The following is a 55,719-nucleotide window of genomic DNA, read 5'->3' as shown; positions in this document are numbered from 1 at the left end:
CTGCACGAGATCGTCCGCCCAGGCCCGCTCGCCCGTCAGCGCGCGCGCATATCGCGTGAGATGCGGCAGCCACACCAGCAGGTCCGATTCGTAGCTCATCCGGATGCCTCGCGCATCGCCGCGCCGTCAGTCCGTCATTCGGTCCGTCGGTTTCTCAGGGGCGCGCGACGTGCCACATGCCGCCGATCCCGTCGCCGCCGGCATCGCCGGCCTTGCGGTCCATCTTCCAGCGATACAGCGGACGGCCGTGGTAAGCCCATTGCTTCCGACCGTCGTCGCGCGTGACGAGGCTCAGTGCACCCGACGCCTTGTCGTATCCGTCGGCGAGCGCCGGCGGCCAGTTGGCCGCACAGGTGCCGGTGCAGGTGCTCTTGCCCGGCGCGTCGTGATCGAACACGTACAGCGTCATGTGATCTTCGTCGACCAGTTTCCCGTCACCGGCCTGCGGCGGCTCGGCGGCCGCGGGCCGCGCGATCGCGGCCGTCAGCGCGATGGCGAACAGCATCGTCTTCATTCCCGTTCTCCTTGACATGGCATCGCGGCACGGTGGCGCCGGACGGGACGTCGACTTCGTCATGACCATTATCCCGCTGTCCGGCCGCGCCGAGACTCGGTATGTAAACGGACGAAACCGGCCGGTTATTCCATGCCACCCCACAAAGCGACGCCATTCCTCACGGGAAACACATCGGGAACCCAAAGAAAACGCGGCATGACATTGCTGTCATGCCGCGATGTACGACCCGGTGCGCGCGGCGGGCGATGCGCCGCCGCCGCGCGTTCCGGCCGGTTACTTCGGCAATGCGCCAGTCACCGCCTGCAGCAGCGTCGACACCGGCGCGAGCGGGTTGTTCGCGGAGCCGTTGCCCGAGTGCGGCGTGACCGACAGGCTCGGCGTGGAACCCAGCGCCGCGCCCAGCGTCGTGCCGACAGCATTGACGACCGTTGCCGTCGCGTTGCCGGTCGTCGACACCAGCGAACCGGTCGCGCCCGCCGTGCTGCCGGCCGCGCTCGCGCCGGAGCCGAGCAGGCTGCCGCCCGCCGCAGCCGTCGAACCGGCCGCGCCCGACAGCGCGCCGGCCGCCTGCCCGAGGGCTGCCGGACCGTTCGCGAGGGCGCCCGTCACCGAACCGAGTGCACCGGTCAGTGCGCCGGCCGGGTTGCTGCCGCCGGTCAGACCGCTGACGAGGTTCGTGATCGGCGCGATCGGGCTGCCGCCTGCGCCCGACAGCGTGCCGACGACCTGGTTCACGACACCCTGCACCGGGGCCAGCGGGTTCGTGCCGCCGAGGTTGCCGAGTGCGCCCGTCACCGAGTTCACGGCCCCCGTCAGTGCGCCGGCCGGATTGCTGCCGCCGAGCGTGCCGACCACCTGGTTCACGACGCCTTGCACCGGCGCCAGCGGGTTCGTACCGCCGAGGTTGCCGAGTGCACCCGTCACCGAATTGACCGCGTTGCTCAGTGCTGCTGCCGAGTTGCCGCTGCCGAGCGTGCCGACGACCTGGTTCACGACGCCCTGGACCGGGGCCAGCGGGTTTGTGCTACCAAGGTTGCCGAGCGCGCTCGTGACCGAACCGAGTGCGCCGGTCAGCGCGCCGGCCGCGTTGCCACCCGTCGGCAGTGCGTTCTGCAGGCCGCTGACGAGGTTCGTGATCGGCGCGATCGGGCTGCCGCCGCCGGCGCCCGACAACGTGCCGACGACCTGGTTCACGACGCCCTGCACCGGCGCCAGCGGGTTCGTGCCGCCGAGGTTGCCGAGCGCGCCCGTCATCGAGTTCACGGCGTCCGTCAGCGCACCGGCCGGGTTGCCGTTGCCAAGCGTGCCGGCGAGTTGCGTGACGGCGCCTTGCACCGGTGCCAGCGGGCTCGACGCGCCGCCGATGTTGCCGAGCGTCCCGGTGATCGTATTGACCGCGTTGCCCAGCGCACCGGCCGGATTGCCGCTGCCCACCGTGCCCGTGACCTGGTCGACAATGTTCTGGATCGGTGTCAGCGGGTTCGTGCCGCCGACGTTCCCCAGCGCACCCGTGACCGTGCCGAGGGCACCGGTCAACGCACCTGCCGGATTGCCGCCGCCGAGCGCGCCCGTCACTTGATTGACGACACCCTGAACCGGCGCCAGCGGGTTCGTGCCGCCGACGTTCCCCAGCGCACCCGTCACCGTGCCCAGCGCACCGGTCAACGCACCTGCCGGATTGCCGCCACCGAGCGCCCCCGTCACTTGATTGACGACACCTTGAACCGGCGCCAGCGGGTTTGCACCGCCACCCACGTTACCCAGCGCACCCGTCACCGTGCCCAGCGCACCGGTCAACGCACTTGCCGGATTGCCGCCGCCGAGCGCGCCCGTCACTTGATTGACGACGCCTTGAACCGGCGCCAGCGGATTCGCACCGCCACCCACGTTACCCAGCGCACCCGTGACCGTGCCGAGGGCACCGGTCAACGCACCTGCCGGATTGCCGCCACCGAGCGCCCCCGTCACTTGATTGACGACACCTTGAACCGGCGCCAGCGGATTCGTACCGCCACCCACGTTACCCAGCGCACCCGTCATCGTGCCCAGCGCACCGGTCAACGCACCTGCCGGATTGCCGCCACCGAGCGCCCCCGTCACTTGATTGACGACGCCTTGAACCGGCGCCAGCGGATTCGCACCGCCGCCCACGTTACCCAGCGCACCCGTGACCGTGCCCAGCGCACCGGTCAACGCACCTGCCGGATTGCCGCCACCGAGCGCCCCCGTCACTTGATTGACGACACCTTGAACCGGCGCCAGCGGATTCGCACCGCCGCCCACGTTACCCAGTGCACCCGTGACCGTACCAACCGCATTGCTCAACGTCCCCGTCGCCGTGCCCAGCGCACCGGTCAACGCACTTGCCGGATTGCCGCCGGCGAGCGCCCCCGTCACCTGGTTCACCACGCCTTGAACGGGCGCGAGCGGCGTCACCGTGCCGCCAGCGCCGCCGAGCGCGCCTCGCAGCGCGTTCACCGCGCCAGACAACGCCTGCGCCGGATCGCCCAGCGACGTCTGAATCGCGCCCGACCCGCCCGCCGCCACGGTGATCGAACCCAGCGGCGACGTGCCGGTCGCGGCCAGCCCGATCGAGACGCTGTTCGTCGGCGGATTCACGATTACCTGCGGAAGCGGCAGCGCATCGAGCGTCCCCGCGATAGCCGAACCGGAAGCCAGTACCCCGAACACCGTCGCGACCGACAGCGCCACACCCGTCAATTCAATCTTTTGTCCCATCTTTACCCCATCTCGGTTGGCACTACGTTGATAAAGCATGGGGACGGATTGCACGAAGTGTGCCACCCGGATAAAACGGATTGATTCGTTGGCCTATTGCGGACCAATAACGGTTTTATATGGATTTCCGGGCAAATAAATGGGTCGCACGGCCACAATAATCTGACGAATGAGACGTCCAGCGCGCGGATGTAACGTAACGTTTGCGAGGCCCGAAGTAACGTGTTCCGGTACATTCCGTGCCACATCGGGACGTCCGTCGTGAAAGCGCCGCCGGATTGCCCTGGCAGATCGCCTGCTCCGCATTTCATTTTCATGAAAATGCATTAATAAATCACTTGTTTACCGTTTTTCTTATTTCGTGATTTCTTTCCGATCAATTACGCAGATCATTTCCATTTACGCGACTGCGGATAATACGGATAACCAAATGAAAAAATGTGACGGCCGCACTGCGGCGGCCGTCGTATCGAAACGCGCTCAGCCGAAGCGCGCGGGTCGGTACGGATGGGGATCGATGTAGGTCGGCTCGCCCGTCATCATCTCGGCGAGCAGACGCCCGGTCGCGGGGCCGAGCGTCAGCCCGTGGTGGCAATGGCCGAACGCGAACCAAAGATGACGATGGCGCGGCGCAGGCCCGATCACCGGCCGCATGTCGGGCGTGCACGGCCGCATCCCGAGCCATGGTGCCGGATCGAGCCGCTCGCCGATGCCGAACGCGTCGCGCGCTAGCGGCTCGGCGCGCGCGAGCTGCACGCCGGTCGGCGGCGCGCCGCGCAACGCGATCTCGACGCCGGTCGTGAGCCGCAGGCGGCCGCCCTCCATCGGTGCGACGACGAAACCCTCCTCGGTATCGCACACGGGCACGTTCAGCGGCGCGCGGGTCGGTAGGTAATGCATGTGATAGCCGCGCTTGGCGCGCAGCGGAATCCGGTAGCCGAGCGGCGCGAACACGTGATCGGACCACGGCCCGAGCGCGACCACGGCCGAGCGGGCCGCGATCGGCCCATGCTCGGTATCGACCCGCCAGCCGTCGTCCACCTGCGCGAGCGTCGCCGCGTCGCCGCGCACGAACGTGCCGCCGTCATGCTCGAACAGCCGCGCGTACGCCTTCGTCAGGCCCCCGGGGCTCGACACGGTCTTCGGGTCCTGCCAGTGGAATGCGCCGCAGAATGCGTCGCCGATGCCGGGCTCGCGTTCGCGTAACGCGCGCGCGTCGAGGACGCTCATCCGCAACCCGTGCGCGGCGGCCACCCGCTGCTGTGCACGCGTTTCCGCGTCGAACAGCGCCGGTGAACGGAACGCCTCGATCCACCCGCCGTCATGCACGAGCGGTTGCGCGTCGGTGCGCGCGAGCAGCGCGTCGTGCTCGACGACGCTCGCCGCAACGAGCGGCAGCATGTCGCGCGCGGCGGCCGCGAGCCGCTGCGGCGACGATTCGCGCCAGAAGCGCGCGAGCCAGCCCGCATACGCGGGCAATGCCTTGTAGTCCCAATACAGATCGACCGAGCGGTTGCGTGCGTAGCGCAGCAGCGTGCCGAGCCGGCGCGGGAACGCGTACGGCACGACCGACGAGCGCTCGATCAGCCCGGCATTGCCGTGGCTCGTTTCCTCGCCGGGCGCGCGCCGGTCGACGAGCGCGACGCGCAGCCCGCGATCCTGCAGATGCAGCGCCGACGACACGCCGACGATGCCGGCCCCCAGAACGATGACGTCGAAATCCATGCTTCCCCGTACTGCGTCGAGATTCGGTGCGACGCGCGCCGGCACCGCGGCCGGCGCGCGGCCAGGCTTACTTCGCGACGATGTCGCGCTTGAAGTACTTCTGCGACAGCGCACTCAGCGTGCCGTCCTTCTTCAGCGCGTCGAGCGCGCCGACGATCTTCGCCTGCAGCGCCTTGTCGCCCTTGCGCATCCCGAAGCCGGTGCCTTCGCCGAGCGTCGCGGGATCCTTCAGCGCGTCGCCGACGATCTGGTAATCGCGGCCGGCCGGCTTCTCGAGGAAACCGTCCTGCGCGGTCTGCGCTTCCTGCACGGCCGCGTCGAGACGTCCGGCGACGAGATCGGCATAGATCTGGTCCTGGTCCTGATACGACACGACGGCCACGCCCGCATTCGCCCAGTGCGCCTTCAGGAAATCCTCCTGCGACGAGCCCTGCAGCACGCCGACGTGCTTGCCGCGCAGGCTGGCGGCATCGGGCCGCAGCGGCGAGCCGCGGTGCGCGACCATCACGATCGGCACCACGTAGATCGCCGGCGTGAAGTCGATGCTCTGCTTGCGCTTCGCGGTGATGTTCATCGCCGAATTGATCGCGTCGAACTTGCGCGCCTGCAGCGCCGGGATCAGCCCGTCGAACGCATTCTCGACCCACACGCACTTCATGTTCAGCTTCGCGCACACCGCGTTGCCGATGTCGACGTCGAAACCCTGCAGCTGGCCGGCCGGCGTCTTGCTCTCGAACGGCGGATACGCTGCTTCGATCCCGAAGCGCAGCGTGGTCTGTTCCGCGTGGGCCGAGACGGCCGCGCACGCAAGCGCCGCGACGGCGCAGAGGGAAAGCTTCCAGTTCATGACGGATGTCCTTCGATTCCGGATTGAGGCGATGAAGACCGGTCATCGTGCGACGGCACGCCGGTCCGCACGCAAAATATAGACTCTTAGTCTACTATAGACTATAGGGGATACGATAATCGCAAGCTAGATGCAGTGATCGAATCGTCACATCCCATGCTCTACACCATTGATTTATCGACATTTTTACCGTTCCGCATAGCGCGCCTCGGTCCTGAAAAGAAAAATTCGCCAGAATTCCATTGTCTATATTAGACTTTTAGTCCACAACAAACACCGCCGGACACGCTATTTCGAGACTGTCCTGTCCGGCCCCGACCGGAGAAGCCCCATGACGCAACCCGCCCCGACCCTGCCGCTGGTCGTCGACGAAGCCGCGGTGCGCGCGGCGCTGCCGTCGCTCGACGTGCTCGGCACGCTGCGCCGCATGTTCGCGTCGCTCGCGTCGGCCCGCGCGGTGCAGCCGCCGCAGACCCTCACGCTGTTCCCCGAGCAGGCCGGCGATTTCATCACGTATCTCGGCGCGCTCGCCGACGAGCAGGTGTTCGGCGCGAAGCTGTCTCCGTACGTCGTGACGGGCAGCAAACCCGACGGGAAACCGATCGTCACCGCATGGACGGCGCTGATGTCGATGCGCACCGGCCAGCCGCTGATGTGGTGCGATGCGGGACTGCTGACGGTCGAGCGCACGGCCGGCACGACGGCGCTCGCGGTCGACTGCCTCGCACCGCGCGACGCGCGCCGGCTCGCCGTGATCGGCACGGGCGCGGTCGGCCTCGCGCATCTGCGCCACACCGCGGCGTTGCGCGACTGGGCATCGATCAGCGTCCATTCGCCCGCGCTCGCCGGCGACCCGACGCTACAGGCGACGCTTGCGCGGATCGATCCGCGGGCCCGTGCAGCCGCCAGCGTCGAGGCGTGCGTGCGCGACGCGGACGTCGTGATGCTGTGCACGTCGTCGGGCACGCCGGTGCTCGCGGACGGCATGCTCACGCGCCCCGCGCTCGTCACGTCGATCAGCACCAACGTCGCGCGCGCGCACGAGATCCCGCCCGCGTGGTTGCCCGACATGGACGTGTACTGCGACTACCGGCACACGACGCCCGCGAGCGCGGGCGAGATGCAGATCGCGGCGGCCGGGCACGGCTGGACGCCCGAGCGGATCGTCGGCGACCTGCCCGCGCTCGTCGCCGGCACGTGCGCGGCGCCGTCGCGCACGCGTCATGCGTTCTTCCGCTCGATCGGCCTTGGGCTCGAGGACATCGCGATCGCGCACGCGCTGTACACGCATCTGACGCGCGCATGAGCAGCACGCGCGCGCGGGGCCGATACAATGGCGCAACCGCCGCGGCGGCAGCGCGCGGGCGCACGGACCAGCCAGTCGACGGCACGCCGGCGCGCCGTGCCGACGCACCGCCCGGCCCCCGCTCACCCGAGATGGCGATTCCGATGCGCAAGAAGCAATCCCCCGTCAAAGACCTGCTGCTCACCCGCTATGCACCGATCGCCGACGGCATCGCGGCGCTGTTCTTCCCGTATGCGGAAGTCGTGATCCACGACCTGCACGACCAGACCGTGCTGTATCTCGCGAACAACCTGTCGAAGCGCGAGGTCGGCGACGACTCCGCGCTCGAGGAAATCGATCATTCGGCGCGCGAGCGTGTGATCGGTCCGTACGAAAAGCTGAACTGGGACGGCCGGCGGATGCGTTGCGTGAGCAACGTGCTGTTCGACGACGAAGGCCGCCCGGCCGGGATGATGTGCATCAACTTCAACATCGCGGTGTTCGACGACGTCCGCGCGACGCTCGACGTCTTCATCAAGGGCGCGGGCATCGTCGCGCAACCGGACGAGCTGTTCCGCGACGACTGGCAGGAGCGTATCAACACGTTCCTGCACGGCTGGCTGCGCGAGCGGCAGGTCGGCTTGAACGGGCTCACGCGCGAGCACCGGCGCGAACTCGTCGAAGCGCTGTACGCGGAAGGCGCGTTCCGTGGCAAGAGCGCCGCGAACTACGTCGCGAACGTGCTCGGGATGGGGCGCGCGACGGTCTACAAGCACCTGAAGCATCTGAAGGAAACGCAGGGCGACGCGTAAGCAGCGCGGGCGCCGGGCATGCCGCCATCGACAATCGCTACCGGTACACACCATGCGTGTCTATGCTTCGTGAAGCGTCCGGGCCGGCCCGTTCCACCTGGGCGAGACGCCGACGAAGCACCGAAGCACCGAAGCACCGAAGCACCGAAGCACCGAAGCACCGAAGCACCGAAGCACCGAAGCACCGAAGCACCGAAGCATAAAATGATATAGTCCCGGTTACATTTATTTGCCGTCCCGGACCGCCCATGACGACCACCCCTGCCCCGACTGCCCGCCCGACCCTGACCGTCGAAATCTGGTCCGACCTGATCTGCCCATGGTGCTGGATCGGCAAGCGCCGCTTCGACGAGGCGCTCGCCGCATTTGCGCACGCCGAGCACGTCGACGTCGCGCTGCGCGCGTACCGGCTGATGCCGGGCCAGCCGGTCGAACCGGTCGAGGCGATGCTCGCCGGCAAGTACCGGATGTCGCCCGCGCAGGTCGACCAGATGCTGCGCCAGGTGACCGATGCGGCCGCGAGTGTCGGGCTCCGCTACGACCTGCCCGGCACGTTCGTCGGCGACACGCTCGACGGTCACCGGCTCGTGAAGCTCGCGGAAACGACCGGCCGTGCGCATGCGCTGACCGAGCGGCTGTACCGCGCGTATTTCTGCGAGCACGGCTCGCTGTTCGACCACGCGGCGCTGATCGACTTCGCGGTCGAAGCGGGGCTCGAGCGCTCGGCCGTCGAAGCTGTGCTGCGCAGCGACGCATACCGTGACGAAGTCGAGGCCGACATCGCGCACGCGGCGCAGATCGGCGGACGCGGCGTGCCGCTGTTCGTGTTCGGCGGCCGTTACGCGGTATCGGGCGCGCAGCCGACCGACGTGTTCGCGCAGGCACTCGAGCAGGCGTGGCGCGATAGCGCCATCGTCGAATTCGCCGGCGACGCCGCCGCATGCGGCCCCGACGGCTGCGAACTGCCGCCGCGCGGATAACCTCCCGGCGCCGTGCGCCGCCGCTACGCGTCGCTCCTGCCATAAACCGGCAGGAAGCGCGCGCGAATGACGTCTACAATGCAGCCTTTCAAATAACTATCAGAGAGAAGGCGGCCAGCCCATGACCCACGGGATCCACGGCGAGAAGCGCTGGTACGCGCTGATCGTCCTCTGCCTCGGCGTGCTGATGATCGTGCTCGACAGCACGATCGTCAACGTTGCGCTGCCGTCGATCATCACCGACCTCCATTTCACCGAGACGGCCCTCGTGTGGGTCGTCAACGCATACCTGTTGACGTTCGGCGGCTGCCTGCTGCTCGGCGGCCGGCTCGGCGACCTGTACGGCCAGCGGCGCATGTTCCTCGCCGGCCTCGTCGTGTTCACGCTCGCATCGCTCGCCTGCGGCCTCGCGCAGTCGCAGACGATGCTGATCGCCGCGCGCGCGGTGCAGGGCTTCGGCGGCGCGATCGTGTCGGCCGTGTCGCTGTCGCTGATCATGAGCCTCTTCACCGAACCGGGCGAACGGGCGCGCGCGATGGGCGTCTACGGCTTCGTCTGCGCGGGCGGCGGCAGCATCGGCGTGCTGCTCGGCGGGCTCTTGACGAGCACGCTGTCGTGGCACTGGATCTTCCTCGTCAACCTGCCGATCGGCATCGCGGTCTATGCGATGTGCGTCGCGCTGCTGCCGCGCATGCGCGCGCCGGCCGGCGCCGCGCGGCTCGACGTCGCGGGCGCGATCACCGTGACCGCGTCGCTGATGCTCGCGGTCTACGGGATCGTCGGCGGCAACGAGGCCGGCTGGCTGTCGACGCAGACCGTCGTGCTGATCGGTGCGGCCGTCGTGCTGCTCGCGCTGTTCATCGCGATCGAGGCGCGCGTCGCGCATCCGCTGATGCCGCTCACGCTGTTCGCCGCGCGCAACGTCGCGCTCGCGAACGTGATCGGCGTGCTGTGGGCGGCGGCCATGTTCGCGTGGTTTTTCCTGTCCGCGCTCTACATGCAGCGCGTGCTCGGCTACGGGCCGCTGCAGGTCGGGCTCGCGTTCCTGCCGGCGAACCTGATCATGGCCGCGTTCTCGCTCGGGCTGTCGGCGCGGATCGTGATGCGCTTCGGCATCCGCGGCCCGATCGCGGCCGGCCTGCTCGTCGCGGCCTGCGGCCTCGCGCTGTTCTCGCGCGCGCCGGCGGACGGCAGCTTCGTCTGGCACGTGCTGCCGGGCATGACGCTGCTCGGCATCGGCGCCGGCGTCGCGTTCAATCCGGTGCTGCTCGCCGCGATGAGCGACGTCGACCCGGCCGATTCGGGGCTCGCGTCAGGCATCGTCAACACCGCATTCATGATGGGCGGCGCACTCGGCCTCGCCGTGCTCGCGAGCCTTGCGGCCGCCCGCACCGATGCGCTCGCGGCCGCGCACGCCGCGCCGCTCGACGCGCTGAACGGCGGCTACCACGCGGCCTTCGCGTTCGGTGCGGCGTTCGCCGCCGCCGCCGCGCTGATCGGCCTTGCGCTGCGCATCCGGCCGCAGAACGGCGTCGAAGGCGTCGGCCCCGCGATGCACTGACCGTCGGCAGGCGGCGCCGGTCGCCGGCATCGCACCGGGGCGCGCACTGTCGCGCCCTTTTTTGCGCGCGCCGGGGCGCGGCGCGCATTCCCGTTTCATCATACCTTTCGGGCCGATCGCGTAATCGGCCCCGCCGTCGATCGAACGCCCGTTTCACGCCCCGCCAGCCGCCCGCCGCACGGGCCTTCGCGGCCGATTTTTAACGCAGTCGTACATCCACCCGCCACATTTGCGACAATGGCGGACTTTGACGCGCGCGCAGTGGCCGCGCGCCGCCGCCGAACGCCGCATAACCGCCTGCTTCCGATGTCGCTTCCCCATATCGATCTGCTGTACTCCCTGTCCGGCCTGTTCGTCGGCATCCTCGTCGGCCTGACGGGCGTCGGCGGCGGTTCGCTGATGACACCGATCCTCGTGCTGCTGTTCGGCGTCCACCCGGCGACAGCGGTCGGCACCGACCTGCTGTACGCGGCCGCGACCAAGGCGACCGGCACGCTCGTCCACGGCCTGAAGGGGTCGATCGACTGGCGTATCACGGGCCGGCTCGCGGCCGGCAGCGTCCCGGCCGCGGCGCTCACGCTGTGGTGGCTGCACACGCACGGGATGAACACGCCGGGCACCGCGCGCATGATCCAGCTCGTGCTCGGCATCGCGCTGCTGCTCACGTCGCTTGCGCTGATCTTCCGTCCGCAATTGACCGCGTTCGCCGCGCGCAACCCGCTCGCGCCGAGCCCTGCGCGCACGCTGTGGTCGACCGTGCTGACGGGCGCCGTGCTCGGCGTGCTCGTGTCGATGACGTCGGTCGGCGCCGGCGCGATCGGCGTCACCGTGCTGCTGCTGCTGTACCCGACGCTCGCGACCACGCGCATCGTCGGCTCCGACATCGCGCACGCGGTGCCGCTCACGCTCGTCGCGGGCATGGGCCACTGGCTGCTCGGCTCGGTCGACTGGTCGATGCTGCTGTCGCTGCTGCTCGGCTCGCTGCCCGGCATCGTGCTCGGCAGCCTGCTGTCGGCGCGCGCGCCCGAGCGGCTGCTGCGCAACCTGCTCGCCGCGACGCTCGTCGCGGTCGGCGTGCGGCTCGTGCTCGCGTAGGCGCGCCGCCGGGCGCCTCCTTCAGCCGCCGGCATCGCCATGCGCTGAAAAAAACAGCCCGACCGGCCTGCGCCGATCGGGCTGTCGTCCATCCGGGGTCTCGCGAACCCGCACCGCCCGCCGCAAGGCCGGACCGTGCGGGCCGCAACGCGATGCTTACTGCCCCTGCTGCTTCAACTGTTGCTGCTTGAGCTGCTGCGTGCGCGCCTGCAGCTTCAGCACGCGCTGCAGTGCGGTGCGGTTCGCGAGGATGCCGTCGTAGAAGTTGGCGAGATCGCCCTTCAGCGCGGTCCGCGACGCGTCGTTCAGGTAGATCATGTGGCCCGACGGGTAGTTCTTGATCGTCAGGTTCTGCGCCTTGAGCGTCGGATCGAGCGCCATCTGCGCGAGCGTCAGCTCGGTCTGGTGGAACGGCGTGACCGCATCGAAATAACCGTTCGCCGACAGCACCTTCAGGTCCGGGTTCACGCTCATCGTCGCCGCCAGGTCGCCGGCCGTGTACAGCGTATTGCCGCCGCCCTTGTTCGCGCCGGTCGGGTCCGTGTGGCTGAAGTCCCAGTTGTTGAACACCTGGTCGTTCAGGTCCACGAACGACGACGTCGACGTGTACTTGAGGTCGGTGTTGATGTAGCTGTTCCACAGCACCGTGTACGCGCCGCCGACGTTCGTGATCGACGGATCGTTGCTGCCCGAGTTCGGCAGGATGTACGGCGCGATGCCCTTGCCCGTGAAGTTCGCGCGACCGTCGTACTGGCCGATCTGCGTGCCCGGCACGAGCGTCAGGAAGAACGTGTACGGCGGGTTGTCGTCCGACGACGGCACGTTGCCGAGCGCGGCCGGGTTGCCGAACGTCTGGATCAGCGACGTCGGATCCGTGCCGATGTACGAGCCCATCTGCTGCGCGGTCTGCAGGTTCAGGTTAAGCCGCACGTTCACGAAGCCGCCGTCCTGCGGATTCGGCTTCTGCGCGAGCGGCGCGAGCGTGTTGTCCGCATAGTTGCGGGCCTGCACCATGTACGCGTCGAGATCGGTCGGCGTCGGGTTGAGCGTCGTCTTCTTCCAGTAGAACGCGTCGGCCGCGAGCGTCGGGAAGGTGCCCGGCGCGGACAGCGCGTTCGCGTAGTCGAGAATCGACGATTGCAGCGTGATCCCGTTCAGGTCGATGCCGTCCTCGTGCAGCACCCACGATACGACCGCGCTGCGCGCCGTGCCGTACGACTCGCCATACAGGAACTTCGGCGAGTTCCAGCGCGAGTACTTGGTCAGGTAGCGCTGGATGAAGCGGTCGATCGAGTGCGCGTCCTGGTCAGTGCCCCAGAAGTCCTTGTTCTTCGCCGGGGCGATCGCCGCCGAGTAGCCGGTGCCGACCGGGTTGATGAACACGAGGTCGGTGCGGTCGAGCAGGCTGTCCGGGTTGTCGAGCAGCTTGTACGGGGCCGGCGGCGTGAAGTTCGGGAACGACGACTGCAGGCGCTTCGGCCCGTACGAGCCGAGCAGCAGGTAGACCGACGACGAGCCGGGGCCGCCGTTGTAGAAGAACGTGACCGGGCGCGGCTTCGACGGGTCCGGGTTGTCCTGGGTGTACGCGACGTAGAACATCTTCGCGTTCGGCGCCGACGTGATCGGATCGATCGTGGTCAGGTGGCCCGTGGTGGCCGTGTACTGAACGGTCTTGCCGCCGATCGTGACCTGGCGGTGCACGACCGCGGCCCCTTCGGTCGAATCCGTGACCGCGTCGTTCGGCCCGGTGCCGTATACGTCGTTGTCGACGTACGGCTGGTCGGCCGGGACGGCGGCCGTTGCATTGGCGGTGGCCGCCGTGCTGCCGTTCGACGTCGTCGCGGCCGCCGCGGTGGCGGCGGTCGGGCCGGACCCGTCGTCGCCGCCGCACCCCGTGACGAGCAGCGCCGCGGCCGCGGCTGCGGCGAGCGGCACGCTCAGTGTCGTTCCAAATAGCGCGAAACCGTCTTTCAAGGACTTCAGTGTCGTCATTATTGCCTCTCGAACAGAACGATAAATACCGCCGGTCGCAAAGGATCATTTGCGCCGGCGCTCCGCACCGGGAGCGCATTCGTTTTGCGATGCACTCCGAGTTTTTTACCGGATCGGCGAATACCGACCGGCACGATTTACCCCACCCATATTCCTCGACCGCACAATGGAATCAATTCCATTGCAAACGACGATTCAATAATGCTCGGCAATGCGAATTCCGCCCCGTCATCCGCATGCGCCAGAAACAGCAAGCAAAAGCATTCCCCGTGAAGCCCGCCAGAAAAGGCGCCTTCGCTTCCAAGAGACGAACGACCCCCTCGGCGAAATGCCGATCAATCGCAAAACGGCGACCAATCGCAGCTCGAGCCGATTTAATAAAATCGAAAGGATCGATTAACTATACGGAAAGGAATATTGTCTTTGCGGTAATTTATTAAATTAAGTGAAAATATCGGCGCATAATAGATTCCGGGTTTTACGTCGTAAAGTAATAATTTGTTACAGCGCGCGCCATTCCGATAAAGGCCAGTGCGGGACCGATTCCAGGTGCCGAAAAGAAAAAAGCCGGACGACTGTCCGGCTTCCGTATCGCGGCGCGGCGGCGCCGTCAGAGCGGCACGTCGATCGCGCCAGCGCCGGTCGTGATCGTGTTCGCGCCGGGGGACGCCGAGATCGGCGGCAGGTTCGCGCTCGTCAGCGCCGGCGCGGCGCCCGGCGTGCCGCCGCGCGGCACCGTGCGGATCACCTGCGACGGCGGCAGCGCGGCACCGCTCTTCAGGTGCCGCCACATCAGGTTCAGCGCCTGCAGGTTGTAGTAGTGGACCGGCACGAAGCGCGTGTCGAAGCCCGCGACGGGCAGGAACGCATCGAAGTGCTGTCCGTTCGTCACCTCGTAGAACACGAGCTGGCTGCGGCCGCCTTCGCTGATGCCGTTCTGCGCGACGTATGCGCGCGACGCATGATTCACGGGCACGAGCGCGTCGCTGCGGCCCTGCACGATGATCGCGGGCTTGCCCTGCAGGTTCGCGTTCACGCGCACTGCGTCGACGTTCGCCGGCATGTCGAGCATCCCGTTGGTCCACAGCTGCCGCAGGCACAGCGCGCCCGCGAAACTCGCGTCGGGCGTCGCGAGCCGGTGGTCGACACCCGCGCCGGTGTTGAACACGAGACTGACGCCGGCGGTCGGCGGTACGCCGTTGCCGAGACCGAACACGGCCGGCATCGGCGACGTAGCGGGCGGCGCGACCGCGCCCGTCGCCGCGCTGGTGGTCGCGAAGCTGAAATTGCACAGATTGTCGGTCACGCGCGAGCGCGTGTACGCGTTCGCATAGGTGACCGCGATCGCCGGAATCGCCTGCGAATCCCACATCGGCGCCTGCAGCAGGTCGGAATCGGCGAGATAGCCGGCCGCATGCAGTTGCGCGAGCGCGTCGGTGGCCTGGCTTTGCGTATCGGCGCCCGACACGAGCCCCGCCGCGGCGAGCGTCGCGCAGCGCTGCGTGCGGATCGACTGCGTGGTGGCGGCCGGCAGCGCGCTCAGGTACGGCGCGCCCGCGAGCGACGCCGATGCGGCCGCGCACGGCTCCAGCAGGTTCGCGAGCGTCGCGTAGTCGGCCAGCGGCCGGCCGAACGACGGCACCGGCTGGCCGCCCTCGCGCACGACCGCGTTCGGCGCCATCCGCACGTTGACCTGCGGCTCGCCGACCACGACCGCGGTGATCCAGCGACGCGTGTCCTGCTCGGCCGCCGCGAGCGCCGCGCCGCCGCCGTTGCTGACGGACGCGGCGATCGTCGTGATGTCGCCCGGGCGGTAGCGCACGCCGTGATGCGAGCTGTCGAGCAGCGGCCCGAACTGCTCGTTGAGCGCCCAGTACGCGAATTCGACCGACTGCAGCGTCACATGCCCCCAGTCCTGCTCGGGATTCTGCTGCGAATGCGCGTGCTTGAACGCGTAGCGGTTCGGGAAGCGGCTGTTGAAGGCGGCCAGGTCGCCGCTCGTCACGTTGGCGGTAAAGAGACTGGCGTTGCCGGCGAGCACGGCGTCGGCGAGCGTGCCGTCGATCAGCGTGATCGTGTCGGAGCCGAGTTCGTGCGCGCCGTTGCCGCCGCCCTTGTCGTTGTATGCGACCGCGCAGCCGCGCTTGAGGCCCCACTCGCCGGCCGCCGAAATCGCGCCGTATACGCCGCGCGAACCGGACGACGTCGCCGTGACGATGCACGGCTGCGCGGGATCGAAACTCGCGGGCACCTGCACGAGCAGCGTCACGTTCTTGCGGCCGCTGCCGTCGTCGGAATACGCGAGATATTCGGTGCCGGGGATCTTGCCTTCGCCGAGCGTGTCGTTGCCGTCGAGATCGACGTTCGGCCCCCAGAAACGGCCGTAGCCGCCATTGGCGCTCATGTCGACGAGCGCGCGGTAGTTCGACCAGATCGCGACCCGGCGCAGCTCGGCGCTCGTCGGCCGGGACGGATTCGCGAACGCGGGCGCGGCGGCGGCGGCGAGCCCGGTCTTGCCGAGGCCGGCCGTCAGCAGATCGTCGCTCGTGCCGTCATAGGCGGTCGTGCGCACGCTGCCGGACACGAAACCCGGCAACCGGTTGCGCTCGCCCGAATCGTCACCGTTGCAGGCACCGAGCATCGCGACCGCGACCAGCGCCGCGCCCAAGAGAATCCGACTGCCCCACCCGTGCGTCGTCATTGCCGCCCTCTCGATATCGTTATCGGTCCGCCGCTGCGTCGTGCGCGGCTCACGGCCTCTGAAGAACGCGGGGCCGTCCAGCGCTTTCCGTCCCGAAGGAAGTCCCTTGGGGATACCCGTTCGGGGGGGCCTGGCGCAAAGCGGCAGGCCCAAGGCATTCTAAAGCGCAAACGGGCCCCGGTACGCCGGGGCCCGCCGCAAGCGGGCGCGCGGCGCTGGCGCGCCGCCGCCCGGCATCATTGCTGCTGGACCGTCAGCTTGTTCGTGACCGACGTCACGCCCTGCACGCTCTTCGCTGCCTCTTCCGCCTTGTCGATCTGTGCCTGGTCGGGCACCGTGCCCTCCAGCGAGATCGCGCCGCCCTTCGAGCGCACGACGAGGTTCGCCACGTCGATGCCGCCTGCCTTCGTAATTGCCTTGCGCACCGCGTAGCCGAGCTTGCGGTTCGCCTTCTTCGCGGTCTTGGCCGCGGCCTTCGGCGAGCTCGCTGCCGCAGCCGGCGCCTCGGTTGCCGCCGCATCGCTCGACTGCGCATATACGCTGCCCGACAGACAGGCAGCCACGGCCGCAACACCCAACGCTCTCAACACGATCGACTTCATGCTATCTCCTTATGACTTCGGAACGGCCGCGCACAGTACGGCCGGATACCCCCAAAGGCAGCCGGCCCGCGCGCGAACGGGCGGGACGGCCGATGATTTCCACGGCGATGCGAGAGAGGCGACACGGGCCGGCGACCGGCGCACGCGAATGCGGGCCGGCCGGGCCGGACAGCCGCCGGCCGGACGCGCCCGGTCTCATTGCGTGCCGGGTCGCGCGCGAATCGGTCGCGGCTGCGACGCACAATGTAATCCAGCGCCCGCCGAAGCGCAAAGCTTTTGACGCGCGACCGCCCGGCGGCCGCGGGCTCGCGCGCCCGAGTCCGCGGCCGCGCCACGGGGCCGGACTCGCGCATGCCGGGCGAAACCGGGTACCATCGCCGCCAGAACCTGCATCGCGTACATCGTCCGTGACGCGCGTCACCGACGCGTCACGCCCGTGTCACCCGTCGACTCCATGAAGCCAGCCAGCCCTCGCCCGCCCCGCCGCATCCTCGCCCGCTTCGTCGCGGTGTCGTGGCGCGACCTCGCGCTGTCGATCGGCCCCACCGTGCTGCTCGCGGTCGCGGCGGTCTGGCTCGCGGTCAAGCTGATCCAGCCGGCGCCGCCGTCCACGCTCGTGATTTCGTCCGGCCCGCCCGGCAGCACCTACTGGAACGCCGCGCAGAAATACAAGGCGATCCTCGCGAAGAACGGCGTCACGCTCGACGTCCAGTCATCCGAAGGATCCGCGCAGAACCTCGAGCGGCTGTCGAACCCGAACGCGCCGGTCGACGTCGGCTTCGTGCAGAGCGGCATCGGCCCGAAGGAGCGCGACGAGCACCTGGTATCGCTCGGCAGCATCGGCTACGTGCCGCTCGCGATCATGTACCGCGGCCCGGTGGTCGCGCGCCTGTCCGACTTCAAGGGCAAGCGGCTCGCGCTCGGCGCCGAAGGCAGCGGCGCGCGCGAATTGAGCCTCGCGCTGCTGAAGATGAACGGCATCGTGCCGGGCGGCTCGACCGAGCTGCTGCCGACGGCCGGCGAGGACGCTGCAACCGCGCTGCTCGACGGCAGGATCGACGCCGCATTCCTGTCCGGCGACTCGACGCAGATCCCGGTCATGGCGAAACTGTTCCGCGCCCCCGGCGTGCACGTGTACTCGTTCACGCAGGCCGAGGCGTACGCGCGGCGCTTCCCGTACCTGACCGCGATCACGCTGCCGATGGGCGTCTACGATCTCGGCCGCAACCTGCCGCCCGCCGACATCCATACGGTCGCGCCGACGATCGAGCTGGTCGCGCGCGACTCGCTGCACCCCGCGTTGTCCGACCTGCTGATCGAGGCCGCGCGCGAGGTGCACGGCCACGCGACAATCCTGCAGCACGCGGGCGAATTCCCGTCGGCCGTCACGCGCGGCTTCCCGCTGTCCGACGACGCGGCGCGCTATTACAAGTCGGGCAAGACCTTCCTGTACCGGCGGCTGCCGTTCTGGGTCGCGAGTCTCGTCGACCGGCTGCTGGTCGTGGTGGTGCCGCTGATCGTCGTGCTGATCCCCGGGCTGCGGCTGGTGCCGTCGCTGTACGGCTGGCGCGTGCGTTCGCGTATCTACCGCTGGTACGGCGCGCTGATCGCGCTCGAGCGCCGCGCGCTCGGCGAGCATACGGCCGAGGAGCGCGTCCATCTGCTCGACGAGCTCGACGACATCGAGGAAGCCGTGAACCGGATGAAGATGCCGCTCGCGTATGCGGGGCAGTTCTACGTGCTGCGCGAGCACATCGGCTTCGTGCGCGAGCGGCTCACCGCGCACGACCACGACGCCGCGTCGGGCACACCCGGCACCGCCGGCCTCGCGGCGGCGCGCGGCGGCGCGGCCGCGTCGCCGGCCGGCGAGCCCCCTCGGGCGACTCCCGGTTCCGCATGAGCGGCCGATCCACGATCATTGCTGCATCCGCGCGGCTGCATCCGCGCGCCGCCGCTTAACTTGAAGGCCGCCGCGAGGCGCACACGCCCCATTCTCTGGAGATCGCCATGACAACCGGCCTCGACACTGCCCAACCCGCCTGGTTCTTCGACTTCGTGTCGCCGTTCTCCTACCTGCTGCTCGAACAGCACGACAAGTGGCCGGACGTGCCGTTCGACCCCGTCGCCGTGTCGCTGCCCGACCTGCAGCGCCACTGGGGACAGCGTCCGAGCGCCGACGTGCCGGCCAAGCGCATGTTCACGTACCGCCACGCGCTGTTTCGCGCCGAACAGCTCGGCATCCGCTTCAAGATGCCGCCCGCGCATCCGTTCGACACCGACAAGGTGCTGCGCCTCGCGATCGCGCTGCGCGCCGACATCGCGACCGTGCTCGAAATGTTCCGCTTCATCTGGCACGACGGCAACGATCCGTCGACGCCGGACGGGTTCGCCGCGCTGTGCGAGCGCGTCGGCGTCGGGCACGGCGACGAGCTGATCGAATTTGAGGAAACGAGCGCGCAGTTGCGCCGCAACACCGACGACGCGATCGCGCTCGGCGTGTTCGGCGTGCCGACGTTCTGGATGAACCAGCAGCTGTTCTGGGGCGAGGACGCGCTGCCAATGGTGCTGTACTGCGCGCGCACGCCGAACTGGCTCGAATCGCGCGAGGTCAAGCGGATCAGCACGCTGCCGAAGGGGCGCGCGTGATGGCCGGTATCACGCACCGCGACACGTGGCTGCGGTAAGGTTACGCTTCTCCCGAATCACCGCGCACCGATGGAAGACGATGACCGTACCGCCTCGCTCGATATCTGGCTCGTGCGCGTATTGCGCACGCTGCTGCTCGAGCGCAGCGTCACGCAGACCGCACTGCGGCTGAACCAGACCCAGCCCGCGATCAGCACCGCGCTGCGCAAGCTGCGCGAGACGCTGAACGACCCGATTCTCGTGCGCGGCAAGTCCGGGATGGTGCCGACCGAGTACGGCGCGTCGCTGCTCGGCGCGGCGTCGCGCGCGCTGCGCGAGGTCGACTTCATCGCGACGCCGCACGGCGACTTCGACCCGTCGTCGGCGCGGCGCACGTTCCGCGTCGCCGCGCCCGACTACCTGAACGATTTCTTCATGCCGACGCTGATCGAACGCTTTCGCGACGCGGCGCCGCATGCACATCTGGAAATCGACTCGCTGAATCCCGCGCTCGATCACGCGGAGGCGCTCGAATCGGGCGCGCTCGATCTCGTGATCGGCAACTGGCCGAAGCCCGACCCGCGGTTCGCGCGCCAGGACCTGTTCTCCGACACGATCGTGTGCCTGATGCGCGATGCGCATCCGCTCGCCCGTGCACCGCTGACGCGCGAAGCGTACGCGTCGGCCGCGCACGTCGCGCCGACGCCCTACACCGGCGACAAGCGCAACGCGATCGAGATCGGCCTCGCACGCGCGCGCCTCACGCGGCGGATCGTGACGACGCTGCCGTATTTCGGGATCGTGCCGCAGGTGCTGCTGCAGTCGGACCTGATCTTCACGACGACGCGCCGCTTCGCGACGCACTATGCGCAGCTGCTGCCGCTCGTCGTCGTCACGCCGCCCGTGCCGTTCCCGCGCATCAAGAGCTACCTGCTCACGCACCCGCACCCCGATCGCCCGACCGACATCGCGTGGCTGTGCGCGCTGATGCAGAGCGTGTCCGACGAGCTGACTGCCGCACGCGGCCGCAAGCGGTGACACCGCGCGGCACGGCCTGCGCGCGACGACGCAGCCCCGCCGCTCAGGCCGTGCAGAAGGTTTCCTGCAGATGCGTCCAGCGCACGATGCCTGCCGCGTCGCGCGCGAACACGGCGGTCGCGCGACGCGCGGGCAGTTCGCCCGATGCCGCATGCTGCGCTTCGAGATAGGTGAGCACCGCAAGCGATGCGTCGGCCGCGAGCACGCGGATGTCCGACAGCGCGATGCGCAGCCCCGGCTTCGCGCCGCCGAGCCTCGCGAACAGTGCACACGTGCCGTCGCGGTCGAGCGCGCGGCCGTCGGTCATGATCATCGTGAAATCGGCGGAAAAAGGTGCGATCAGCGCCTCGAGCGCCGCGGGTGAAGTATCGGTGCCGGACAGCCAGCGCTCGATGTCGACGACGCTTGCATCGAGTGCGTCGAGATAGACCTGGGGATCGGACATGGTGCCTGCACGAAAAGGCGCGCGGCCCGATGCCGCGCGATCCGTGCAGTGTAGGCAAAAACCGGCGGACGTGCGTCGGGCGTGCCGACCCGCGCCGTTACCGCGCGCAGCTCACGTCGTCGCGCACGCGCCCCGCCGCGGCCGCCTTCGCATCGGCCACCGGCATGCCCGAGCGGGCCTGCAGCAGTTCCGCGCAGACGGCCACCGCGATCGCGCCGGGCGCCTTGTCGACGATGCCCGCGATGCCGATCGGGCACACCATCTCCGCGAGCCGCGCCGGATCGACGCCACGCGCCGCGAGCCGGCGCTCGAACTTCACGCGCTTGGTGCGCGAACCGATCATCCCGAAGTACGCGAAGTCGCACCGCCGCATGATCTGTGCGGCGAGCGAGAAATCGAGCGCATGATTGTGCGTCATCACGAGAAAGTACGCGCCGGGCGGCGCCGCGTCGACGACGGCCTCCGGCGTGTCGGTCGACTCCGGCTGCACGTTCGGCGGACATTCGTCCGGGAACAGCTCGTCGCGCGTGTCGACCCACTGCACGACGCACGGCAGTGCGCCGAGCAGCGTGACCAGCGCATGACCGACGTGCCCCGCGCCGAACAGCACGACGTGCATCGGCGGCTGCGCCGCGGTCGCGCGGTTGCGCCGGCCGGTGCCCGGTGCGAACGTCTCGATCGACGGCGCGTTGTCGCACGCGCCGTTGCAACCGGCGGCGGGCGCATGCGACGCGGCATGCAGCGAGCGCAGTGAGCCTGGGGGCCGGTTCATATCAGCCTGCCCGCGCGGCGCCCGCCGCGCGCACCGCATTCACCGCACGCAGGATCGACTCGCCGGTGGCCGGCGCGTCGAGCGGCGGATTCACCCGGTAGTCGCCGACCGCGGCAATCGCGTCGCGCACCGCGAAGAACACCGAGAACGGCAGCAGCAGCGGCGGCTCGCCGACGGCCTTCGACCGGTGGATGCTGTCCTCGACGTTGCGGTTCTGGAACAGCCGCACGTTGAACTCGGGCGGCGTGTCGTTGACGGTCGGAATCTTGTACGTGGACGGCGCGTGCGTCATCAGCTTGCCGCCCGCGTTCCACCACAGCTCCTCGGTCGTGAGCCAGCCCATCCCCTGGATGAACGCGCCTTCGACCTGGCCGATGTCGAGCGCAGGGTTCAGCGAAGCGCCCACGTCGTGCAACGCGTCGACGCGCAGCGTGCGCATCTCGCCCGTCAGCGTGTCGATCACGACTTCCGACACGGCCGCGCCGTACGAGTAGTAGTAGAACGGCCGGCCCTGCAGCTTCGACTGATCCCAGTGCAGCTTCGGCGTCGCGTAGAAACCGTCGGACCACAACTGCACACGTGCAAGGTAGGCCTTCGCGATCACTTCGCCGAACGGCACGCCGTGGCCGCCGACCCACACGACATCGTTGCCGAACTTCACGTCGGCCGCATCGATCTTGCCGTCGCCGAACTGCTTCGCCGCGAACGCCGCGAGGCGCTCGCGCAGCTGGCGCGCCGCATCCTGCGCGGCCTTGCCGTTCAGGTCGGAGCCTGTTGACGCGGCCGTCGCGGACGTGTTCGCGACCTTGCTCGTGTCGGTCGCCGTCACGCGGATCCGGCCGAAGCGGATACCAAGCTCGTGCGCGACCACTTGCGCGACCTTCGTGTTGAGCCCCTGCCCCATCTCCGTGCCGCCGTGGTTCACGAGCACCGAGCCGTCAGTGTAGATGTGCACCAGCGCGCCGGCCTGGTTGAAGTGCGTGACGTTGAACGCGATGCCGAACTTCACCGGCGTGAGCGCGATGCCCTTTTTCAGCACCGCGTTGCGTGCGTTGAATTCGCGCACGCCCGCGCGCCGTGCGCGGTAGTCGCTCGTCGTCTCGAGTTCGCCGAGCAGTTCATGCAGCACGTTGTCCTCGACCGTCTGCCCGTAAGGCGTCACGTTGCGTTCGGTCTTGCCGTACAGGTTCGCGTAGCGCACGTCGAGCGGATCGCGGCCGAGCGAGCGCGCGACGTCGTCGAGGATGTATTCGATCGCGAACGCGCCCTGCGGGCCGCCGAAGCCGCGGAACGCGGTGTTCGACTGCGTGTTGGTCTTGCCGCAGTAGCCGGCGATGTCGACGTCGCCGAGCCAGTACGCGTTGTCGAAGTGGCACACCGCGCGCGTCATCACCGGGCCCGACAGGTCCGCCGAGAAGCCGCAGCGCGACGTCATGTCTAGGGCGACGCCGTCGAGGCGGCCGTCGTCGTCGTAGCCGACGTCGAAGCGGTAATGGAAATCGTGCCGCTTGCCGGTGATCATCATGTCGTCGTCGCGGTCCGGACGCAGCTTTACCGGGCACAGCAGCTTCCAGGCGGCGAGCGCCGCGCAGCACGCGAACAGGCCCGACTGCGATTCCTTGCCGCCGAACCCGCCGCCCATCCGGCGGCATTCGACCAGCACGTTGTGCGACGCGACGCCGAGCACGTGCGCGACGAGATGCTGCATCTCGCTCGGGTGCTGCGTCGAGCAATACACATGCATCCCGTCGTCGTCCTTCGGCACCGCGTAGGCGATCTGGCCTTCCAGGTAGAACTGCTCCTGGCCGCCGAGCAGCATCTCGCCCGACTCGCGATGCGGCGCGGCGGCGAGCCGCGCGGCCGCGTCGCCGCGCGCGAGCTTCAGCGGCGGGATCACGTAGGTTTCGGCCTTGCGCGCATCCTGCGCGGTCAGGATCGCGGGCAGCTCCTCGTAGTCGACCTGCGCGCGGCGCGCGGCGAGCCGCGCGATTTCGTGCGACGTCGCGACGACGATGAACATCGGCTGGCCGACGAACTGCACGATGCCCTTGGCGAGCACCGGGTCGTCGTGGATGATCGGGCCGCAATCGTTGACGCCGGGGATGTCGTCGGCCGTGAACACGGCGACCACGCCGGGCGTCGCGCGCACCGCGTCGAAGTTCATCGACACGATCTTCGCGTGCGGCTTCGCGGACAACCCGAGCGCCGCGTGCAGCGTGCCCGCGACGAGCGGGATGTCGTCGGTGTAGGTCGCGCGCCCGCTCACGTGCAGGTGGGCCGATTCGTGCGCGCGCGAGACGTGCACCTGCGCGGCGTCGGCCTGCGGGTCGAGGGTGTTCAGGAACGGTTCTGCTTGCTGGTTCATCTTCGGTGTTCTCCGTCTTCAGACGCGCGCCGCGACATCGGCAACGTCGGCGCCGGCTTCGGCGGCCACTTCACGCACATTCAGGGCTTGCGGCGGCAGCGGGTCGTGCGGACGCGTCTCCAGCCAGAATCGATACATCAGGTTCTTCGCGGTATCGAGGCGATACGCGCTCGTCGCACGCATGTCGGTGAGCGGCTGGTAGTCGCGCTCGAGCGCCTGCATCGCGGCCTGCGCGGTGGCTTCGTGCCATTGCGCGCCGTCGAGCAGGCTTTCCGTGTGCGTCGCGCGCTTCGGCGTCGCGGCCATCCCGCCGAACGCGATGCGCGGCTCGCGGATAAGCTCGCCGTCCGCGATGAACGCGAACGCCGCGCACACCGCCGAAATGTCGGAGTCGAAGCGCTTCGACAGCTTGTACGTCCGGAACTGCAGCTTCGCGCGCGCGCCGGTGCGGGTCGGCACCTTCAGGCCGACGACGAATTCGTGCGGCGCCATGTCCTTTTGCTGATAGCCGGTGTAGAGCGCCTCGAGCGGCAGCTCGCGCACCGTGTCGCCGCCGCGCAGCACGACCCGCGCACCGAGCGCGATCAGGCCCGGCATCGAGTCGCCGATCGGCGAACCGTTCGCGACGTTGCCGCCGATCGTCCCCGCGTTGCGGATCGGCAGCGACGCGAAGCGCTTCCACATTTCCGTCAGTTCCGGATACGTGTCGGCGAGCGCCGCATACCCGTTCTCGACCGTCACGCCCGCGCCGATCTCGATCCAGTCGTCGCCGCGCACGACATTCTGCAGTTCGGCGATCTGGCCGACGTAGATCAGGTCGTCCAGACAGCGCATCTGCTTGGTGACCCACAGGCCGATGTCGGTGCTGCCGGCGAGGATCCGCGCAGCGGGACGCTCGGCCTTCAGCGCGGCCAGCGCGTCGAGCGTGCGCGGCGCCGCGAAGCGCGCGCCGTCGGCCGTCGTGTAGTCGAACGTGTCGTCGCGCTTGAGCGATGCGAGCGTACGGGCGAGCGTGGCCGTGTCGACCGGCGCGGTAGACGCCGGCGCGCCTTCGCCGGTTGCGTCGAACATCTGCACGGCCGCGTCGACGATCGGGCGGTAGCCGGTGCAGCGGCACAGGTTGCCGGTCAGCGCATCGGCGATCTCGGTGCGCGTCGGCACGTCCTTCGCCTTTGCACACGCACTGCCGCAGCCTTCGTGGCCATGCTTCTCGTACAGCGCCCACATCGACATCACGAAACCGGGTGTGCAGAACCCGCATTGCGACCCGTGGCAATCGACCATCGCCTGCTGCACCGGGTGCAGCGAACCGTCCGGCTGGCGCAGGTCTTCCACCGTGAGCAGCGCCTTGCCGTCGAGCGTCGGCAGGAACTGGATGCAGGCGTTGACGGCCTTGAACGCGACGGTGCCCGCGTCGGTCAGCTCGCCGACGACGACCGTGCACGCGCCGCAGTCGCCTTCCGCACAGCCTTCCTTGGTGCCGGTGCAGTGCGCGTCCTCGCGCAGGTATTGCAGCACGGTGCGGGTGACGTCCGCGCCGCTGACTTCGCGGACCGCGTGACGATGGTAGAAGCGGATCGGCTCACTCATGTCTCTATCGTTCTTCAAGTGGGGGCAAGGCGGCCTGCGCGGGGCGCTCGACCGACGTTTCTCTGACAGTTTGCACGCTATCACCATCAAATTCCTCAACCCATAGCCCATCACGCATGGGGCCCATATAACTGCCGCGATATGGGCACCGAGGCCGCACGGCGGGCGTCGAGCACCTTGCCCCATCTGGGTTCCAGGCCTGCCGGCACCGTTCCGTCAGCGATTCTTCGGCAACGGAAACGGGTCGCGATTAACTAAATGGTACCTGCATGAAAACCGGTTCCATGGGAAAATCCCGATTCCCTTTTTCGCCGTCTTCCGTCCGTTTCGCCCATTCGTTCCGACCCCATGTCAACCGATTCCGCCACACCGCCGCGCAGCGGGTTCGCGGTCACGCTGCAAATCGTGTCCGTCGTCTGCTTCACGTTCATCTGCTACCTGACCATCGGCCTGCCGCTCGCGGTGCTGCCGGGCTTCGTCCACGACGACCTCGGCTTTTCCGCCATCGTCGCGGGCGGCGCAATCAGCGTCCAGTATTTCGCGACCCTCGCGTCGCGCCCGCTCGCCGGGCGCTTCGCCGACACACTCGGGCCGAAGCAGACGGTGCTGCGCGGGCTGATCGGCTGCGGCGTGTCGGGCGTGCTGCTGCTCGTCGCGCTGCTGCTGGCCCACTGGCCGGTCGCGAGCCTCGTGCTGCTGGTCGCGAGCCGGCTCGTGCTCGGCGTCGGCGAGAGCCTGTGCGGCACCGGCGCGATCCTGTGGGGCATCGGGCGGGTCGGCGTCGCGCACAACGCGAAAGTGATTTCGTGGAACGGCATCGCGACCTACGGCGCACTCGCACTCGGCGCGCCCGTCGGCGTCGCGATCGCGCATACGTTGAATCCGGCGCTGATCGGCGTGATCGTGATCGCGCTCGCCGCGATCGGCTTCTACCTTGCACGCCTGATCGATGCCGTGCCGCTCGTGCACGGCGAACGGATGTCGTATGCGAGCGTGTTCACGCGCGTGCTGCCGCACGGCCTCGGTCTCGCGCTCGGCTCCGCCGGCTTCGGCTCGATCGCGACCTTCGTCACGCTGTACTACGCGGCGCGCCACTGGCCGAACGCCGCGCTGTCGCTGACCGTGTTCGGCACGCTGTTCATCGGCGCGCGCCTGCTGTTCGCGAACACGATCAAGACTTATGGCGGCTTCCGCGTCGCGATCGTGTCGTTCGCGTTCGAATGCTCGGGCCTCGTGCTGCTGTGGCTCGCGCCGGTGCCGCACGTCGCGCTCGTCGGCGCCGCGCTGACCGGCTTCGGCTTCGCGCTGATCTTCCCGGCGCTCGGCGTCGAGGCCGTTGGGCTCGTGCCGCCGGCAAGCCGCGGCGCGGCGCTGTCCGCGTATTCGGTGTTCCTCGACCTCTCGCTCGGCATCACGGGCCCGCTCGCGGGCTATGTGGCTGGTGAGTTCGGCTATCCGCAGGTGTTCCTGTTCGCGGCGGTGGCCGCGGCGGCAGGCGTCGCGCTGTCGATGGTGCTGTATCAGCGGCAGGCGCGGGTCGCGGGGAGCGGCGCGGCGGCTTGAGCGAGCCGCTCGCCGGACGGCCAGGCGGCGGCTGCCCTGGCGCCCAAAGGAAAACGCCCGCATCGCGCGGGCGTTTTTTGTTTCCGGCGGCCGTCGCGACGGCCGCCCCGGTCAGGCCGTGCGCAGGAACAACCGTCGCGTCAGGTCGAACGCGACGAGGTTGCCGGCCACCACGAGCAACAGCCCGACCACCGCGAGTGGCGACCACTGGTAGCCCTCGAAGACCGTCGACACGGCAAGCGCGACGATCGGGAACAGCACCGTGCAGTATGCGGCGCGCTCGGGCCCGATCCGGCCGACGAGGGTCAGGTAAGCAGTGAACCCGATCACCGAGCCCGGCACGGCCAGATAGAGGAGCGCGCCGAGATAGCGCGGGCTCGGGTCGATCATGAACGGCAGCCCGGCCATCGCGCTGCCGACCGTCAGGATCGCCGCGCCGATCAGCATCGCCCAGCCGTTGGTCACGAGCGGGTGCAGGCCCATCGACTGCATCCGGCTCGACAGCAGGTTGCCCGCCGAGAAGCACATCGTGCCCGCGAACGCGATCGCGAGGCCCGTCCAGGTCGCGTGATCGTCGAGATGGCCGGCCATCTGCTGCCAGAACAGGCATGCGATGCCGGTCAGCCCGAGCAGCGCGCCGGCGATCGCGGACGGCCGCAGCGGGCGGCCCATGAACAGCCGGCCGTTGATCGAGTTCAGCAGCGGAGCGGTCGAGAAGATCACGGCGACGAGGCCGCTTGGCACGACCTGCTCCGAATAGTAGAAGCACAGGAAATTCAGGCAGAACAGCGCGAAGCCCTGCGCGACGAGGTAGCGCCACGCCTCGCGCGGCGGGCGCACCGGCCGGCGCATCACGCGCAGCAGCGCGAACAGCACGGCGGCCGCGAGCCAGAAGCGCCACGCGATCGACACGGGCGGCGGCACGGCGCCGAGCTGCCATTTGATCGCGATCCAGGTGGTGCCCCAGATCAGCACGGTAACGAAATAGAGCGACAGGTTCATGGCGGCAACGAAGCGGAACGAGTGAAGCGGACTCCGACTGTGCCGCCACCCTGCCCGCGCGGATTGTCCGGAATTGCGGTCTTTTTCGGGTGGCCGCACGGCGCGCTTCGCGCGCGCTTATACTCGCCCCATCATGAGTTCGCCCCTGTACGCCCCGCCCATCGACCACGCGGCTGCCCTTGCCGGCGGTGCGATGCCGTTCGGCCTGCAGTCGGTGTGCCGCACGCTCGCCGAGGCGAACGCGACGCTCGAGCGCTTCACGTGGCTCGGCGACCATCTCGCGATCGCCGAATGGACGCGCATCACCGACGAAAGCGAAACGATCTACGAACAGCCCGGCCACCACACGCTGTCGTGCTATCTGGACGGCGGCTACCGGACGGAGCGCGAACGCGTGCCGCGCTACGGCGCGCCGAGCCTGCTGTGCGCGCTGCCGGGCGACCATGAGTCGCGCTGGTGGGTGCGCGGCGAGATGCACTTCATCCACCTTTACTTCCTGCCCGAGCACTTCACGCAGCGCGCGATCCGCGAGCTCGATCGCGAGCCGCGCGAGCTGAAGCTCGCCGACCGCACCTATTTCGAGGATGCACGCGTCGCGGCGCAGTTCCGTTCGCTTGCGCTCGAACGCTGGGACGATGCCGACGGACGGCTGCGCGTCAACGAAGCCGCGCACGACGTGCTGAGCCTGCTGCTGCGCGGCCAGAGCACGACGCGCACCGATCTGCCGTTCCGCGGCGGACTCGCGCCGGCCGTGCGCCGCCGCGTGCGCGACTACATCGACAGCTACCTGTCCCAGCCGCTGACGCTCGGCGAGCTGGCGAACGTCGCGGCGCTGTCCGAATACCATTTCTCGCGGATGTTCAGGCTGTCGTTCGGGCGCGCGCCGCACGCATGGGTGGCCGAGCAGCGGCTCGCGCGGGCGCGCCTGCTGCTGCGCACGACGGCGCTACCGCTCGCGCAGGTCGCGGCCGAATGCGGCTACGCGAACGCCGGCCACTTCAGCCACCGCTTTCGCGACGCGCACGGCACGACGCCGAACGCGTACCGGCGCGCGATGCAGGGCGGCTGAACGCCGCACCCCGGCTGTCGACGAGGCGGTTTCGTGCAGCGCACCCGCCTCGCGTCTCCCCGCTCACGTACCGCGCCGCGACAGTTCCTGCTCGAGCGCAGCCACGCCGGCCGGCAGGTCGACCGGCACCTTCAGGTCGACCATCGTGCGGCCGAACGCGTGCAGCGTGCGGAACAGGTTGTGTTCGCGACACTGTTCGCCCATTTGCCCGATCCGCACGATCGGCAGCCCGAACGAGCCCGAAATCTCGACCTGGTAATGCTTCGAGATATGGCCGCACACCATCCCGGGCGTGAGCCCTTCGGGTGTCTCGATCCCGACCACCGAGTTGAGCCGGCAGTCCTTCGGCGCATAGAGCGCGAGCCCCATCGCCTCGACGCCCGCCTGCAGCGCGAGCGAGCAGCGCAGGTGGCGCGCGAAGCGACTTTCGAGCGTCTCCGCGCAGACGAGCCGCAGCGCCTCGTGCAGCGCGAGCACGCCCGACACCGGCGCCGTGTAGTGATAGCCCGCGTTGTGCCAGAAGTTCTCCGCGAGCGCCATGTCGAGGCACCAGTGTGCGTTCGGTTCCGGACGATGCTTCATGCGCTCCCACGCGGCGTCGGAGAATGCGATCAGCGACACACCGGGGATCGACGACAGGCCCTTCTGGCCCCCCGTGATCACCGCGTCGATGCCCCACGCGTCCATCTCGAGCGGCATCGTCGACAGCGTGCACACCGCGTCGACCACGACCAGCGCACCGGCCGCCTTCGCGAGCGCCGCGATGTCGCGCAGATCGCGATTCCACACGGTGTTCGACGTCTCGCCCTGCACGATCGTGACGATCTCGGGCCGCTCCCGCGCGATCGCGTCCGCGATTTCGTCGAGGCTCGCGACCGAGCGGTCGGCCACCTCGAGCGTGGCGACGTCGGCGCCGACGCGCGTGGCCATCTCGGCCATCCGCGCGCTGAAGAACCCGTTGCGGATCGACAGCACGCGCGTACCGCGCCACGCGAGGTTCGAAATCGCCATCTCCATCGCGGCCGAGCCGGGGCCGGCAACGCCGAGCACCCACTTCGTGCGGGTCTGGAACACGTAGCGCGCCATCTCCTTCACCTGCTCGATGATCTTCGCCATCGTCGCGCCGAGGTGGTTGATCACGATCGTGTTCGCCTTCGCGACGGCAGCCGGGATCGGGACCGGGCCGGCCCCCATCATCAGCAGCGGTTCTTCGGGCAGGATCGCGTCGAGCGGCACGACGACGGGACAGGGAATCGGCGAGTAATCGATGGACATGGCAGGCAAGGGAGGTAGGAAGAAAACGCTCGGACGTCGTTCGCCGCACGGCACGGCCAACTGGTCGATCATTCCGCGTTCCGCGCTCGCGCGCAAGAGGCACGCGCGGCCGGACAGCGTGACGCTGGCCCGGTCGACGGACCGGGCCAGCCAGCCGGGCCTGCGTCGCACGACCGGGTTGCGCAATCCCGCAGCATTGCCGTGCGCATGCGAAACGGTTCCATCCGCGGTTCGATGTCCGCGATTTTCTCGCGCAGTATTGCGACGCGCTCCGGATGCCCGCGTTCTGCACGATACATGCATCAACCGGAATACCGGCCATCACGATGAAAATCGTGCAGGGTGGAATCGGCCCACGAAAACCAGACCCGGGCAAAAAACATCCATTATCGCGGCATCAATTGGTGAGCGATTTCACCCATTACCGCACCCCGCCACACACGATCACGCACAATACATTGATTTACATGACAAATATTCAAACCGCCGGCAGTTTCACTCAATACACTTCCGGCTATCCCCCGCATACACACACGCCACTTCCCCGCTAAATCGATACCCGCGATTTCGATTTTACGCAACCCGCCCTTTTTCTCAGGTTGACGGATATCGGTTCTGTAATGAACAATCGTCTGCAGAATCGAAATCCGATTTTTCGATATGGGCCAGAACCTGGTGTCACGCGACGCTTTTCCAGGTCGCGCAACGAAAAATCACAACCAAAATCAATCAACCGGGCCAGAAATTCGCGAGCCATGAACCAGATTCAGACCATGCGTGTGTTCGTCTGCGTCGCCGAACAGCAGAGCTTCCGGCGCGCGGCGCACCATCTAGGCGTATCCAATGCGCTCGTCACGCGCTCGATCGCGATGCTCGAGTCTCACCTGAACACGCGGTTGATCCACCGCACCACGCGCAACCTGTCGCTGACCGAGGCCGGCCTGCGCTACCTCGACGGCTGCCGTGCGCTGCTCGAGGAATTCGATCATCTCGAGGCGTCCGTCGCGCACGCCGTGCGCGAGCCGGCCGGCACGCTGCGCGTTGTCGCGTCGGGCCTGCTGTCGCCGCTTGCGCTCACCCCGCTCGTCAGCAGTTTCCGGCACCGCTACCCGGAACTGCGCGTGCAGCTTACCGTCGCCGAAGGGCCGCTCGACGTGCTCGAATCCGGCTACGACGTCGGCATCGCGACGGGCAACCGGCTCGACGGCAACCCGACCCTGATCGGCCACGCACTCGCACCGAACCCGTTCGTCGCCTGCGCGGCGCCCGCGTATCTCGAACGGCGCGGCGAGCCGCGCGCACCCGACGACCTGCCGGGCCACGACTGGGTCGCGCTCGCGCCGCACCAGCATGCGCCCGCGTGGCGGCTGGTCGGCCACGACGGCGTCACGCATTCGATCACGGTGCGCCCGACCTGCACGGTCAACCAGCTGGCGCTCGTGCAGGCGGCGGCCGTCGCCGGGTCCGGCATCGCGGTGCTGCCCGAGGCGAGCATCGTCGACGCGCTCGCCACCGGCACGCTCGTGCGGCTACTGCCCGCCTACCGGATCGACGACACGGACACGCAGCTGTCCCTCGTCTACCCGAACCGCCAGTACGTGCCGGCCCGCACGCGAAGCTTCGTCGAGCACGCGCTCGAGCATTTCGGCGCACAGGCGGCCCGCGAGCGGACCGGCTACGGCTTCCTGCGCACGCCCGATCGCACCGACATCGCCACCGGCCGGCAGACGGGCCTGCAGTAAACTGCACGCGACAGCCATCGGAGGTGCAGCGTGCGTGTAATCCTGTTCAGCAGCCGGCAGTACGACGACGAATCGTTTACCGCCGCCAACCGGCAATTCGGCTATCGGCTGCACTTCCAGCCGTCGCACCTCGACGCGGAGACCGCGATCCTCGCGCACGGCTTCGAGGTCGTCTGTCCGTTCGTCAACGACACCGTCGACGCGGCCGTGCTCCAACGGCTCGCTGACGGCGGCACGCGCCTGATCGCGCTGCGCTCGGCGGGTTTCAACCACGTCGACCTGGCGGCAGCCGAGCGGCTCGGCATCGCCGTCGTGCGCGTGCCGGCGTATTCGCCGCATGCGGTTGCCGAACACGCGGTCGCACTGATCCTTGCACTCAACCGCCGGCTGCCGCGCGCGGTCGCACGCACGCGCGAAGGCGACTTCTCGCTGAACGGCCTGCTCGGCTTCGACCTGCACGGCAAGACCGTCGGCGTGATTGGCACCGGCCTGATCGGCAGTGTGTTCGCGAAGATCATGATGGGCTTCGGGATGCACGTGCTCGCGCACTCGATGCCGCCGTACGACGACGAATTGATCGCGTTCGGCGCGCGCTACGTCGCACTCGACGAGCTGCTGCACCATTCGGACATCGTCAGCCTGCACTGCCCCCTGCTGCCGTCGACGCACCATCTGATCAACGCGCAGACGCTCGCGCGGATGAAGCACGGCGCGATGCTGATCAATACCGGCCGCGGCGGCCTCGTCGACGCGCAGGCGCTGGTCGACGCGCTCAAGAGCGGCCAGCTCGGCCATCTCGGGCTCGACGTGTACGAGGAGGAGAGCGGTCTGTTCTTCGAGGATCACTCCGACCTGCCGCTGCAGGACGACGTCCTCGCGCGCCTGCTGACGTTCCCGAACGTGATCGTCACGTCGCACCAGGCGTTCTTCACGCGCGAGGCGCTCGCCGAGATCGCGCACACGACGCTGCTGAACATCGAGGCGTGGCACGCCGGCACGCCGACCAACGTCGTCACGACGGGGCGCTGATCCACGGCGCTCGGCGCACGTGATCCGTCAACGATTCATCATTTTGTTTTGACTGATGTAACGCCGCCCGTCCGGCGTCTGCTATCGTTGCGCCGACTTCCCCCTTGCTTCTGCCGCTCATGCGTTTCGACGACTCCGCCATTGCCGCGGTCTACCGCGCGATCTTCGAACGGCGCGACATGCGCCACTTCACGCCGGCGCCCGTCGATCCGGCCACGCTCGCGCGGCTGCTGCGCGCCGCGCACCACGCGCCGAGCGTCGGCTTCATGCAGCCATGGCGCTTCATCCGCATCACCGATCCCGCGCTGCGCACCGCGATCCACGCGCTGGTCGAGGCCGAGCGCCGCGCGACCGCCGACGCACTCGGCGAGCGGCAGGACGAATTCATGCGGCTGAAGGTCGAAGGGGTGCGCGAATGCGGCGAGCTGCTGGTCGTCGCGCTGACCGACGATCGCGAGCGCCACGTGTTCGGCCGCCGCACGCTGCCGGAGATGGACCTCGCGTCCGCCGCCTGCGCGATTCAGAACATGTGGCTCGCCGCGCGCGCGGAAGGGCTCGGGATGGGCTGGGTGTCACTGTTCGACGTCGACGCGCTGCGCACGCTGCTCGGCATGCCGGCCGGCGCGAAGCCGATCGCCGTGCTGTGCGTCGGGCATGTCGATGCGTTCTACGCGAAGCCGATGCTCGAGGAGGAGCGCTGGGCCGCGCGGATGCCGATCGAGGCATGCCTGTTCGAAAACGGCTGGGACGCACCGGTGATGCAGGCCGCCGACTGCACGGCAAACGCCGGCGCGACAGCCGGATCGTCGCCATCGCCGTCGCCCGCAGTTGCCGAACCGGACGACCGCTCAGACTCGGCACCCGCCGGCGCCCTGCCCGAACGCTGACCGAACCCACGGCGCGCGCAAGGCGCCGCTCCACCGCCGTCGCTCCGACCCGAATTTCGCCGCGCCGCCGCTGGCCCCGCCCAATCCCACACTGTGACGCACCCCAGCCGTTACCGCGTCGCGCGCCGGCAACATCCGTTTTGGCCCCGAGCATAGGGGTTTTCACTGAAGTAGAATCGCGGCTGATGCCTCTCCGCCCCGCCCGCCCCGCGCATCCCGCGCCGACCTCGGGCCGCGGCCTTTCCGTAGCCCACCGCGATGCCGTTACCTCTCTTCGCCCTTGCCGTTGCCGCATTTGGAATCGGTACCACCGAGTTCGTGATCATGGGGCTGCTGCCCAACGTCGCCCGCGACCTCGGCGTGTCGATCCCGGCCGCCGGCATGCTCGTGTCGGGCTACGCGCTCGGCGTGACGATCGGCGCGCCGATCCTCGCGATCGTCACCGCGAAGATGCCGCGCAAGCGCGCGTTGATGGGCCTGATCGGGCTGTTCATCGCGGGCAACCTGTTCTGCGCGATCGCGCCCGGCTACGTGGTGCTGATGGCCGCGCGCGTCGTCACCGCGTTCTGCCATGGCGCGTTCTTCGGGATCGGTTCGGTGGTCGCGAGCAACCTGGTCGCGCCGAACCGGCGCGCGCAGGCGATCGCGCTGATGTTCACCGGCCTCACGCTCGCGAACGTGCTCGGCGTGCCGCTCGGCACCGCGCTCGGCCAGGCGTTCGGCTGGCGCGCGACGTTCTGGGCCGTCACCGGCATCGGCATCGCCGCGGCCGCCGCGCTCGCGGTCTGCCTGCCGAAGAACCTCGCGATGCCCGACACCAGCATCACGCGGGAATTCAGCGTGCTGAAGCACCCGCAGGTGCTGATGGTGCTCGGCATCAGCGTGCTTGCTTCCGCGAGCCTGTTCAGCGTGTTCACGTACATCACGCCGATCCTCGAGGACGTGACGGGCTTCTCGCCGCGTCAGGTCACCTATGTACTGCTGCTGTTCGGCCTCGGCCTGACGGTCGGCGGTACGCTCGGCGGCAGGCTCGCCGACTGGCGCCGGATGCCGTCGCTGATCGCGACGCTCGCGCTGATCGGCATCGTCCTCGCGCTGTTCGCGGGCACGATGCATTTGCCGTTCGCCGCGCTCGCGACGATCTTCGTGTGGGGCATCCTCGCGTTCGCGATCGTGCCGCCGCTGCAGATCCTGATCGTCGATCGCGCGAGCGACGCGCCGAACCTCGCGTCGACGCTGAACCAGGGCGCGTTCAACTTCGGCAACGCGACGGGCGCCTGGCTCGGCGGCATGGCGATCGGCTCCGGCGTGTCGCTCGTGAACCTGCCGTGGGTCGGCGTCGCGATGGCGGTCGCGGCACTGGCGCTCACGCTGTGGTCGGCGTCGCTCGAACGCCGCCCGGTGGCCGTGCCGACCGAGTACGTGTAACGCAACCCTGCTGCAATCGTTGCGCGCACAACTCCACGCGAACCTGATGGCCTTCATGGACCTTTCAGGGTCCGCGGTGTAGCATCGCGCCCGATGAAAGCCATTCTCAACCGTGATTTCCTTGCGCTGATCCTGAGCGTCGCGGTCGTCGGTCTCGGCACCGGCGCCACACTGCCGCTCACTGCGCTCGCGCTGACCGAGGCCGGACACGGCACCAACGTCGTCGGCATGTTGACGGCCGCGCAGGCCCTGGGGGGCCTCGCGATCGTCCCGTTCGTCACCGTGCTCGCGCGACACATCGGCTCGCGCCGCGCGATCGTCGTGTCGGTCGTACTGCTTGCTGCAGCCACCGCGCTGATGCAGTTCACGTCGAACCTGATCGTATGGGGCGTGCTGCGCGTGCTGTGCGGCGCGGCGCTGATGCTGCTGTTCACGATCGGCGAGGCGTGGGTCAACCAGCTCGCCGACGATTCGACGCGCGGCCGCGTGGTCGCGATCTACGCGACGAATTTCACGCTGTTCCAGATGGCGGGCCCCGTGCTCGTCAGCCAGATCGCCGGCGCGACGAGCATCCGCTTCGCGCTGTGCGGCGCACTGTTCCTGCTCGCACTGCCGACGCTCGCGACGATCCGGCGCGCGCCGCTCGCCGGCGACGACGCGCATCACGCAGCGCACGACAGCTGGCTCGCCGTGCTGCCGCGCATGCCCGCGCTGATCATCGGCACCGGCTTCTTCGCGCTGTTCGATACGCTCGCGCTGTCGCTGCTGCCGCTCTATGCGATGGATCACGGCGTCGCGAGCGCGACCGCCGTGCTGCTCGCGTCGATCATGCTGTTCGGCGATACGGCGATGCAGTTCCCGATCGGCTGGCTCGCGGACAAGCTCGGCCGCGAACGCGTGCACCTCGGCGCCGGCTGGATCGTGCTCGCCGGCCTGCCGCTGCTGCCGCTCGTGATCGCCGATCCGTGGCTGTGCTGGCCGCTGCTGTTCGTGCTCGGCGCGGCGGCCGGCAGCATCTACACGCTGTCGCTGGTCGCATGCGGCGAACGCTTCCGCGGCGCGGCGCTCGTCACCGCGAGTTCGCTCGTGTCGGCATCGTGGAGCGCCGCGAGCTTCGGCGGCCCGCTGGTTGCCGGCGCGTTGATGGAGCAACTGGGCAGCAACGCGCTGATCGGCGTGCTGGTCGTCTGCGTCGCCGCGTTCGTCGCGGCCGCGCTGTGGGAACGACGCGCCGCGTTGCAGCGCGCGGTCTGACATTGGCGCGCCCGCCGCAGCGCGCCGCCCGGACGACGACGGCGCGAACACGCGCCGCCGGGCCACGGATTCGCCGGTCACACGCCGAAAACGACGACGGCCCGCGCAATGCGGGCCGTCGTGCTCATGATCGCTACGTTGCGCGTTACGCCTTCGACGCCGGCAGGATCTTGCCGACACACGTGCCGAAGCCGATGCGATAGCCGTCGCCCTGGCACCATCCAGCGAGCGTGAGCTCGTCGCCGTCCTCGATGAACGCGCGGCTGCCGCCGCCGTTCAGCGCGAGCGGCTCCTTGCCGTTCCACGTCAGTTCGAGCAGGCTGCCGAACGAATCCTTCGTCGGCCCGCTGATCGTGCCCGATCCCATCAGGTCGCCGACGCGCGTGTTGCAGCCCGCGACCGTGTGATGCGCGAGCTGCTGCGCCATCGTCCAGTACATGTGCTTGAAGTTGGTGCGGCAGATCGACGTCGCTTCGGCGGCACCCTCCGCGCGCAGCGTCACTTCGAGCGCGATGTCGAACGCATGCTTGCCCGCGTGCCGCAGATACGCGAGCGGCTGCGGCGACTGTTCGGGCTGCTCGACGCGAAACGGTTCGAGCGCGTCGAGCGTGACGATCCACGGCGAGATCGTCGTCGCGAAAGTCTTCGCGTTGAACGGGCCGAGCGGCACGTATTCCCACTGCTGGATATCGCGCGCGCTCCAGTCGTTCAGCAGCACCATCCCGAAGATATGTGCTTCGGCATCCTCACACGCGATCGGCTCGCCGAGCGCGTTGCCGCGGCCGACGATGAAGCCCGTTTCCAGTTCGATGTCGAGCTTGCGGCATGCGCCGAACACCGGACGCTCCTGGTCGGGCAGCTTCAATTGGCCGTTCGGGCGTCGCACCGGCGTGCCGCTCACGACCACCGACGACGCTCGGCCGTTGTAGCCGATCGGCATCTCCGACCAGTTCGGCAGCAGCGCATTCTTCGGATCGCGGAACATCGAACCGACGTTGGTCGCATGCTCCTTCGACGAATAGAAATCGGTGTAGCCGGGAATGTCGACCGGCAGGTGAAGCGTCGCGTCGCGCTGCGCGACGAGCACCTGCGCGCGCAGCGCCGCATCGTCACGCAGCCGCGCGTTCTCGCGCGAGAACAGGTCCGACAGTTGCACGCGCACGCTGCGCCATGCGTCGCGGCCGAGCGCGATGAATGCGTTGAGCGTCGGTGCGGCGAACGCCTCGGCACCGGCGGGCAGCGTCACGAGGCCCGCACGCGCGAGCGCGGCGAGGTCGACGACCTGGTCGCCGAGCGCGACGCCCGCGCGGCGCGCCGGTTGCTTCGCATCGCTGAAGATCCCGAACGGCAGGTTCTGGATCGGGAAATCGCAGGCGGGATCGTTCGCCGTCTCGACCCAGCTCTTGCGGGCCGGGTCGAGCGTCGCGCGCCAGTCTCGGGTATCGCTCATCGTTGCTCCGGATTGAAGTGTTTCTTGATGCCTTGCCAGCATTCGAAGTAGTCGGCCTGCAGCTGCGCGGTGTCGAGCGCGTAGCGCGTCGGCCGGATCAGCGTGCGGGTTTCGAACATGAACGCCATCGTCGCGTCGACCTTGTGCGGCTTCGTCGTGTCGCTCGCCGATGCCTTCTCGAACGTGTCCGCATCCGGCCCGTGGCCCGACATGCAGTTGTGCAGGCTCGCGCCACCCGGCACGAAGCCTTCGGCCTTCGCGTCGTACGCGCCGTGCACGAGCCCCATGAACTCGCTCGCGACGTTGCGGTGGAACCAGGGCGGGCGGAACGTATCCTCGGCCGCGAGCCAGCGCGGCGGGAAGATCACGAAATCGATCGAGTCGACGCCGGGCGTGTCACTCGGCGACTGCAGCACGAGGAAGATCGACGGATCGGGATGGTCGAAGCTGATCGAGCCGATCGTGTTGAACAGACGCAGGTCGTATTTGTACGGCGCGTAGTTGCCGTGCCACGCAACGACGTCGAACGGCGAATGTCCGATATCCGCGCGCCACAGGCGCCCGTTCAGCTTCGCGACCAGCTCGAATGCGCCCTCGCGATCCTCGTACGCGGCCTGCGGCGTGAGGAAATCGCGCGGGTTCGCGAGCCCGTTCGAGCCGATGGGGCCGAGGTCCGGCAGGCGCAGCAGCGCGCCGAAGTTCTCGCAGATGTAACCGCGCGCATCGCCGTCCGGCAGCGCGACGGAAAACCGCACGCCGCGCGGGATCACCGCGATCTCGAACGGCTCGACGTCGAGCTGGCCGAACTCGGTCGCGATGAAGAGCCGCCCCTGCTGCGGCACGATCAGCAGTTCGCCGTCGGCGCTGTAGAAGAAGCGGTCCTGCATCGAGCGGTTCGCGGCGTACAGGTGGATCGCGCAGCCGTTCATTGCGGCCGCCGAGCCGTTGCCGGCCATCGTCACGAGCCCTTCGACGAAATCGGTCGGTTCGACCGGCATCGGCAGCGGATCCCAGCGCAGCTGGTTCGGCGGCGTCGGCGGCACGTCGGCCGAGTCGCCGAATTCCGACACGAGCCGCTGCGTGCCCGTGAACGGCTCGAACGGCCGGTGCACGGCCGCGGGCCGGATCCGGTACAGCCACGAGCGGCGGTTGTGGCTGCGTGGCGCGGTAAACGCGGTGCCCGACAGTTGCTCCGCATACAGCCCGTACGGCGCGCGCTGCGGCGAGTTGCGGCCATGCGGCAGCGCGCCGGGCAGTGCCTCGGTCGCGAATTCGTTCGCGAAACCGCTCAGGTAGCCGGCGTTCGCCGGTTTCGACAGGTCAAGCGTCATCGTTTCCTTTCTCCATCAATTCATGGCGGCGTTCGGCGCCTGCGCACCGCTGCGCCGCGTTACGCCGGCCAGTCCCAGCACGAACAGCGCCGAGCACAACACGGGCACCGCGGCTGCATGGAACAGCGCGCCGTTGGTCCAGTTGAGCGCAATCAGTTGTCCGCCGACGAGCGGCCCGAGCACCGAGCCGATCCGGCCGATGCCGAGGCTCCAGCCGATGCCGGTCGAGCGCAGCGACGTCGGGTAATACTGGCCCGCGAGCGCATTCACGGCTGGCTGCCCGCCGACCACGCAGAATCCGCCCGCGAACACGACAATCAGCAGCCACGGCAGCGCATGGGCGACCGAGCCGATCAGTCCGACCGAGACGGCCGCGCACGCGAAGCACGCGAACAGCACGCGCACGAAGCCGTAGCGTTCGATGAACCAGCCGAGCGACAGCGTGCCGATCACGCCGCCCGTCTGCAGCACCGTGCCGACGATCACCGCCGTGCCCGGCGAATAGCCCGCGTCGCGCATCACGGTCGGCAGCCAGTTCGACAGGAAGTACAGGTCGATCAGGTTCATGAAGCTGATGGCCCACAGCAGCAGCGTGACCGGCAGGCGCCCATGGCGGAACAGCTCGGCGACCGGCGCGCCGCTCGCCGCGCGCTCGCGCACGACGAGGCGCGTGCTCGCGTCGATGCCGGCCTGCGGCGCGAAGCGCGCGAGCCAGGCGCGGGCCTGCGCGTCGCGCCCTTTCAGCACCAGGAACTGCAGCGACTCGGGCAGCCGCGCGAGCATCGCGAGCGTGAGCACGAGCGGCACCGCGCCGCCGACGAAGAACACCGAGCGCCAGCCGAGCGCCGGAATCAGCGCGGCGCTGATGAAGCCGCCGATCGCGGCGCCGAGCGTGAAGCCGCACGACACGATCATCATCCGCTTCACGCGATGCGCGGCCGGGCTGAATTCGCCGACCAGCGCCATCGCGTTCGGCATGATGCAGCCGAGGCCGAGGCCCGTGACGAAGCGCAGCGCCATCAGCACGGGAATCGAGCTTGCGAACGGCGTCGCGAGCATCGTCACCGCGAAGAACAGCGTCGAGCCGATCAGCACCGGGCGCCGCCCGATCCGGTCGGCCAGCACCGACAGCCCGAGCGCGCCGAGCAGCATCCCGAACAGGCTCGCGCTGAACACCGGGCCGAGCGCCTGCTTCGGCACGCCCCATTCGGCGATCACGCTCGGCGCGACGTAGCCCATCGCCTGCGCATCGAAGCCATCGATCACGAGACACAGCCCGCACAACGCGAGCAGCATCCAGTGAAAGCCGGGGCGATGGGTCTCGTCGATCACGCGCTCGACTTCGAGCACGCGCGCGTCGGCCGGCGCCGCGCTCATTGCGCCACCTCGGCGGCCGGATGCACGGGCGGTGTCACGCCCTGGCGCGCGAGCGCCATCGCTTCGCGCAGCACGTCGGCATCACCGATCTGGTTCGCGAGCAGCAGGATCAGCTTCGCGTTGACGAGCTGGCTGTCGGCGTCGGACAGATCGCGATGCATGTCGATCAACGCTTCGTAGAACGCGTCCGGATCGGCCAGGCGCGGGCGGGTATCGAGTCGGTGCATGACGGGTGTCTCCGGTATCGTTGTCGTGTTCAATGCGGTGTTCCGCGCGCGCAGGTCGCGCGCGCCAGCGCGTCGGCGATCGCCTGGCGCTCGAGCGAGCGCATCCGCGCGCAGACGTGCTGGTCGGGGCGCAGCAGGTAGAACGTGCCGGGCTTCGCGTCGTAGCGTTGCGCGGCGAAACCGTCGACGTCCTCCACGACGTCGACGCCAGCCACCGGTTGCGCGTGTCCGGCCGGCACGATCAGCACCGGCCGCACCGGCAGCGCCAGGCCGTCGAGTGCCTGCGCGAGCGCGGCGGCGTCGCCCGGCAGGCCGAACAGCATGCCCGCGAAGCCGTCGCCCAGGTGCCGCAGCAGCCAGCCCGACGCGCCGTGCGCGCGCACCGGCGCATCGGCCGCCGCCGCGCCCGGCCGCATCGCGCACGCGAACGCGTCACCGTTGCGGTCCGGCGTATTCAGCGGCGAATCGGCCAGCACGGCCGGCACTGACAGGCGGCCGCTGTTCACGAGCTTGCGCGCGAACTCGCAGTCACGCGCGAGCTTCAGCGTCGCGTCGCGGAACACGCGCGACACCGCGCTCTTCGGCGTGATGAAGTCGGTCGAGCGCGTCGAGTTGCGGATGTTCTCGTCAGCCGCGAACTCGCGCTCGCTCGCATAGGTGTCGAGCAGGCGGTCGTCCGCGCGGCCGTCGAGCACGAGCTTCAGTTTCCACGCGAGGTTGTCCGCGTCCTGCACGCCGCTGTTCGCGCCGCGCGCGCCGAACGGCGACACGCCGTGCGCGGAATCGCCCGCGAACAGCACGCGGCCGTGCCGGAACGTATCCATCCGCTGGCAGCGGAACGTATAGACGCTCACCCATTCCAGCTCGAACTCGGCGTCCGGCCCGAGCAGCGCGCGCACGCGCGGGATCACGCGCTCCGGCTGCTTCTCGGCGACCGGATCGGCGTCCCAGCCGAGCTGGAAGTCGATGCGCCAGACGTTGTCGGGCTGGCGGTGCAGCAGCACCGACTGGTTGCGGTGGAACGGCGGATCGAACCAGAACCAGCGCTCGGTCGGGAATTCCGCCTTCATCTTCACGTCGGCGATCAGGAAGCGGTCCTTGAATGTGCGGCCGCGGCTCTCGAGGCCCATTGCCGCGCGCATCGGGCTGCGCGAGCCGTCGGCCGCGATCACGTACTGCGCGCGCAGCGTCTCGATGCCTTCCGGCGTCTCGACGGTGAGCGTGGCATGTTCCGCCGATTGCGCGACACCCGTCACCTTGTGCTTCCAGCGGATGTCGATGTTCGGCAGCGCGAACGCGCGCTCGGCCAGATAGCCTTCGACGTAGTACTGCTGCAGGTTGATGAATGCGGGACGCGCATGGCCTTCCTCCGGCAGCAGGTCGAACGCATACAGCTGTTCGTCCTGCAGGAACACCTTGCCGACGTGCCAGCTCACGCCCTTGTCGACGAAACGCTCGCCGCAGCCGAGCCGATCGAAGATCTCGAGCGTGCGCTTAGCGAAGCAGATGGCGCGCGAGCCCGTCGACAGCGTGTCGTCGTCGTCGAGCAGCACGACCGGCACGCCCTGCTGCGCGAGGTCGATCGCGGCCGACAGGCCCACCGGGCCCGCACCGACCACCACCACCGGGTGGATGGCGGCGTCATCGCCGGCGCCGCGCGTCGCGCGCGGCCGGTAGTCGAACTTCAGCGTCTGGTAATCGATGCTCATGGTCGCCATCCGCTCCTCAGCCCTGCCGTCCGCGCGCCGACGCGCGCCGCGTCGTCCCGCTCATGCCCGTTGCCCGCCGCTGCCGCGGCCCGCCCTGTCTCGCCCACTTGCTGTCAACCGCCACGTCTCGCTCCTTGCTTCCTGTTGATTCGATTCGGGAAACGGCGCCGCTCCGGGCGCCCGAACGCCGCTTTTCTTGATCGGCGACAAATCTTTGGATTTACGAATAGTAAAACCAATTACGAATAGTGAAATCAACGTAAACCCTAGCCATCGGCTCGAGGACGGGATAACCATATGAGCGAAACGCCAAGCCGAGCCGGGCGCGCGCTGCTAATATCAAGGCACGAGGCGGCCCTTTCGGCCGCCATTTTTCCTTCCTACGCCGATGATTCCGCCCAACATTCCCGAGCTGATCGTCCGTGCCGGGCAATTGCCGTATCTGCGGGAACACCTCGCGCTCGCCGAGGGCGGCACCGCGTGCGCAATCCTGCCGGAGCGCACGCTCGCGAGCGCCTATGAACCGATCTACGACGTGACGATGCCCGGCGCGCCGCAGTCGACGTCGTTTGCTGACGCGATCGAGCGCTACGGCGACGAACTCGGCTTCCAGGCCGTCACGCTGGTCACGGGCACGCCGCACGACCCGGTCGACTCCGCCGTCGACGACCAGACGCTCGTCGCGATCGACCGGCTGTCGCGCGCGCTGCACGCGATCAACTTCTTCGGCGCGCAACGACACGGGCTGCTGTTCCTGCGCGTGCACGAACGGCTGCTCAAGAGCGTGAAGTACGACCACGGCAAGCATTTCTCGTCGGTGCTGCAGCGCTTCGGGCTGCCGACCGAGCGGATCGTGATCGAGCTGCCGGCGGTCGCGGTCGCGCACAAGACCTTCCTCGGCTACCTGACGCGCAGCTACCAGCATCACGGCTTCAAGGTCGCGGACAAGCTGCCCGACCCGGGCCGGATCCTCGCGGTCGAATCGGAGATGGCGCGGCCCGACTACATCAAGATGGATGCGGGCATCGCGCTGCGCGACGGGATGGTGAAGGCGCTGGTCGCGTATGCGCAGCGCGTGCGGATTCCGCTGATTTTCGACGGCGTCGTCGACGAGACGCAGTGCGAGCTGCTGCGCCAGCACGACGTGCGGTTCATGCAGGGGCCGGTGTTCGCGAAGGTCGTCCCGGCCTGAACGGGCGGATGCCCGGTCCGCGCGGGGCGCGGCACGCCGGATGGCGGAATCCGATGCCCGGATTGCTTCGGGAATCGGGGGCGGCACGCATCGCCGCCCGAAACCGGCCGGTTCCTCTTCCGTTCATACGTGAAAGGTCGAATGCGCTTGCGCGCGGATTCGACGCCGCCACGTCGACGGCCGCAGCCTATGCCGTTCCGCCGTCGTCGAATTTCGGCAGATCGTCGTCGATCTCGATGCCCGGGAGGCGATCCCCGTACCAGACGTGCCACGCGGGACGCAGCCGCGCCGGCTCGTCGAGCGTTGCATAGTTGATTTCCACGGTCGTCGGCGCATCGGCCAGGCGGTACTCCAACTGCGCGCCGCAGCGGCCGCAAAAGCGCCGCTCGCCCCACGCGCTCGACGCATAGACCGTCGGCTCACCCCGCAGGTATTCGAATGCGTCGAGCGGCACCGATGCCGACGCGACGACCGCCGCCCCCGTCGTGCGCTGACAGAGCCGGCAATGGCAAAAGCCTGCGTCGGCCGGAATGCCGGCGATCCGGTAGCGGATCGCCCCGCATGCGCAACCGCCTTCCATGGTTTCCGGGTGGGACATCGCGAACCTCATCATCGTCGGGGAACCGGTGGACGATGATGAGCGCGGTTCGCACGCGGTGCAACCGGCTGCGGCGCCCACTCCGGTGCCCGATCGGCCCGGCGACGCGCCGCTTGCGGCGACCGTTTCAGACCGTCTGCCCGAGCCGCTGCGCGAGCGCCTTCAGCTTCGGTCCGACCTGCGTGCGGAACACGTCCTCGTCCATCGACGACGCAGGCCCGCTGCAGCTCAGGATCAGCCAGCGCCCCTCGCGCGGTTCGCGAAACGGCACGGCCGCCGCGTTCACGTCCATGTGCCACGCGCGGAACGAATAGCAGCATCCGCCCGCGGAGAACTCGGCCACCGCGTCCTGCGCGGCCGCGACGAGCGCATCCGCGTCGGCCGCGCCGCCGGCGGCCCGGTGCAGATCCGCATAGAGCGCGCGGCGCACGTCCTCCGGTTGCACGGCCAGGTACGCGCGCCCCATCGAGCTCGTCAGCATCGACAGCCGCGAGCCGGGCGCAAGCCCGAGCGTCAGCGCGGTTTCGCTGCGGATCGTCTCCAGATAGATCATGTCGAGCCCGTCGCGGCAGCCGAGCGACACGGCCGCACCGATCTCGCGCGCGAGCGCCTGCATGTGCGGCCGGGCGAGATCGAGCGTCCCCGAGCCGGACAGCAGCGCGTAGCCGAGCGACAGCACGCCGGCGTCGAGCGCATACTTTCCGAGCGTCTCGTCATAGCGCAGGTAGCCGAGCACGGTCAGCGTATAGGCGAGCCGGTTCACCGTCGCCTTGGGCAGCCCGGTGCGCTCCGCGAAGTCGCGATTGCCGAGCATCGTCTCGCCGGGCCGGAATGCGCGCAGCAGGTCGAGCCCGCGCGCGAGCGCAACGACGAACTTGCGCTCGTCGATCGTGGTTTCGTCGATGGTTGAAAGCGTCATGTGATGCTACACTGGGTTCGTTTTGCAAAACATTGTTCCGCACAGCGGAACTATAGTCAAGCGAACGTTAGATATCGGGGCAGGCCGCGAAGCGCCAACCCGGGACCGACCGCAAAGCATGGGATCAGGGCAAGCGCTGAAGCGCCCACCCTGGCCAACAGGAGATGAAACGATGAGCGCTGCAACTTTTCATTGGGACGATCCGCTGTTGCTCGACCAGCAACTGACCGAAGACGAGCGGATGGTGCGCGATGCCGCGCACGCGTATGCGCGGGACAAGCTCGCGCCGCGCGTCACCGAGGCGTTCCGCCATGAACGCACCGACGCCGAAATCTTCCGCGAGATGGGTGAGATCGGCCTGCTCGGCCCGACGATTCCGGAAGAGTACGGCGGCCCCGGCCTCAATTACGTGAGTTACGGGCTGATCGCGCGCGAAGTCGAGCGCGTCGACTCCGGCTACCGCTCGATGATGTCCGTTCAGTCGTCGCTCGTGATGGTGCCGATTCACGAATTCGGCTCGGACGCGCAGAAGCAGAAATACTTGCCGAAGCTCGCGACCGGCGAATGGATCGGCTGCTTCGGCCTGACCGAGCCGAACCATGGCTCCGACCCGGGCAGCATGATCACACGCGCGACGAAGGTGCCCGGCGGTTATTCGCTGTCCGGCGCGAAGATGTGGATCACCAACTCGCCGATCGCCGACGTGTTCGTCGTATGGGCGAAACTGGAAGAAAACGGCAAGGACGCGATCCGCGGCTTCATCCTCGAGAAGGGCTGGAAGGGCCTGTCGGCGCCGGCGATCCACGGTAAGGTCGGGCTGCGCGCGTCGATCACCGGCGAGATCGTCCTCGACGAAGTGTTCGTGCCCGAAGAGAACCTGATGCCGAACGTGAGCGGCCTGCGCGGCCCGTTCACGTGCCTGAACTCGGCGCGCTACGGGATTGCCTGGGGCGCGCTCGGCGCGGCCGAGTCGTGCTGGCACACCGCGCGTCAGTATGTGCTCGACCGCAAGCAGTTCGGCCGGCCGCTCGCCGCGAACCAACTGATCCAGAAGAAGCTCGCCGACATGCAGACCGAAATCACGCTCGGCCTGCAAGGCGTGCTGCGTCTCGGCCGGATGAAGGACGAAGGCACGGCGGCCGTCGAAATCACGTCGATCATGAAGCGCAACTCGTGCGGCAAGGCGCTCGACATCGCGAGGCTCGCGCGCGACATGCTCGGCGGCAACGGCATCTCGGACGAATTCGGCGTCGCGCGCCATCTCGTGAACCTCGAAGTGGTGAACACGTACGAAGGCACGCACGACATCCACGCGCTGATCCTCGGCCGTGCGCAGACGGGCATCCAGGCGTTCTTCTGATCGTCCGGATGCGGCGTCGTACGCGGCAGTGCCGCGGCGTACGCGCAAAAAGATACGGCCCGCCCGGCATGACTGCCGGGCGGGCCGTTTTTCATCGGATCCGCGCTTCGGGCCGCCGACCCGGTACCGCGTTCACCCGCCGCTGCTTACTTGTTCGGCTGCGGCGTGAGGCGCAGGTACGGACGCACCGCGTTGAAGCCCTTCGGGAAACGCTTCTTCAGCTCTTCCGGATCCTGCAGCGACGGCACGATCACGACGTCGTCGCCGTCCTTCCAGTTGCCGGGCGTCGCGACCTTGTAGTTGTCGGTCAGCTGCAGCGAGTCGATCACGCGCAGCACTTCGTCGAAGTTGCGGCCGGTGCTGGCCGGATAGGTGATGGTGAGCCGCACCTTCTTGTTCGGGTCGATCACGAACAGCGAGCGCACCGTCAGCGTTTCGTTCGCGTTCGGGTGGATCATGTCGTACAGCTGCGACACCTTGCGGTCCGCGTCGGCGATGATCGGGAAACCGACGACGGTCGACTGCGTTTCGTTGATGTCGTTGATCCAGCCCTTGTGCGATTCGACGCCGTCGACCGACAGCGCGATCACCTTCACGTTGCGTTTCTCGAATTCGCCCTTCAGCTTCGAGGTCAGCCCGAGTTCAGTCGTGCACACCGGCGTGTAGTCGGCCGGGTGCGAGAACAGGACGCCCCAGCTGTCGCCCAGCCACTCGTGAAACTTGATGGGGCCCAGGCTCGATTCCTGCTCGAAATCCGGTGCGATGTCACCAAGACGCAGACTCATGATGTTCCCTCCTCGAACGATGCTGGTTGAAACCGCGCGCTGGACGGCGCGGGACAGTCCATCAGCTTACGGGAAGCAATGGGCGACGCGAACGATTATTCTGTTTGATATTCATACTTTTTTGTCATTTTTACCCGGTATCGGGACACGACCGACGGCCACAAGGGAAACTTTTCGCAGCATTTGTGGCTCTGTCAATGCTTACGAGTCATTTACCATGTGGTCTTGCACCGCCGCCGCGTGTCTTCCCGGCTCGCCAGCAGGCAAGGGTTTCGCTACGATGTGAACCTGCAGCATGACAGCATGAAGGGAGTTGCAATGTCGGAAATCAACAAGGAGAAGCTGATGTCGGATATCAAAACCGTTCTCGCGGACGCCGAGGATCTGCTCAAGCAGGCAGCGAGCAGCACGGGCGACCGTGCGGCCGAGCTGCGCGAGAAAGCCATGTCGCGCCTGAAACAGGCCAAGGAAAAGGCAACCGACGTCCAGGTCGTGGTGGTCGAGAAAGGCAAGAAGGCCGCGCGCGCGACCGACGACTACGTGCACGAGCATCCGTGGACGTCGATCGGCGTCGCTGCCGGCGTCGGCGTGCTGATCGGCCTGCTGATCAACCGCAAGTAACGCGCTCAACGCCGTTCCGCCCCATGTGCCGCCCGGTGCGGCGTATGGGTGCCGAAGCCAGCCGGCGGTCCGCCCCCGGCCGGCTTTGCCCTAGCCGCTCATTGCGCGCACAAGCGCCTTATCCATGACGACAGACACCCACCCGCAGCCGTCCGGCCAGGGACCGCTGCGCCGCCTCGTCGGCTCCGCGATCGGCCTCCTGCAAACGCGCCTCGAACTGGTCGGCATCGAACTCGCCGAGGAGAAGGAACGCCTGATGGGCGTGCTGTTCCTCGGGCTCGCGGCCATGATGCTCGCAACGATGGCGCTCATCAGCCTGACCGTGCTCGTCACGATCGCGTTCTGGGACACCTATCGCTGGCAGTCGCTCGCGGCCATCACCGCGCTGTACGCGATCGCGGGCATCGGATGTGCATTGAAAGCGCGTTCGGGTCTGCGCGACGCGCCGACCGTGTTCGAGGCGACGCTCGCCGAGCTCGATAAAGATCGCGAAATTTTCCGCGGCAAGCCGTGAACGCAGTCGCGTTCCCCTCCCTCACCTACTTCGCCGACGCGCCATGAGCCAGAACGTCACGGGCCATTCAACCCGCCCCCATTCGTCGCGATCGAACTGGAGCGCGTCGCAGCATCGCGCACTCCGCAAGGAATTGCTGATCCTGCGATCCGAGGTCGAACGGCTCGAGCTTGCCGAAGCCGCCGCCGAAATGCGCCACGCCGTCACGCGCTTCAGTTGGCTCAAGGTATTCGTCCCCGGCCTGTCGGGCACCGGCTTCAGCCAGTCCGCCAAGAACCTGAACGCGAGCCTCGGCCAACTCGTCAACCAGTACCCGATGTTGAGTTCGCTCGCGTCGCTCGTGCTGGCGAAACCCATACGCTCGCTGCTACGCGCGAGCGCTGGCCCCGCGCTGAAGTGGGGCTCCGTCGGCTTCGCTGCATGGGAGATCTACCGAATCTGGAAACAGTCGCGCGACGAGCGCAACCCTGCCACGAACGACGACTGACACGCAACGACAGGCGTGCATGGGCCCGGCGCCGTTGCGCGTTTTCCGTACGTGATCGCGTGATCAACGCACGCCCCAGCATGTCCGCTCCCGTGCGTCGGCGTCGGCGTCAGCATCGTTAGATGCTGCATTCCCTTTCGTCCCGTCCGCGCGCAGCGTGAAAGCACCGCATGCGTCGTCGCGCATTGGGCCTGCATCGAGCGGGCGCGCAATGAGTTCGTAGGCCACCGGTGCATCGTCGCCGGCTGCTCGCCGCAGCGCGATGTCGTAGACCGCCTGCCCGTCCGGGGGCGCCTGCGAATATGCGTCTGGCAGCGTCCGTGGCGGCGCGCCGTCGAGCGTTTCGAGATACTGAGCCGCGCGGTAGAGCGCAGCGACCGCGGATGCGCGATGCGCACGCGCGACGTGCTCGCGATACGACGGAATACCCCACCCGGCCAGCGCGGCGACGATCGCGAGCACGATCATCAGTTCGAGCAACGTGAACGCCACCGATCGGCGCAGCAATGGAGGCCGTTTCATCGATGAACCGCCGCGACGCGACGCCAGCGCTGTGCAACGATGCGTCCGTCTCGCACCGCGACCTGGCTCTGCAGCCAGACCACGCTTGACGCGTGGCCACCGACACCACGCGCGGTGACGAGGTACGCACGACTCCCTCGAGGGCCGACACCTCGCCAGGCTTCGATCAGGCAACGCGGCGGCTGGGCCGCCATCGGCCAGGATGCAAACGGCGCGAATGCTTCGGCGACACCCAGCGCGGACGCACGCCGCCATGCGTCCGGCTCGGCCGATGACGCGAGCTCGTCGATGTACGGCGCCCCGCCTCGGAGCAATCGCGCTGTGCAGGCTGCGACCGCCGCATCGGCTGCGTGAAACGCAATTAGCCGGTCCGACAATGCACGTGTGCGGCGCGATTCCGTCAATGCGGATTCGAACCATGTGCCGGTCAACACGGCGACCGCCGCGCCAACCGCGATCACGGCAGGCAGTGCAAGGCCTGCGTCGCGACGCCAGTGGCGGCTGGTGGACGGAAAGCGTGTGCGTGATGTTGTTCCGCTCAGCATGGGGCCCTCACCGCGTGCCGCATGTCGCGGAACGCCACGGCGCGCTGCCTTTCGAAACCAGCCGCGATTCGCATTGCGAGCTGGTCGACGAATCGGTTCGCGTCGATCATCGCAACCCCTCAAGATCCTGCGCCGCATCACCCACGGGATTGGTGGATGCGACCGCTGCATTGCGCAACGCGACGATTCGATGCAGCACCAGATGCGCGCGACCGTCCGACGAAACGGCCGTGCGGCCGTCGCAATCGACATGACGCGCGGGCCCGTGCGTCGGTTCGCCACGCGCACGCACGCATACATGCACGGCAACGACATCGCGCCAGTCGCCGCTACCCATCGCCCCCGCGTCGACGAACTGCGCGGCTTCGCGACGGAGGTAACGCACGCGCAGTTGATCGATGCCGGACACGACGGGTTGGGGCGTACCCGGGCGCCCGCTTCCCTCGCAGTACAACTCGGGCTCACCCGTCGACGGGCTGACATGCGCGTCGAAACGATTTTCCACGAGCGGCCGCTCACCAGGAGCGCCAACACCCTGCCCGAGACAATCCGACACCTGTGCCCCAGTCGTCGGCCACGTCGACACGGCATCGCCGACATACCGAACCAGCAATGCATCCGACGCTGCGCGCATGGCTTCGCAGCGCACCTTCGCTCCGTTGCCTCGCACGCGCCCCGCGGAACAGCCGAACACGGGCGGTAACGATGGCGGCCCTTCGACATCGAGCGGACGAAACCCGGCCATCTGGATCTGCTCGCCGATCAGCATCAGTGCGGTCGCGGCCGCATCGCGCATCCGGAACCCGTCTTCCGCTCGCCGCTGCGCGACGCGCTGGGCGTGATACAGCGCACCGGCAGCGGCAAGCACCAGCAGACCGACCGTCATCGCGATCAGCACTTCTAGCAGCGTATGCGCGCGGCTGCGGCGTTCACCGTTCATCGGCATTGACCTCGGCCTCCCGAAACGGAATCCGCACGCACGACGGTGGCCCGACCGTTGCCCGCGCACTTTCGCAGCGCGCCGATGTCAGCGCGTGGGCGTGAGCGTCACGCCAGCCGACCGTCACGTAGCGGACACCCGCCGGCCCATCGTCGAGCGCCGTCGTGCCGCCGGGCAACGATGCAGACGCGAGCGCCGCGATGCCGTCGTCGGCGCCTGCCACTGCGTGCCGGCGCTCAATGCGAGCATCGGCCAGCCACAGCGCGCGTTCACGCCAGATCGTCGCCCGCTGCGCGCGCGTCATCGCAAGCTGGCTGCCGGCCACGGCCAGCATCACGGTTGCAAGTAGCGCGACGGCCAGCACCGCTTCGAGCAGCGACGTGCCGTGCATCGATTTGCGCGCGCGCTTCATGCCGCTTCGCAACGACCGGTGGCGACGCGCGCCCGGCCGCCTGCCGCGATCCGGACGCAGCGCGACACGCGTGTGTCGTCACCGGACAGCGTGCGCTGCGGACGCAACTCGAAACGTCTGATCCCGCCAAGCACCTGACCCGCCGGCGGAGCAAATGCCAGATCGTGCGCCGCCCCCGCGACAGCGATGTCGGCATCGCGCGGATAGCGCCGCAGCACGCGCGACCGGCCGTCGAACTGCCCGCTGACGATCCATCCGCACGACCATCCCGCCAAGTCGCACCGCTCGCCTGAACGCACGCAACCGCCGTCGCGCCCGGCCCTGCACAGCGTGACGCGCACGCCGAGACGTGTTGCTTCGGTGCGCGCGAACGACAGCGCGCCGAGCAACGCACGCGTGCGTGCATCCACACGTTCACGCATGTGCCACTGATCGAATCCAGGTGCTGCGTATAGCCCGATCGCGGCTGCGAGCGCGATCGCGACCATCAGCTCGACGAGCGTAAAGCCGCCGCAGCATCGCACGCGTTGTTCAACGCCCTGTCGGTGCAGTCCCATCGCCATCGCCCTCCGTCAACGTGATGCGACGACTGTAGCGACGCAAGCAGACACGCGCCATTAGCCGAACGGCCGACTGGCGACATGCGATCGCGGCCGACACAATCGGCGCGAACTGAACCCACGGAGAAGACGATGAACGGACGCAGCGCGTCAGCGCTTACGCGGAGGTTTGGAGGGGGACGCGCGACGGAACTCTTCGATCACGTCGGCAAATTCGGAAACATCCTCGAACCGGCGGTAAACCGATGCGAAACGGACATAGGCGATCGTATCGAGGCCGCGCAACTCGTTCATCACGAGTTCGCCAAACTTCTCGCTACGCACTTCACGCTCGCCGGTCGCAAGCAGTTGGTATTCGATACGGGCAACCGCCGCGTCGATCGCGTCAGCCGCAACCGGCCGCTTGCGCAGCGCGAGTTGCATGCTGGCGACGATCTTGCGACGGTCGAATTCCGTGCGGCTGCCGTCCTTCTTCACGACGGCCGGCAGGTTCAGCTCGACCCGCTCGTACGTCGTGAAGCGCTTGTCGCAAGCCGAGCAACGACGGCGCCGACGAATCGCGGCGCCATCTTCGGACACACGCGAGTCGACGACCTGCGTGTCCTCGTGCCGGCAGAACGGGCAGCGCATGCTGGATCAGCGATAAACCGGGAAACGCTTGGTCAGCTCGGCTACTTGCGCGCGCACGCGCTCGATCGTCGCTGCGTCTTCCGGGTTCTCGAGCACGTCGGCGATCAGGTTGCCGACCTGCTCGGCTTCCGCCGGGCCGAAGCCGCGCGTCGTCATCGCCGGCGAACCCAGACGGATCCCGCTCGTCACGAACGGCTTTTCCGGATCGTTCGGAATCGCGTTCTTGTTCACCGTGATGTGTGCCGCGCCCAACGCCGCTTCCGCCGCCTTGCCCGTGATCTTCTTCGCGCGCAGGTCCACCAGCATCACGTGGCTTTCCGTACGGCCCGACACGATCCGCAGCCCGCGCTTGACCAGCGTCTCAGCCAGCACGCGTGCGTTCTCGACCACCTTCTCCTGGTAAGCCTTGAACTCCGGCGACAGCGCTTCCTTGAACGCCACCGCCTTCGCCGCGATCACGTGCATCAGCGGGCCGCCCTGGATACCCGGGAAGATCGCCGAGTTGATCTGCTTCTCGTATTCCGACTTCATCAGGATCACGCCGCCGCGCGGGCCGCGCAGGCTCTTGTGCGTCGTCGTCGTCACGAAGTCCGCGTGCGGCACCGGGTTCGGGTACACGCCCGCCGCGATCAGCCCCGCGTAGTGCGCCATGTCGACCATCAGGTACGCACCGACCGACTTCGCGATCTTCGCCAGACGCTCGAAGTCGATCTTCAGCGCGAATGCCGACGCGCCCGCGACGATCAGCTTCGGCTTGTGTTCGTTCGCCAGTTGCTCGGCTGCGTCGTAGTCGATGTCTTCGTTTTCGTTCAGGCCGTAGCTCACGACGTTGAACCACTTGCCCGACATGTTCACCGGCGAGCCGTGCGTCAGGTGGCCGCCGTGCGCGAGGCTCATGCCCATGATCGTGTCGCCCGGCTTGAGCATCGCGAAGAACACGCCCTGGTTCGCCTGCGAACCCGAGTTCGGCTGCACGTTCGCCGCTTCCGCGCCGAACAGCTGCTTCACGCGGTCGATCGCCAGCTGCTCGACCACGTCGACGTATTCACAGCCGCCGTAGTAACGCTTGCCCGGATACCCTTCCGCGTACTTGTTCGTGAGCTGCGAGCCCTGTGCGGCCATCACGGCCGGGCTCGTGTAGTTTTCCGACGCGATCAGCTCGATGTGCTCTTCCTGGCGGCGGTTTTCCTGCTCGATCGCTGCAAAGATTTCGGGATCGACGTTCGCGATGGTGCTTTGGGCTCTGTCAAACATACGGTTTCCGTTAAGTGTGTACAGGTTGACCGGAGTGGCCGAGTACATTGCGCTGCTGGCGGAACCAGCCCGACGTGGCGGAAGAATCCGTATGACGCGAGGCAGGACAGCCACCGGCGATGCACGCGACGGCGCACAACGGCTGCCCAGGCGAACGGCAAAAACGGCGCCCCGCGCTTCACGGTGGGATGCTCCACCTTGAACCCGAAGGGTTCTATCGCCAGTCACGCAGGGGTGATGAGCGCGTTAGTGTATTGGATGCGTCATGAATAGGCAACCGCACGGCGGGACGCCCGAAGCAATTGGGGCCAGACTCTACGCGCCCGTACCGGAACGCTGTGCCGCCTTGCCGCGGTGCCGCAATCTCAGTAGGCTTGCGGGATACTATCCGCTACTTTGTTACCGACCAGGAGCAGCAATGATCGTGTTCGTCACAGGCGCGTCCGCCGGCTTCGGCGCCGCCATCGCCCGTGCCTTCGTCAAGGGCGGCCACCGCGTCGTCGCGACCGCGCGCCGCAAGGATCGTCTCGATGCGCTCGCCGCCGAACTCGGCGATTCCCTGCTGCCGCTCGAGCTCGACGTACGCGATCGCGCGGCCGTCGAGGCCGTGCCGGCCGCCCTTCCCGCCGAATTCGCAGCACTCGACGTCCTCGTCAACAACGCCGGCCTCGCGCTCGGCGTCGAGCCGGCCCAAAAGGCCAGCCTCGACGAATGGCACACGATGATCGACACGAACTGCACGGGCCTCGTCACCGTTACGCACGCGCTGCTGCCCGGCATGATCGAGCGCGGCCGCGGTCACATCTTCAATATCGGCTCGGTCGCAGGTTCGTACCCTTATGCGGGCGGCAACGTCTACGGCGCGACCAAGGCTTTCGTCAGACAATTCAGCCTGAACCTGCGCGCCGACCTGCTCGGCACGCCACTGCGCGTCACCGACATCGAGCCGGGCCTGTGCGGCGGCACCGAGTTCTCGAACATCCGCTATCGCGGCGACGACGCAAAAGCGGCGAGCGTCTACAACAATGTCCAACCGCTCATGCCCGAGGACATCGCCGACACGATCTACTGGATCGCGACGCGCCCGGCACACGTCAACGTCAACACGATCGAGCTGATGCCGGTCGCGCAAGCGCCCGGCGGCCCGACCGTCCACCGCGGCTGAAAGTCGCGCGGGCCCGCCCCCTCTCGGGGCCGGCCCGCAGTGTGCTACGGCATACTACATTCCGTTACGAATCGGTTACGAATCCGGCCTCGGCCTTCCGGTAAAATGCGCGCCATGACTCAGCCTACCCGCTCCCCGGACGCGCACTCCGGCTTCACTTGGCCGGTACGCGTTTACTACG

General features: G+C 68.2%; 51 protein-coding genes and 1 riboswitch (2 of these 52 cut by a window edge). Of the genes, 22 read left to right on the top strand and 29 right to left on the bottom strand.

The window, feature by feature from the left end:
* The 5 genes from LGM71_RS01470 to LGM71_RS01450 form a co-directional block, all read right to left on the bottom strand.
* Window positions 1-99, bottom strand: partial view of a sigma-70 family RNA polymerase sigma factor gene (locus LGM71_RS01470; RefSeq protein WP_059608125.1) — the 5' portion only. Its footprint begins 417 nt before the window's first position; only the first 99 of its 516 coding nucleotides appear in the window; its start codon is at window positions 97-99; its stop codon lies off the left edge, out of view.
* Window positions 100-154: 55 nt separating this feature from the next.
* Window positions 155-514 carry a hypothetical protein gene (locus LGM71_RS01465; RefSeq protein WP_059608124.1) on the bottom strand — a complete coding sequence of 120 codons (360 nt, stop codon included), beginning with the start codon at window positions 512-514 and terminating at the stop codon, window positions 155-157.
* A 276-nt stretch (window positions 515-790) separates the two neighbouring features.
* Complete coding sequence (locus LGM71_RS01460; protein ID WP_226113694.1) at window positions 791-3,256, bottom strand: beta strand repeat-containing protein; 2,466 nt, start codon at window positions 3,254-3,256, stop codon at window positions 791-793.
* Between the two features lie 480 nt (window positions 3,257-3,736).
* Entirely contained in the window at window positions 3,737-4,981 is a 1,245-nt protein-coding gene (locus LGM71_RS01455; RefSeq protein ID WP_226113692.1) for an NAD(P)/FAD-dependent oxidoreductase, read from the bottom strand.
* 67 nt (window positions 4,982-5,048) lie between these two features.
* A complete protein-coding gene (locus tag LGM71_RS01450) occupies window positions 5,049-5,828 on the bottom strand; it encodes an ABC transporter substrate-binding protein (RefSeq protein WP_226113690.1) in 780 nt (259 codons plus the stop codon).
* 331 nt (window positions 5,829-6,159) lie between these two features.
* Here LGM71_RS01450 and LGM71_RS01445 point away from each other — a divergent pair, with 331 nt between their 5' ends.
* The 5 genes from LGM71_RS01445 (at window position 6,160) to LGM71_RS01425 (ending at window position 11,561) form a co-directional block, all read left to right on the top strand.
* Window positions 6,160-7,134 (top strand): ornithine cyclodeaminase family protein, encoded by a 975-nt coding sequence (locus tag LGM71_RS01445; RefSeq protein WP_226113688.1) that lies wholly within the window; start codon window positions 6,160-6,162, stop codon window positions 7,132-7,134.
* Window positions 7,131-7,925 carry a transcriptional regulator gene (locus LGM71_RS01440; protein WP_059604541.1) on the top strand — a complete coding sequence of 265 codons (795 nt, stop codon included), beginning with the start codon at window positions 7,131-7,133 and terminating at the stop codon, window positions 7,923-7,925. Before LGM71_RS01445 ends, LGM71_RS01440 begins: the two co-directional genes overlap by 4 nt.
* 248 nt (window positions 7,926-8,173) lie before the next feature.
* Complete coding sequence (locus LGM71_RS01435) at window positions 8,174-8,905, top strand: DsbA family oxidoreductase (protein ID WP_151052242.1); 732 nt, start codon at window positions 8,174-8,176, stop codon at window positions 8,903-8,905.
* 121 nt (window positions 8,906-9,026) lie between these two features.
* Window positions 9,027-10,466: a DHA2 family efflux MFS transporter permease subunit gene (locus LGM71_RS01430; protein ID WP_226113687.1), complete on the top strand. Its 1,440-nt coding sequence runs from the start codon at window positions 9,027-9,029 to the stop codon at window positions 10,464-10,466.
* A gap of 306 nt (window positions 10,467-10,772) precedes the next feature.
* Window positions 10,773-11,561, top strand: coding sequence for a sulfite exporter TauE/SafE family protein (locus LGM71_RS01425; RefSeq protein ID WP_059604564.1), 789 nt, complete (start codon window positions 10,773-10,775; stop codon window positions 11,559-11,561).
* A 156-nt stretch (window positions 11,562-11,717) separates the two neighbouring features.
* On the opposite strand, the gene LGM71_RS01420 is transcribed toward LGM71_RS01425, so the two are convergent.
* From LGM71_RS01420 to LGM71_RS01410, 3 genes are all read right to left on the bottom strand, one after another.
* Window positions 11,718-13,553: a S10 family peptidase gene (locus LGM71_RS01420; RefSeq protein ID WP_226113686.1), complete on the bottom strand. Its 1,836-nt coding sequence runs from the start codon at window positions 13,551-13,553 to the stop codon at window positions 11,718-11,720.
* A gap of 610 nt (window positions 13,554-14,163) precedes the next feature.
* Window positions 14,164-16,254, bottom strand: a complete 2,091-nt coding sequence (locus tag LGM71_RS01415) for a D-(-)-3-hydroxybutyrate oligomer hydrolase (protein WP_226113685.1) — start codon at window positions 16,252-16,254, stop codon at window positions 14,164-14,166.
* Between the two features lie 236 nt (window positions 16,255-16,490).
* Entirely contained in the window at window positions 16,491-16,856 is a 366-nt protein-coding gene (locus LGM71_RS01410) for a BON domain-containing protein (protein ID WP_124629562.1), read from the bottom strand.
* A gap of 454 nt (window positions 16,857-17,310) precedes the next feature.
* On the opposite strand from LGM71_RS01410, the gene LGM71_RS01405 reads away from it, so the two are divergent.
* The 3 genes from LGM71_RS01405 (at window position 17,311) to LGM71_RS01395 (ending at window position 20,519) form a co-directional block, all read left to right on the top strand.
* Window positions 17,311-18,756, top strand: coding sequence for a TAXI family TRAP transporter solute-binding subunit (locus tag LGM71_RS01405; RefSeq protein WP_226113683.1), 1,446 nt, complete (start codon window positions 17,311-17,313; stop codon window positions 18,754-18,756).
* A gap of 107 nt (window positions 18,757-18,863) precedes the next feature.
* Entirely contained in the window at window positions 18,864-19,502 is a 639-nt protein-coding gene (locus LGM71_RS01400) for a 2-hydroxychromene-2-carboxylate isomerase (protein WP_059604522.1), read from the top strand.
* 69 nt (window positions 19,503-19,571) lie between these two features.
* On the top strand, window positions 19,572-20,519 hold the full coding sequence (locus LGM71_RS01395) for a LysR family transcriptional regulator (protein WP_059604519.1): 948 nt from the start codon (window positions 19,572-19,574) through the stop codon (window positions 20,517-20,519).
* A 43-nt stretch (window positions 20,520-20,562) separates the two neighbouring features.
* Here LGM71_RS01395 and LGM71_RS01390 read toward each other — a convergent pair whose 3' ends face one another.
* From LGM71_RS01390 to xdhA, 4 genes are all read right to left on the bottom strand, one after another.
* Entirely contained in the window at window positions 20,563-20,964 is a 402-nt protein-coding gene (locus tag LGM71_RS01390) for a polyketide cyclase (protein WP_226113681.1), read from the bottom strand.
* Between the two features lie 97 nt (window positions 20,965-21,061).
* Window positions 21,062-21,736 carry a xanthine dehydrogenase accessory protein XdhC gene (xdhC, locus tag LGM71_RS01385; RefSeq protein WP_226113679.1) on the bottom strand — a complete coding sequence of 225 codons (675 nt, stop codon included), beginning with the start codon at window positions 21,734-21,736 and terminating at the stop codon, window positions 21,062-21,064.
* Window position 21,737: 1 nt separating this feature from the next.
* Window positions 21,738-24,101: a xanthine dehydrogenase molybdopterin binding subunit gene (xdhB, locus tag LGM71_RS01380; RefSeq protein WP_124629558.1), complete on the bottom strand. Its 2,364-nt coding sequence runs from the start codon at window positions 24,099-24,101 to the stop codon at window positions 21,738-21,740.
* 18 nt (window positions 24,102-24,119) lie between these two features.
* On the bottom strand, window positions 24,120-25,691 hold the full coding sequence (gene xdhA / locus LGM71_RS01375; RefSeq protein ID WP_226113677.1) for a xanthine dehydrogenase small subunit: 1,572 nt from the start codon (window positions 25,689-25,691) through the stop codon (window positions 24,120-24,122).
* 348 nt (window positions 25,692-26,039) lie between these two features.
* On the opposite strand from xdhA, the gene LGM71_RS01370 reads away from it, so the two are divergent.
* Window positions 26,040-27,254 carry an MFS transporter gene (locus LGM71_RS01370; protein WP_226113675.1) on the top strand — a complete coding sequence of 405 codons (1,215 nt, stop codon included), beginning with the start codon at window positions 26,040-26,042 and terminating at the stop codon, window positions 27,252-27,254.
* A 111-nt stretch (window positions 27,255-27,365) separates the two neighbouring features.
* Here LGM71_RS01370 and LGM71_RS01365 read toward each other — a convergent pair whose 3' ends face one another.
* Window positions 27,366-28,256: a DMT family transporter gene (locus tag LGM71_RS01365; RefSeq protein WP_108064726.1), complete on the bottom strand. Its 891-nt coding sequence runs from the start codon at window positions 28,254-28,256 to the stop codon at window positions 27,366-27,368.
* A gap of 133 nt (window positions 28,257-28,389) precedes the next feature.
* On the opposite strand from LGM71_RS01365, the gene LGM71_RS01360 reads away from it, so the two are divergent.
* The gene (locus LGM71_RS01360) at window positions 28,390-29,325 is read left to right on the top strand and encodes an AraC family transcriptional regulator (RefSeq protein WP_226113673.1); all 936 of its coding nucleotides are present in this window, start codon (window positions 28,390-28,392) and stop codon (window positions 29,323-29,325) included.
* A gap of 63 nt (window positions 29,326-29,388) precedes the next feature.
* Here LGM71_RS01360 and LGM71_RS01355 read toward each other — a convergent pair whose 3' ends face one another.
* The gene (locus tag LGM71_RS01355; protein WP_226113671.1) at window positions 29,389-30,600 is read right to left on the bottom strand and encodes a pyridoxal-phosphate-dependent aminotransferase family protein; all 1,212 of its coding nucleotides are present in this window, start codon (window positions 30,598-30,600) and stop codon (window positions 29,389-29,391) included.
* Window positions 30,601-31,355: 755 nt separating this feature from the next.
* Here LGM71_RS01355 and LGM71_RS01350 point away from each other — a divergent pair.
* From LGM71_RS01350 to LGM71_RS01330, 5 genes are all read left to right on the top strand, one after another.
* Window positions 31,356-32,342: a LysR family transcriptional regulator gene (locus tag LGM71_RS01350; protein ID WP_124629555.1), complete on the top strand. Its 987-nt coding sequence runs from the start codon at window positions 31,356-31,358 to the stop codon at window positions 32,340-32,342.
* 30 nt (window positions 32,343-32,372) lie between these two features.
* On the top strand, window positions 32,373-33,371 hold the full coding sequence (locus LGM71_RS01345) for a 2-hydroxyacid dehydrogenase (protein WP_226113669.1): 999 nt from the start codon (window positions 32,373-32,375) through the stop codon (window positions 33,369-33,371).
* 119 nt (window positions 33,372-33,490) lie between these two features.
* Window positions 33,491-34,258, top strand: a complete 768-nt coding sequence (gene bluB / locus LGM71_RS01340; protein ID WP_059604489.1) for a 5,6-dimethylbenzimidazole synthase — start codon at window positions 33,491-33,493, stop codon at window positions 34,256-34,258.
* 258 nt (window positions 34,259-34,516) lie between these two features.
* Window positions 34,517-35,686: an MFS transporter gene (locus tag LGM71_RS01335; protein ID WP_226113667.1), complete on the top strand. Its 1,170-nt coding sequence runs from the start codon at window positions 34,517-34,519 to the stop codon at window positions 35,684-35,686.
* A 93-nt stretch (window positions 35,687-35,779) separates the two neighbouring features.
* The gene (locus tag LGM71_RS01330) at window positions 35,780-36,940 is read left to right on the top strand and encodes an MFS transporter (protein WP_226113666.1); all 1,161 of its coding nucleotides are present in this window, start codon (window positions 35,780-35,782) and stop codon (window positions 36,938-36,940) included.
* Window positions 36,941-37,085: 145 nt separating this feature from the next.
* Here LGM71_RS01330 and fahA read toward each other — a convergent pair whose 3' ends face one another.
* Genes fahA through LGM71_RS01305 form a run of 5 tightly spaced genes read right to left on the bottom strand, consistent with a single transcriptional unit; the run spans window position 37,086 to window position 43,043 of the window.
* Entirely contained in the window at window positions 37,086-38,390 is a 1,305-nt protein-coding gene (gene fahA / locus LGM71_RS01325) for a fumarylacetoacetase (RefSeq protein ID WP_226113663.1), read from the bottom strand.
* Window positions 38,387-39,721 carry a homogentisate 1,2-dioxygenase gene (hmgA, locus tag LGM71_RS01320; RefSeq protein ID WP_174907322.1) on the bottom strand — a complete coding sequence of 445 codons (1,335 nt, stop codon included), beginning with the start codon at window positions 39,719-39,721 and terminating at the stop codon, window positions 38,387-38,389. Before hmgA ends, fahA begins: the two co-directional genes overlap by 4 nt.
* A gap of 15 nt (window positions 39,722-39,736) precedes the next feature.
* A complete protein-coding gene (locus LGM71_RS01315) occupies window positions 39,737-41,098 on the bottom strand; it encodes an MFS transporter (protein ID WP_174907324.1) in 1,362 nt (453 codons plus the stop codon).
* Window positions 41,095-41,325: a DUF2783 domain-containing protein gene (locus tag LGM71_RS01310; protein WP_226113661.1), complete on the bottom strand. Its 231-nt coding sequence runs from the start codon at window positions 41,323-41,325 to the stop codon at window positions 41,095-41,097. The genes LGM71_RS01315 and LGM71_RS01310 overlap by 4 nt, the downstream gene beginning before the upstream one ends.
* Before the next feature lie 29 nt (window positions 41,326-41,354).
* Window positions 41,355-43,043: an FAD-dependent oxidoreductase gene (locus LGM71_RS01305; RefSeq protein ID WP_174919983.1), complete on the bottom strand. Its 1,689-nt coding sequence runs from the start codon at window positions 43,041-43,043 to the stop codon at window positions 41,355-41,357.
* 379 nt (window positions 43,044-43,422) lie between these two features.
* On the opposite strand from LGM71_RS01305, the gene LGM71_RS01300 reads away from it, so the two are divergent.
* On the top strand, window positions 43,423-44,226 hold the full coding sequence (locus LGM71_RS01300; protein ID WP_124629547.1) for an EAL domain-containing protein: 804 nt from the start codon (window positions 43,423-43,425) through the stop codon (window positions 44,224-44,226).
* Window positions 44,227-44,413: 187 nt separating this feature from the next.
* Here the strand turns inward: LGM71_RS01300 and LGM71_RS01295 are convergent, their stop codons facing one another.
* Window positions 44,414-44,824, bottom strand: coding sequence for a GFA family protein (locus tag LGM71_RS01295; RefSeq protein ID WP_226113659.1), 411 nt, complete (start codon window positions 44,822-44,824; stop codon window positions 44,414-44,416).
* 127 nt (window positions 44,825-44,951) lie between these two features.
* On the bottom strand, window positions 44,952-45,743 hold the full coding sequence (locus LGM71_RS01290) for an IclR family transcriptional regulator (RefSeq protein WP_044844103.1): 792 nt from the start codon (window positions 45,741-45,743) through the stop codon (window positions 44,952-44,954).
* Between the two features lie 172 nt (window positions 45,744-45,915).
* On the opposite strand from LGM71_RS01290, the gene LGM71_RS01285 reads away from it, so the two are divergent.
* Entirely contained in the window at window positions 45,916-47,103 is a 1,188-nt protein-coding gene (locus tag LGM71_RS01285) for an acyl-CoA dehydrogenase (protein ID WP_226113657.1), read from the top strand.
* A gap of 146 nt (window positions 47,104-47,249) precedes the next feature.
* Here LGM71_RS01285 and LGM71_RS01280 read toward each other — a convergent pair whose 3' ends face one another.
* Entirely contained in the window at window positions 47,250-47,888 is a 639-nt protein-coding gene (locus LGM71_RS01280) for a peroxiredoxin (protein ID WP_034182833.1), read from the bottom strand.
* Between the two features lie 318 nt (window positions 47,889-48,206).
* Here LGM71_RS01280 and LGM71_RS01275 point away from each other — a divergent pair, with 318 nt between their 5' ends.
* From LGM71_RS01275 to LGM71_RS01265, 3 genes are all read left to right on the top strand, one after another.
* Complete coding sequence (locus LGM71_RS01275; protein WP_006754606.1) at window positions 48,207-48,509, top strand: DUF883 family protein; 303 nt, start codon at window positions 48,207-48,209, stop codon at window positions 48,507-48,509.
* A gap of 124 nt (window positions 48,510-48,633) precedes the next feature.
* Window positions 48,634-49,023, top strand: a complete 390-nt coding sequence (locus tag LGM71_RS01270; RefSeq protein WP_059604455.1) for a phage holin family protein — start codon at window positions 48,634-48,636, stop codon at window positions 49,021-49,023.
* A gap of 43 nt (window positions 49,024-49,066) precedes the next feature.
* Window positions 49,067-49,510, top strand: a complete 444-nt coding sequence (locus LGM71_RS01265) for a DUF3318 domain-containing protein (RefSeq protein ID WP_124629545.1) — start codon at window positions 49,067-49,069, stop codon at window positions 49,508-49,510.
* 63 nt (window positions 49,511-49,573) lie between these two features.
* Here the strand turns inward: LGM71_RS01265 and LGM71_RS01260 are convergent, their stop codons facing one another.
* From LGM71_RS01260 to glyA, 7 genes are all read right to left on the bottom strand, one after another.
* A complete protein-coding gene (locus LGM71_RS01260) occupies window positions 49,574-50,032 on the bottom strand; it encodes a type IV pilin protein (protein ID WP_226113655.1) in 459 nt (152 codons plus the stop codon).
* Window positions 50,029-50,577, bottom strand: a complete 549-nt coding sequence (locus LGM71_RS01255; RefSeq protein WP_226113653.1) for a pilus assembly protein — start codon at window positions 50,575-50,577, stop codon at window positions 50,029-50,031. The genes LGM71_RS01260 and LGM71_RS01255 overlap by 4 nt, the downstream gene beginning before the upstream one ends.
* Window positions 50,578-50,683: 106 nt before the next feature.
* Window positions 50,684-51,523: a PilW family protein gene (locus tag LGM71_RS01250; RefSeq protein ID WP_226113651.1), complete on the bottom strand. Its 840-nt coding sequence runs from the start codon at window positions 51,521-51,523 to the stop codon at window positions 50,684-50,686.
* Window positions 51,507-51,929 (bottom strand): hypothetical protein, encoded by a 423-nt coding sequence (locus tag LGM71_RS01245; protein ID WP_124903142.1) that lies wholly within the window; start codon window positions 51,927-51,929, stop codon window positions 51,507-51,509. Before LGM71_RS01245 ends, LGM71_RS01250 begins: the two co-directional genes overlap by 17 nt.
* Window positions 51,926-52,486: a GspH/FimT family pseudopilin gene (locus LGM71_RS01240; RefSeq protein WP_226113649.1), complete on the bottom strand. Its 561-nt coding sequence runs from the start codon at window positions 52,484-52,486 to the stop codon at window positions 51,926-51,928. Before LGM71_RS01240 ends, LGM71_RS01245 begins: the two co-directional genes overlap by 4 nt.
* Before the next feature lie 153 nt (window positions 52,487-52,639).
* Window positions 52,640-53,119 carry a transcriptional regulator NrdR gene (gene nrdR, locus LGM71_RS01235; protein WP_226113646.1) on the bottom strand — a complete coding sequence of 160 codons (480 nt, stop codon included), beginning with the start codon at window positions 53,117-53,119 and terminating at the stop codon, window positions 52,640-52,642.
* 6 nt (window positions 53,120-53,125) lie between these two features.
* Window positions 53,126-54,373, bottom strand: a complete 1,248-nt coding sequence (gene glyA, locus LGM71_RS01230) for a serine hydroxymethyltransferase (RefSeq protein WP_175815358.1) — start codon at window positions 54,371-54,373, stop codon at window positions 53,126-53,128.
* A 137-nt stretch (window positions 54,374-54,510) separates the two neighbouring features.
* Window positions 54,511-54,611, bottom strand: a riboswitch (ZMP/ZTP riboswitch).
* A 180-nt stretch (window positions 54,612-54,791) separates the two neighbouring features.
* On the opposite strand from glyA, the gene LGM71_RS01225 reads away from it, so the two are divergent.
* Together LGM71_RS01225 and ybgC are read left to right on the top strand one after the other, a co-directional pair.
* A complete protein-coding gene (locus LGM71_RS01225; RefSeq protein WP_059608335.1) occupies window positions 54,792-55,538 on the top strand; it encodes an SDR family NAD(P)-dependent oxidoreductase in 747 nt (248 codons plus the stop codon).
* Window positions 55,539-55,643: 105 nt separating this feature from the next.
* Window positions 55,644-55,719, top strand: the 5' portion of a protein-coding gene (ybgC, locus tag LGM71_RS01220; protein WP_059608334.1) for a tol-pal system-associated acyl-CoA thioesterase. The gene runs 410 nt beyond the window's last position; the window shows 76 of its 486 coding nt (coding positions 1-76); its start codon is at window positions 55,644-55,646; its stop codon lies beyond the right edge, outside the window.

Origin of the sequence: Burkholderia sp. AU33545 (genome assembly GCF_020419685.1) — a bacterium.
In the GTDB taxonomy this organism is placed as follows: domain Bacteria; phylum Pseudomonadota; class Gammaproteobacteria; order Burkholderiales; family Burkholderiaceae; genus Burkholderia; species Burkholderia diffusa.
Note: the sequence above shows the minus strand (reverse complement) of the source record. Positions and strands in the feature narration are given on the sequence as shown.

Excerpts from the sequence above, each read along its gene's own strand:
- LGM71_RS01465 (WP_059608124.1), bottom strand. The coding sequence starts at position 514 with ATGAAGACGATGCTGTTCGCCATCGCGCTGACGGCCGCGATCGCGCGG.
- LGM71_RS01460 (WP_226113694.1), bottom strand. The coding sequence starts at position 3,256 with ATGGGACAAAAGATTGAATTGACGGGTGTGGCGCTGTCGGTCGCGACG.
- LGM71_RS01455 (WP_226113692.1), bottom strand. The coding sequence starts at position 4,981 with ATGGATTTCGACGTCATCGTTCTGGGGGCCGGCATCGTCGGCGTGTCG.
- LGM71_RS01450 (WP_226113690.1), bottom strand. The coding sequence starts at position 5,828 with ATGAACTGGAAGCTTTCCCTCTGCGCCGTCGCGGCGCTTGCGTGCGCG.
- LGM71_RS01445 (WP_226113688.1), top strand. The coding sequence starts at position 6,160 with ATGACGCAACCCGCCCCGACCCTGCCGCTGGTCGTCGACGAAGCCGCG.
- LGM71_RS01440 (WP_059604541.1), top strand. The coding sequence starts at position 7,131 with ATGAGCAGCACGCGCGCGCGGGGCCGATACAATGGCGCAACCGCCGCG.
- LGM71_RS01435 (WP_151052242.1), top strand. The coding sequence starts at position 8,174 with ATGACGACCACCCCTGCCCCGACTGCCCGCCCGACCCTGACCGTCGAA.
- LGM71_RS01430 (WP_226113687.1), top strand. The coding sequence starts at position 9,027 with ATGACCCACGGGATCCACGGCGAGAAGCGCTGGTACGCGCTGATCGTC.
- LGM71_RS01425 (WP_059604564.1), top strand. The coding sequence starts at position 10,773 with ATGTCGCTTCCCCATATCGATCTGCTGTACTCCCTGTCCGGCCTGTTC.
- LGM71_RS01420 (WP_226113686.1), bottom strand. The coding sequence starts at position 13,553 with ATGACGACACTGAAGTCCTTGAAAGACGGTTTCGCGCTATTTGGAACG.
- LGM71_RS01415 (WP_226113685.1), bottom strand. The coding sequence starts at position 16,254 with ATGACGACGCACGGGTGGGGCAGTCGGATTCTCTTGGGCGCGGCGCTG.
- LGM71_RS01410 (WP_124629562.1), bottom strand. The coding sequence starts at position 16,856 with ATGAAGTCGATCGTGTTGAGAGCGTTGGGTGTTGCGGCCGTGGCTGCC.
- LGM71_RS01405 (WP_226113683.1), top strand. The coding sequence starts at position 17,311 with ATGAAGCCAGCCAGCCCTCGCCCGCCCCGCCGCATCCTCGCCCGCTTC.
- LGM71_RS01400 (WP_059604522.1), top strand. The coding sequence starts at position 18,864 with ATGACAACCGGCCTCGACACTGCCCAACCCGCCTGGTTCTTCGACTTC.
- LGM71_RS01395 (WP_059604519.1), top strand. The coding sequence starts at position 19,572 with ATGGAAGACGATGACCGTACCGCCTCGCTCGATATCTGGCTCGTGCGC.
- LGM71_RS01390 (WP_226113681.1), bottom strand. The coding sequence starts at position 20,964 with ATGTCCGATCCCCAGGTCTATCTCGACGCACTCGATGCAAGCGTCGTC.
- xdhC (WP_226113679.1), bottom strand. The coding sequence starts at position 21,736 with ATGAACCGGCCCCCAGGCTCACTGCGCTCGCTGCATGCCGCGTCGCAT.
- xdhB (WP_124629558.1), bottom strand. The coding sequence starts at position 24,101 with ATGAACCAGCAAGCAGAACCGTTCCTGAACACCCTCGACCCGCAGGCC.
- xdhA (WP_226113677.1), bottom strand. The coding sequence starts at position 25,691 with ATGAGTGAGCCGATCCGCTTCTACCATCGTCACGCGGTCCGCGAAGTC.
- LGM71_RS01370 (WP_226113675.1), top strand. The coding sequence starts at position 26,040 with ATGTCAACCGATTCCGCCACACCGCCGCGCAGCGGGTTCGCGGTCACG.
- LGM71_RS01365 (WP_108064726.1), bottom strand. The coding sequence starts at position 28,256 with ATGAACCTGTCGCTCTATTTCGTTACCGTGCTGATCTGGGGCACCACC.
- LGM71_RS01360 (WP_226113673.1), top strand. The coding sequence starts at position 28,390 with ATGAGTTCGCCCCTGTACGCCCCGCCCATCGACCACGCGGCTGCCCTT.
- LGM71_RS01355 (WP_226113671.1), bottom strand. The coding sequence starts at position 30,600 with ATGTCCATCGATTACTCGCCGATTCCCTGTCCCGTCGTCGTGCCGCTC.
- LGM71_RS01350 (WP_124629555.1), top strand. The coding sequence starts at position 31,356 with ATGAACCAGATTCAGACCATGCGTGTGTTCGTCTGCGTCGCCGAACAG.
- bluB (WP_059604489.1), top strand. The coding sequence starts at position 33,491 with ATGCGTTTCGACGACTCCGCCATTGCCGCGGTCTACCGCGCGATCTTC.
- LGM71_RS01335 (WP_226113667.1), top strand. The coding sequence starts at position 34,517 with ATGCCGTTACCTCTCTTCGCCCTTGCCGTTGCCGCATTTGGAATCGGT.
- LGM71_RS01330 (WP_226113666.1), top strand. The coding sequence starts at position 35,780 with ATGAAAGCCATTCTCAACCGTGATTTCCTTGCGCTGATCCTGAGCGTC.
- fahA (WP_226113663.1), bottom strand. The coding sequence starts at position 38,390 with ATGAGCGATACCCGAGACTGGCGCGCGACGCTCGACCCGGCCCGCAAG.
- hmgA (WP_174907322.1), bottom strand. The coding sequence starts at position 39,721 with ATGACGCTTGACCTGTCGAAACCGGCGAACGCCGGCTACCTGAGCGGT.
- LGM71_RS01315 (WP_174907324.1), bottom strand. The coding sequence starts at position 41,098 with ATGAGCGCGGCGCCGGCCGACGCGCGCGTGCTCGAAGTCGAGCGCGTG.
- LGM71_RS01310 (WP_226113661.1), bottom strand. The coding sequence starts at position 41,325 with ATGCACCGACTCGATACCCGCCCGCGCCTGGCCGATCCGGACGCGTTC.
- LGM71_RS01305 (WP_174919983.1), bottom strand. The coding sequence starts at position 43,043 with ATGGCGACCATGAGCATCGATTACCAGACGCTGAAGTTCGACTACCGG.
- LGM71_RS01300 (WP_124629547.1), top strand. The coding sequence starts at position 43,423 with ATGATTCCGCCCAACATTCCCGAGCTGATCGTCCGTGCCGGGCAATTG.
- LGM71_RS01295 (WP_226113659.1), bottom strand. The coding sequence starts at position 44,824 with ATGTCCCACCCGGAAACCATGGAAGGCGGTTGCGCATGCGGGGCGATC.
- LGM71_RS01290 (WP_044844103.1), bottom strand. The coding sequence starts at position 45,743 with ATGACGCTTTCAACCATCGACGAAACCACGATCGACGAGCGCAAGTTC.
- LGM71_RS01285 (WP_226113657.1), top strand. The coding sequence starts at position 45,916 with ATGAGCGCTGCAACTTTTCATTGGGACGATCCGCTGTTGCTCGACCAG.
- LGM71_RS01280 (WP_034182833.1), bottom strand. The coding sequence starts at position 47,888 with ATGAGTCTGCGTCTTGGTGACATCGCACCGGATTTCGAGCAGGAATCG.
- LGM71_RS01275 (WP_006754606.1), top strand. The coding sequence starts at position 48,207 with ATGTCGGAAATCAACAAGGAGAAGCTGATGTCGGATATCAAAACCGTT.
- LGM71_RS01270 (WP_059604455.1), top strand. The coding sequence starts at position 48,634 with ATGACGACAGACACCCACCCGCAGCCGTCCGGCCAGGGACCGCTGCGC.
- LGM71_RS01265 (WP_124629545.1), top strand. The coding sequence starts at position 49,067 with ATGAGCCAGAACGTCACGGGCCATTCAACCCGCCCCCATTCGTCGCGA.
- LGM71_RS01260 (WP_226113655.1), bottom strand. The coding sequence starts at position 50,032 with ATGAAACGGCCTCCATTGCTGCGCCGATCGGTGGCGTTCACGTTGCTC.
- LGM71_RS01255 (WP_226113653.1), bottom strand. The coding sequence starts at position 50,577 with ATGCTGAGCGGAACAACATCACGCACACGCTTTCCGTCCACCAGCCGC.
- LGM71_RS01250 (WP_226113651.1), bottom strand. The coding sequence starts at position 51,523 with ATGCCGATGAACGGTGAACGCCGCAGCCGCGCGCATACGCTGCTAGAA.
- LGM71_RS01245 (WP_124903142.1), bottom strand. The coding sequence starts at position 51,929 with ATGAAGCGCGCGCGCAAATCGATGCACGGCACGTCGCTGCTCGAAGCG.
- LGM71_RS01240 (WP_226113649.1), bottom strand. The coding sequence starts at position 52,486 with ATGGGACTGCACCGACAGGGCGTTGAACAACGCGTGCGATGCTGCGGC.
- nrdR (WP_226113646.1), bottom strand. The coding sequence starts at position 53,119 with ATGCGCTGCCCGTTCTGCCGGCACGAGGACACGCAGGTCGTCGACTCG.
- glyA (WP_175815358.1), bottom strand. The coding sequence starts at position 54,373 with ATGTTTGACAGAGCCCAAAGCACCATCGCGAACGTCGATCCCGAAATC.
- LGM71_RS01225 (WP_059608335.1), top strand. The coding sequence starts at position 54,792 with ATGATCGTGTTCGTCACAGGCGCGTCCGCCGGCTTCGGCGCCGCCATC.